Genomic DNA, 56,673 nt, shown 5'->3' on the forward strand with positions numbered 1-56,673 from the left:
GGTGTGTAGAGGACTTTCACCTCCAAGTCACCCACTCGGCCACCACAGCCAAGCGGGTTGCGCTGACGCGCAACGCGCCATGCCTGGCGCACAACAAAGCCCGCCACGAGGGCGGGCATAGGCATGCGGTCTAAACACGCATGCCTTGCAGTTGTTGCCTGATCTCCTAAAGGCCCAGGCTACCTTTGACCCTGGCGAACATCCTGTTCAGACATCTGCTTTCTAGGTCTTTCGTTCCCAGAAACTGGCTAACATCAACAACCCAACTAGGCTTCTTGCAATACTCTAAGTGCAGCCGAGGCTAAAAAACCAGACCGGCTTTTTTGCTCAGGATGATGTTTTACATACTCGTCGATGCGATTAAGCAAATGCCCAGGCAAGGTTATATTCAGCTTCTCAGCCTTGCCTAGATACTTCGTTATATCAATATCGACCACTGCCCAGGTGCAGCCTGCATATTCAGGATTAGCCGAATGGACGGTTAACTTATTTGCGGTAGGAATCACCGCTCCATCCTCGGCCAGTAATTCCAAGTGACCCTCGATCGCTTCTTTGGCCATCGCCAGAGCATCGTCGAGATCATCACCCGCTGAGAAACAGCCCGGAATATCTGGAACTTCGACACCCCAAGCGTGTTGCTCATCGCCAGGAAGAATCGCAATTGGATAAAGCACTGATTTGTCCTCCTCGGACGCTGTGATGTATCCCCTAGCTATCGACATCAGCTAGGTCAGATTCAACCGCTGGACTCAATGGAGATCAAGCGGTTGAAAGGCCCTCCTTCTCACAGTTGGGCTTGTTTCAAAATACTGTTGATCGTTTTCAGCAGCAGATCTTTCTTTGGATGTGGGATCGTCACCAACCCCGGTTTCGTTGGGTGTTTGAAGTGGTGATGACTCCCTTTCACCCGTACCTCGACCCAGCCATCCGCTTCGATCCTCGCTATCAGCTCGCGGCTATTCACATCACCTCCTTTCGCTGCGCCACTGGTGGTTACCATAACCACCGCCCTTGCGACTGTCAACACTATAACCACCGGTGGTTTAGCTGTTTGCCGCACCGTTCCAAGGCTGCCCGGCTGGGCGGCGGTTGGTCTGCATTTCATCCCCGCGGCCAGGGTCAGGCAGGCGATAAGTCCAGCGACAACATGGGCGAGCGTTTGCGCGAAGGCGTGATATATGTGCACAGCGTCTTGATAGGCCTGAACTGCGCTCGACCATTCGCATCAGTGCAGCGGGTGAGATCAGCGAAAGCGAGTTATAGGCGCGAATGTGGCTGATGGAGCGCGGCGAGAGCTTTGCACAGGAGACAGGGGAAGTGGCTGTAGCGAAAAGCGGCTCGGGAAGGAAGGAGAGCCTGCTCATGGGGCAGAATGCCGTGCATCTGTGCCGGCCTCATCGCCGGCAAGCCGGCTCCCACTTGGGTCTGGGAGGCCGGTTTGCCGGCGAATGGGCTGCAGGGCAGCCCTAAGCCAGGTCAGTATCAGAAGATGCTGATCGGATACTCGACGAAGACGCGGACTTCGTTGCCGTCGTCGAAGTAACCGTTCTGGCGAACGCTTTCCGACGTGCGCAGCCAGGAGCCGCGCAGCTTGACCGACAGGTCTTTGGCCGGGCCGTCTTGGACCACGTAGCGAAGCTGGTTGAAGATTTCACGCTCCTTGCCTTCGCCGTAGCCGTGGGTGTTGATGTTGTCACCACGCACGTAAGCGATCTTGTAGGTCAGCCCCGGAACGCCGTAGGCGCCAAAGTCCAGACCGTAGGCAACCTGCCAGGAACGCTCGTCTTCGGCGTTGAAGTCAGACCAGTAGGAGTTGGCCAGGTAGATGGTCGAACCACCGTCACCCACGCCACCGCGGTCCTGGTACCAGCCATAGTTGTAGCCAGTGCTGCCTGTGCTGCGCTGGTGCGCCAGGGTCACCGAGTGCGGGCCGAACGCGTAGGTGGCCGCCAGGCTCCAGATGGTGTTGTCGTCGCCAGTCAGGTCGGCTTTCTGCACGTACTTGCTGTTGATGTCCGACTTGTAGCCATTGAAGTCCAGGGTCAGGGACTGGTCTGCCGCGATCGGGAAGACGTAGTTCAGGCCCAGGTAGTGCTTCTTCATCACGTCTTCGATGTTGGACGTGTAGGCAGAGGCCGTGAAGTTGTCGGTGAACTTGTAGCTGCCACCGAACACATCAATCGACTTCAGGTGGCCGCTGTCACGACCCTCGGCACTCTTGCGCGCCTCTTGGGTGAAGTGGCCGGCATTCAGTTCCAGGCCTTCGATCTCCTTGGAGGTGATGAAGGTACCGGTGTAGCTCTCTGGCAGCAGACGGCTGTCGTCGTACTGCAGCACTGGCAGCGCAGGCATCATGTCACCGTACTTCAGTACAGTGTTGGACACGCGGAACTTGATCGCGGCACCGGCACGCGCCAGGTTGTGCGGCGAGTTTGCCGGCGCAGTGTCGCTGGCCTTGAAGAAGTCGACGCCGGCAGCGCCGTTACGGCCTTTGCCGCCGTCCAGGCGCACGGCATACAGGCCGAAGGCGTCAACGCCTACGCCCACGGTGCCCTGGGTGAAGCCGGAGGAGAAGTTGCCGATGAACGCCTGGCCCCACTCGCTCTGGTCCTTGGTGCCGTGTTTCTTGTCACGGTCCATGTAAGCGTTACGCAGAAGAATGTTTGCGTGGCTGTCTTCGATGAAGCCTTTGCTTTCGGCCTGCTCGTTGGCCTGGGCCTGGGTCGCGGCGATCATCGCCAACGCGACCAGGCTGATCCTGGTTTTCAACATCTTGTTTTCCTTGTTTCGTAATCAAAAACGCTCTGCAATATGACGCCAGGAACCAACGCCCCTTCGTAGGTTCGACGCTATGCGGATCCGAACTGATAAGGCCCGCCAGTGGTCGTGTGGCGGGCCTTGTGCAGCAGCATGGCCAGGTCATGGCCAGCAGGCGTTGGCCGAATCCTAGCCGCGTGCGATTACAAATGTCAAAAATTCGTGAAATGCAGAACGATATAACCAAAATAAGGCTTTCGAGCAGGGCAATTCCTTGCATGATCGCGCTATCGGCGGGCAATTTATCTCTGGTGGGATTGGTCGCTTTATTGCGTAGGGCAATTCTGAAATGAAGGCTCAGCACGGCGCCTTCAATGGCGCGCTCATGTGCAGCTTCTGGAGTGCAGGCAGGCCTTGGCCCGTCAGAAATGAAAACGCCACCGCGAGTGCGGTGGCGTTTCTAGAGGGTGGTTTGGGCTCCTGCCCTGTTCAGTGCCACACGCCCAGCAGCGCTTCCAGCTCCGCATCGCTGATCAGGCCCTGCGGATAGCGGCCAACCAGCAAACGTCGTGGGTCGGTCGTCCTGACCCGATTGCTTCCATGGTGTTTCAACCAATGTGCCAAGGTCTTCAGCGCTTGGTGGTTTACTGCCAATGGGCGCAAAGCCGTCTCACTTGCTGCGTTCATGTCTACACGTACTCCTTACCCCGTGAGCGGCTAATCTACGTCTTGATTGTTACAGAACGGAGTGACCGTACTGCGAGTTAACCCTCTGAAAACAATACAAAACATATGCCATACCGACATGCCGCACGTCGCGGCCGAAAAAAAACCCGTCAGGCGACGGGCTTTTTCGGAAGCGTTGCGTCAGCGCTTGACCGGCGCCGGTTGCTGCTGTGTCAGGCAGTGGATGTTGCCACCCCCCAGCAGCAGTTCACGCCCGGGGATCATCACCACCTCGTGGTCCGGGAAGACCTTGGCCAGAATGGCTCTGGCCTGGGCATCTGCCGGGTCATTGAAGCTTGGCGCGATGATGCCGCCGTTGACGATCAGGAAGTTCACGTAAGACCCGGCCAGGCGTACCGATGGGTCTCGCTCCTGGCTACCGGCCACGTGGTCGACACCGGCACACTCTTCCTCAGTAGCGAACAGCGGCCCGGGAATGGGCATCTTGTGCACCACAAACTCGCGGCCTTTGGCATCGCGGCTGTTTTTCAGCACCTCATAGGCGGCATGGCAGCGCGCGTAGTTGGGGTCGTTGGAATCATCGGTCCAGGCCAGTAACACTTCGCCTGGGCTGACGTAACAGCAGAAGTTGTCGACGTGGCCGTCGGTTTCGTCGTTGTACAGGCCATCGGGCAGCCAGACGATGGTCTCCACCGCCAGGTGCTCACGCAGGATCTCTTCGATCTGCTCACGGTTCAGGTGCGGGTTGCGATTGCGGTTGAGCAGGCACTCTTCGGTCGTGATCAGGGTGCCCTCGCCGTCCACATGGATCGAGCCGCCCTCCAGCACGAAGCCTTCGGTCTGGTAGCGCTGGCAACGCTCCATTTCCAGCACCTTGGCTGCCAGCTCCTCATCGCGGTTCCATGGCGCGTACAGGCCGCCGTCGAAGCCGCCCCAGGCGTTGAAGCCCCAATCCACACCGCGCACTTCGCCCGCATCGTTGATGACGAAGGTCGGGCCGGTATCACGCACCCAGGCGTCGTCATTGCTGATTTCCACCACACGGATGTTGGGCAGGTCGAGCTGGCGGCGGGCGTTTTCATACTGCCCGGCAGAAACGGCAACGGTCACTGGCTCGAAGCGGGCGATGGCCTTGGCCAGGGTGACGTGGGCAGCCTGGGCAGGCTTGCCGCCCAGGCGCCAGTTGTCCGAACGCTCGGGCCAGACCATCCATACCTGGCTTTGCGGCGCCCATTCGGCGGGCATGTGGAAACCGTCGGCGCGGGGGGTGGAGTTGAGGGTTTTCATGGGTAACCTCTGCAAAGGCCCTAGGCCGATGGTCAATGTGGATGGCGATTTTATAACCGATATATATCGGCATTAAAAGCCTGAAACAGCCGAACGGCTAATAAAAATGCCGCCCAAGCCGATAACAATCGACGTGAGCGGCATCGCTGATGCTTACAGCTCCTCGGACAGGATGCGGTCCACACTGTTCACAAAGTAGTCCACGCTGGCCCGCGTGGTGCACATCGGCGGTTTGATCTTGAGGATGTTCAGGTAATCGCCGGTCGGCTGCATGAAGATCCCAAGGTCACGCAGGCGGTCGCACAGCACCATGGTTTCCTCTGTGGCCGGCTCCAGGGTCTGGCGATCACGCACCAGCTCCAACCCCAGGTAGAAGCCCGAACCATGGACGGCACCAGCAAGCGGATGTTTATCGACCAACGTTTGCAGGCGCGCTTTGAAATAACGCCCGGTTTCGCGGGTGTTCTGCCACAAGCCCTCCTCGTCCATCACGTCCAGCACCGCCATGCCGATACGGCAACTCACCGGGCTGCCGCCCGCCGAGGAGAAGAAGTAGCCCTGCGCCTCCAGCGCCTCGGCAATCTCGCGCCGGGTGATCACCGCCCCCAGTGGCTGGCCGTTGCCCATACCCTTGGCCATGGTGATGATGTCGGGCACCACACCCTGCTCCTCGAAGCCCCAGAAGTACTCGCCCAGGCGGCCATAGCCCACCTGCACTTCATCGGCGATGCACACACCGCCGCGGGCACGGACCTTGGCATAGGCCTCTTTCAGGTAACCCGCCGGCAGCGAGATGCCACCGGCGTTGCCATAAACCGGTTCGCAGATCATGCCGGCCAGCTGACGGCCACGGGCATCGAGGTCGGCGAGCTTGGCATCGACGTCACGCAGGTAGTCACCGGCACTGTCTGCGCCGCGGTAGCGGCCACGGAAGGTATTCGGCGCCTCGACCGGGTGTACCCAGTCGGGACGGGTTTCCAGGGCTTGCGGGTTATCGGCGATGGAGGTGGAAATGGCATCGGTGGCTACCGACCAGCCATGGTAGGCCTCCAGCACGCTGAGCAGGTCGCGCCCGCCGCTGTAGGCCCAGGCCAGGCGGATGGCCAGGTCGTTGGCCTCGGTACCACTGTTGACCAGGAACACTCGGTCAAAGCCCGCCGGCGCCAGCTTGAGCAGGCGCTCGGAAAACTCGGCAATGGCCGCGTAATGGAAGCGTGAGTTGGTATTGAGCAACGACCATTGCCGCGCCGACTCGGCCACCATGCGAGGGTGGCCATGGCCCAGTACCGCGACGTTGTTGAGCATGTCGAGGTAGGAGCGGCCTTGCATGTCGATCAGGTAGTTGCGCCAGCCGCGCTCGATGTGGGGTGGCTGTGCATAGTAGTGCTTCTGCGAGCGGGCGAAGCTGGCGTCACGGCGGGCCAGCAAGGCCTGCGGGTCGGCCAGCGGCTCGGCATCGCAATCGAAGCCCAGCAACGCTGCAGGCGAGGGGCACAGCGCCAGCCAGGCGGCAGCCTGGGAAGGTGCAGCGAACAGTGGCGGCTGGATGCTGGCATCCAGGCACAGCTGCACACTGAGAAAACCACAGCTGGTGCCCAGCGCCTGCCCCTTGGCCACCGCCTGGCCGTCTGCGGGGGTATCTTCCAGGCCACTGAGCCACAAGGCCCACTGCGCCGTGCGCAAGCAGCCACGGCCATCGCCATGGCGCTGCCAGGTCCCGGCCTGCGGTGCCTGTACCTCGCTGCCGTTGGGCACATGCAGTTCGACGCCCAGGGCGCAGGTGGCCGGTTCATCGGGGCGGTCGATGTGGGTTTGCGACAGACGATACTGGCCATGCAGGCTGCAGGCAGGCGCGGGCTGCGCCGTCAGTTGACGCTGATCGAAGCCAGGCTGCTCCCAGTTACCCGCTTCGCAGAGGGGGCTGAGCACGCCCAGGTCGACGCGGGTTACTGCCTCGAGCGCTAGGTCCGGCAGCAACAGGGCGCAATCGGTCAGGTCCGGTCGGCTCGGCTCGATGCCGGCGGCCTGCAAAATGGCCGCTTCCATCAGGGCAAAAGGCACGGCGGTGGCAGTGTCGAAGATCTCCCACTCATGGGCGATGTTGTCACGGGTGTACTGGTTGCCGGGGTCCACGGCCAGTTGTTGCTCGCTGCTGAGTACCAACACGGCCGCGCGGTTGAGCACCAGCGGCCACAGGGCGCGCAACTCGGCTTCGCTCAGCGGGTTGAGGGCCTGGTAGGCGCTCACGGCCGGCAGGATGCGCAGCGGGTCGCCTTCGGCGTGGTGCAGCAGGGCCGCGCAGGTAACCGACAGGTCGGCGATGCGCCAGGTACGCACCAGGTCACCGAAATCGATGATGCCCTGCAGTTGCCACTGGCGCTGCTCATCGCGGGCCCAGACGGCATTGTCATCGGTGATGTCCAGGTGCACGGCCTGGCTCGGCAAGGCGTCCGCCAGCGGTGCCAGGTTTGCGGCGGCCAGGCGCGTGGCCTGTTCCACGCGGGCGCGCTGCCCGGCATCCTGCAGCACTGGCAACAAATGCTCGATCAGCGCCTGGGCGTGCTGCGGGTCCCATTGCAGGGTGCGCACCAGGCCGGGGTGGTCGAAATCGGCCAAGGCTTTGTCGACCCTGGCGCACAGCGCGCCCAGTTCGGCCATCAGCCGCGGCTGCATGTGCTTGAGGCGGGTCAGCGGGTGCCCCTCTATATAATCGAGCAGGCGGGCGCGCAGCGGTTGGCCATCGATGTCCAATGCCAACAACGACTGGCCGTCACGTGCCGGGCGTACGGCAGGTACCGGCAAGCCTTGCGCGCGCAGGTACGCCAGCGCTGCATGCTGCGCCTCCAGTTCCATCCGGGCATAATTGCCGTGGCAAACCTTGAGCACGAACCGCTCCTGGCCCGTATCCAGCCGCAAGTTCAGGTCTTGCTGGCTGCCCAGCCTGGACAGGCTGCCGGCCAGGTCGTAATGCGCCTGGAGCAAGGCATGCGCCTGGGCTTCGCTGAGCGAAGGGCTTGGCAAGCTGGAACGCTGGATAAGGGTGCTGAGGGGCATGAAGATGGAACCTCTTTTACGTTTCACTTATCTCGCCACTGCCGAAGCCGATACACAAGTGGCAGTGATGAAATGATGATCGTGCGTCCACGCTCGGTCATGATGGCAATCCGGGCTGCAAAGCACCAACGCGGCTACATTGAACGAGGCCGGTACGGTCCACCCCTGAGTACACTGGTCAGAAAATTGCCATGAACATAATCGCTACAGACATTCCCGACGTACTGATCATCGAGCCCAAGCTCTTCGGTGACAGCCGCGGCTTTTTCTTCGAAAGCTTCAATGCCCGCGAGTTTGCCAGGCTGACAGGCTTTGACGCCCATTTCGTCCAGGACAACCACTCCCGCTCACAGCGCGGCGTGCTCCGCGGGCTGCACTACCAGATCGACAACCCCCAGGGGAAACTGGTGCGGGTCGTTCAGGGCGAAGTGCTGGATGTGGCCGTGGATATCCGCCGCAGCTCACCGACATTCGGCCGCTGGGTGGCCACCCGCCTTTGTGCCGAAGACCACCGCCAATTCTGGATCCCACCAGGGTTCGCCCATGGTTTCCTGGTGTTGAGCGAGTCGGCTGACTTCCTGTACAAGACCACCGACTACTACAACCCCGCCGCCGAGCGCTGCATCCGCTGGGATGACCCACAGCTGGCCATCGACTGGGGCGTGGAAGCGCCGCTGCTGTCGGCCAAGGACCAGGCCGGCGCGCTGCTGGCAGACGCGGACCTGTTCCCATGAGGGTGCTCGTGTGTGGCCACAATGGCCAGGTCGCCCAGGCGCTTAAAACGCAGCTGGCCGGCCTGGGCGAGGTGCACCTGCTGGGCCGCGACCAGCTGGACCTGGCCCAGCCCGAAGCCTTGCGCGAACCGCTGCGCCAGCTTGCCCCCGCGCTGATCATCAATGCCGCCGCCTATACCGCCGTGGATCAGGCCGAAAGCGAGCCAGACACCGCCTTCGCGATCAATGGCCAAGCCCCAGGCGTGCTTGCCGAAGAAGCGCTGCGCCTTGGCGCACCACTGATTCACTATTCCACCGACTACGTGTTCGACGGGGAAAAGGCCACGCCCTACACCGAGCAGGACGTACCCAACCCGCTCGGCGTCTATGGGCGCAGCAAGCTTGCCGGTGAGCAGGCCATCGCTGCCGTGGGGGGCGAACACCTGATTCTGCGTACCAGCTGGGTGTACTCGCTGCATGGGCGCAACTTCCTGCTGACCATGCAACGCCTGCTGCAGGAAAAACCGCAACTGCGCGTGGTCGACGACCAGATCGGCGCGCCGACCTGGGCCACGACCATCGCCCACAGCACTCGCCTGCTGATCGAACGCTGGCAGGCCGGCGGGGCCGGAGCCTGGGGTACTTATCACCTGACCGCCCAGGGCCAGACGTCATGGTTCGGCTTTGCTCAGGCCATCGGCGAGCAGCTCAAGGCCCGTGGCCTGCCCTGCGCCGAGCTGCTGCCGATCCCCTCCAGCGACTACCCCACGCCCGCGCGCCGGCCGGCGAACTCGCGCCTGGACTGCTCGCGCCTGGCCCACGAATGGGGCGTGACGCTGCCGCACTGGCAGCAGGCGCTGATCGACTGCCTCAAGTAGCGCATAATTGCGCCAGACTCTTCTGGCGCATTTACGCGATGATTGCAAAACCCACGCACCCACGCCGTCCCCGCTGGCGCAGCCTGGCCCTGTTGGCCCTGTGCCTGGCCCCTTTGCTGTGGCCGCTGCATCACCTTGCCGAACGCTATTACCAGGACGAACTGGCGTCGCAGAATCGCCAGACCCTGGACCTGTACGTCGCCAACCTGCTCGGCACCCTGCACCGCTACGAAACCCTGCCGCAGATTCTTGGCGAACTGCCGGCGCTGCGTGGCGTGCTGGCCGACCCGTTCAAGCTCGAAGCGGTGACCAACGCCAACCGCCTGCTCAAAGACATCGCCCACCAGACTGGTGCCGAGGTGATGTACCTGATGGACGTCAGCGGCAATACCCTGGCCGCGTCCAACTGGGACAAGCGCGACAGCTTCGTGGGCCGTAATTTCGCCTTCCGCCCGTACTTCAACGAAGCCATGGCCGGGCAACTTGGGCGCTTTTTCGGGCAAGGCACCACGTCGGCCAAGCGCGGCTACTTTTTTGCCGCGGCAGTACATGACCGTGAACGCATCGTCGGGGTGTTGGTGGTCAAGGTCGACCTGGACCACACCGAGACCCTCTGGGGCAATACGCCTGAGCAATTGCTGCTGACCGACCACAACGGTGTGGTGATCCTCACCTCCCGGCCCGACTGGCGTTTTCGCGCCACCCGCGAGCTGACCGAGGCCGAGCGCCAGGCGATCATCGCCATCCAGCCCTACCCGACCCAGGCGCCACAGCCGCTGGACCTCAACCCGAACGCCTGGCTGGCGCAGACCCGTGACATCAAGGAGACCGGCTGGCAGGTCAGCATCCTCGCACCGCGCATGCTGGTCGACCGCTCGGTGCAAACCGTCATGGCCATCGGTGGCGGCGCGCTGCTGGTGCTGATGCTGCTGGCCGGGCTGGTGATGCAACGCCGCCGGCACTATATCGACCGCATCGACTTCGAAGCCCGGGGCCGTCAGGAGCTGGAAAATCGTGTGGCTCAGCGCACCGCCGACCTCGAAGGCCTCAACAACCGCCTGAAAAGCGCGGTACTGGAGCGCGAAAATGCCCAGCAGGAGCTGGTACGCGCCCAGGACGAGCTGGTGCAGGCGGGCAAGCTGTCGGTGCTCGGCACCATGTCGGCGAGCATCAGCCACGAACTCAACCAGCCCTTGGCAGCCATCCGCAGTTACGCGGAAAACGCCGAGATCCTGCTCGATCACCAGCGCACTGAAGATGCCCGTGGCAACCTCAAGCTGATCGGTGAACTGACCGGGCGCATGGCCTCGATCATCGCTCACCTGCGGGCCTTCGCCCGGCGTGATCGCCACGCGCCGGAAAGCGTGGCCCTGCAGCCGGCGCTGGACGACGCCCTGGCGCTTCTGGCCAAACGCCGCCGGGCGATGGCCGTGGAGCTGATCCGTGACCTGCCCGATGCCACCCTGTGGGTGCAGGCCGGGGAAACCCGCCTGCGCCAGGTGCTCGGCAACCTGCTGGCCAACGCCCTCGATGCCCTGACTGAAAAAGCCAACCCGCGCCGCCTGTGGCTCAGTGCCGAAAAGCGCGATGACTACGTCTACCTATTCATCCGCGACAATGGCCCGGGCTTCAGCCGGCAGGCCCTTGAGCACGCCAAGGAGCCGTTCTTCACCACCAAGACCCGCACCCAGGGCTTGGGCCTGGGCCTGGCCATCTGCGAAAGCCTGATGCGTGCCCTGGGCGGTGAACTGCTGCTGGCCAACCACCCGGAAGGCGGCGCCCTGCTCACCCTGCAAATGCGCGTGGCAGCCCCCGGCGCCAACCTGCAACCATCGGAGGACCCCTCGGCATGACCCCCGAGATACAGATCGACAGCCAGGCCCAGGTGCTGCTGGTCGACGACGACCCACACCTGCGCCAGGCCTTGAGCCAAACCCTCGACCTGGCGGGGCTGAAGGTGGTTGCCCTGGGCGACGCCCAAGGCCTGGCCGAGCGCCTGGAGCCCGACTGGCCTGGCGTGGTCGTCAGCGATATCCGCATGCCTGGCATTGATGGCCTGCAATTGCTCGAACAATTGCACGGGCGGGACAACGAGCTGCCAGTGTTGCTGATCACCGGCCACGGCGACGTGCCCCTGGCAGTGCAGGCCATGCGTGCCGGCGCCTACGACTTCCTTGAAAAACCGTTTGCCAGTGAAGCCCTGCTCGACAGCGTGCGCCGCGCCCTGGCCCTGCGCCGGCTGGTGCTCGACAACCGCAGCCTGCGCCTGGCCTTGAGCGACCGCCAGCAACTCTCTACCCGCCTGGTCGGCCAGTCGCCCGCCATGCAGCGCCTGCGCGAACAGATCGGTGCCCTGGCCGGCACCCGCGCCGATGTGCTGATCCTCGGTGAAACCGGCGCTGGCAAAGAGGTGGTCGCCCGCGCCCTGCACGATTTGTCCAGCCGCCGCGAGGGGCCATTCGTGGCCATCAATGCCGGCGCCCTGGCCGAGTCGGTGGTCGAAAGCGAGCTGTTCGGCCATGAGCCCGGTGCTTTCACCGGCGCGCAGAAGCGCCGCATCGGCAAATTCGAGTTCGCCAATGGCGGCACACTGTTCCTCGACGAAATCGAAAGCATGAGCCTGGACGTGCAGGTGAAGTTGCTGCGCCTGCTGCAGGAACGGGTGGTCGAGCGCCTGGGCGGCAACCAACTGATCCCGCTGGACATCCGCATCATTGCCGCAACCAAGGAAGACCTGCGCCAGTCTGCCGACCAGGGCCGTTTCCGTGCCGACCTTTATTACCGCCTGAACGTGGCGCCGCTGCGCATACCGCCGCTGCGCGAGCGTGGGGATGACATCCTGGTGCTGTTCCAGCACTTCGCCGATACCGCCAGCCAGCGTCACGGCCTGCCACCGCAAACCCTGCAGCCGGCGCACCGGGCCATGCTGCTGCGCCATGCCTGGCCAGGCAATGTGCGCGAACTGCAAAACGCCGCCGAGCGTTTCGCCCTTGGCCTGGAGCTGGCGCTCGATAACCAGGCTCCCGCTGCCGCAGCACCCACAACAGCGCATCAGCTGGGCAACCTCAGCGAACAGGTCGAGCAGTTCGAGCGTTCGTTGATTGCCGCCGAACTGGGCCAGCCGCACAGCTCCATGCGCAGCCTGGCCGAGGCCCTCGGTATCCCGCGTAAAACCTTGCATGACAAGCTGCGCAAGCACGGCCTCAGTTTTGACGGTGGCCACAGCGGGCCCGACGACCAAGAGGACAACCGCCCATGAACAGCGACAGCCAGTACCTGCAGGACGTACTGCACAGCGACATTCCCCTGACCCGTGAAATGGGCCTGCAGGTCATCGATTGGCAAGGCCAGAGCCTGCGCCTGCAACTGCCGCTGGCCGCCAACGTCAACCACAAGAGCACCATGTTCGGCGGCAGCCTGTACTGCGCCGCCGTTCTGGTGGGCTGGGGCTGGCTGCACCTGCGCCTGCGCGAACTGGGCATCGACGACGGGCATATCGTCATTCAGGAAGGGCAGATCAGCTACCCGCTGCCGGTCACCGGCACGGCCGTGGCACGCTGCGCCGCACCGGACGAAAAAACCTGGGAGCGCTTCGTGACGCTGTATCAGCGCCGCGGCCGTGCGCGCCTGACGCTGGGCACCACGGTGTGCAATGCTGGCAGCGACGAGCCCGCCGTGAGGTTCAGCGGGCAGTATGTGTTACATCGCTGAGGCGAGCTGGATCAGCGCCTGACGCCAGCTGGCAGCCGCGGGCAAAGCCAGGAAGGAGGGGTTGAGCAGGGATTCGCGCGGCGGGTAGCAGAACGGCTGGCCGTGCACGCCAATCACTTCGCCGCCTGCCCCTTCCAGCACACCTTGCGCCGCAGCGGTGTCCCACTGCGATGTCGGCGCCAGTCGCGGGTAGCAGTCGGCGCTGCCTTCGGCCAGCAGGCAGAACTTGAGCGAGCTGCCAATATTGGCCAGCTCCAGCTCGCCGACAGCAGCGCCCAGGCCGGCCAGCAGCGCCTCCTGCTGTGGGCTGGAGTGGCGTCGGCTGGCGACCACGGTGAAACGGCCATCGGCAGGCGGCGCGTTACGCACCTGGACCGGCTGGGGCTCGCCGCCGGCCTCTGCCCGCCAGGCGCCCAGGCCTTGGCCACCGAAGTAACAGCGGCCGCTGGTCGGCATCGAAACCACGCCAAACACCACTTCGCCGTTTTCGATCAGCGCGATATTGACGGTGAACTCTTCGCTGCCTGCGATGAACTCCTTGGTACCGTCCAAAGGGTCGACCAGCCACCAGCGCTGCCAGCCCTGGCGCTCGGCCAACGGGATATTGCAGTCTTCTTCGGACAGCACTGGGATCTGCGGCGCCAGGGCCTGCAGCCCGTCGGCGATCACCCGGTGTGCGGCCAGGTCGGCGGCGGTCACCGGCGAATCATCCGCCTTGTTGGTCACCGCGACGTCGGCGCGCCAGAACGGCAGGATCGCCTGCCCTGCCAGGCCGGCCAGTTGCACCACTGCATGCATCAGTTGCTGGTCGTTCATACCTCGAGCAGCCCCCGCTGGATCAGCAGGTCGCGCGCCAGGTACAACGCCGCCAGCGCCCGCCCCTCGCTGAACTGGGGGTGCATGGCCAGCGCTGAGAGTTCGCGAAGGTTGACCTTGTCGACCCGCATCGGCTCAGGCTCGTCGCCCTCCAGCCGCTCTTCGTAAAGGTCGGTGGCCAGCACCACCTGGATCTTCTGGCTCATGTAGCCGGGCGACAGCGACAGCTCGGTCAAATGTTCCAGCTGGCGCGCGCCAAAGCCGGCTTCTTCCTTGAGCTCCCGGTCAGCCGCGGCCAGCACATCCTCGCCCGGTTCGATCAGGCCTTTGGGCAGGGACACTTCGTATTCATCCGTGCCACCGCAATACTCCTCGACCAACACGGCGTGTTCGGCATCGAGCATGGCCACGATCATGACCGCGCCGTAGCCATTGCCGCGCCCGACCAGACGCTCGTAGGTACGCTCGGTGCCATTGCTGAAGCGTAACTGCACGGCCTCGACGCGGAACAAGCGGCTGCTGGCGACGATCTCGCGGCTGAGAACGGTGGGTTTCTGGCGCATGGGGCGGCTCCTTGGCGTGAACGGGTTACTATACCGTGGCTTGCCGACTGAACGAGAGTTTCCCATGCCTGTTCTTCCCTGGTCTGCCATCGATACTGTCCTGCTGGATATGGACGGCACGCTGCTCGATCTGCATTACGACAACCGCTTCTGGCTGGAGCACCTGCCCCAGCGCTACGCACAGGTGCACGGCGTAAGCCGGGCAATGGCTGAGATGGAGCTGCAGCCGCTGTTCGAGCGCAATGCCGGTACGCTCAACTGGTACTGCCTGGACTTCTGGAGCCGTGAGCTGAACTTGCCGATCCGCGAACTCAAGCGCGAGATCGCCGACCTGATAGCCCTACGCCCAGACGCCGATACCTTCCTGGCGGCGATCCGCCAGGCCGGCAAGCGCGTGGTGATGATCACCAATGCGCACCGTGATTCGCTGTCGTTGAAGCTGGAGCGGGTGGAACTGGCGCCGTATTTCGAGCGGCTGATCAGTTCGCATGATTATGGCTACCCGAAAGAGAGCCCGCAGTTCTGGGACGCGTTGCAGGCCGATATCGGGTTCGAGCCTGGGCGCAGCCTGTTCATCGACGACACCCTGGCCATCCTGCGCAGTGCCCGGCGGTTTGGCGTGGGGCATTTGCTGGCTGTGCGCCAGCCCGATAGCCAGGCTGCGCCGCGCGATACCCAGGAGTTTGCGGCAGTCGAGGATTACCGGGAGTTGCTGGTCGGTCTTTAGGGCCAATCGCCGGCAAGCCGGCTCCATCCAGTGGGAGCCGGCTTGCCGGCGATTGGCCGGGGCGATAGCGATCTGTCAGTCCGGAATACGCAGCACCTGGCCCGGGTAGATCCTGTCCGGATGCTTGAGCATTGGCTTGTTGGCTTCGAAGATCTTGTTGTACTGGCCAGCGTTGCCATAAACGACCACGGCAATGGCTGACAGCGTGTCACCCGTTTTAACGGTAATGAACCGCGCAGCCTTAACGACCGGCCCCGTTACAGTGATCTGATCGTCAACGCTGGCCACACCACTTATGTTACCGGCCGCAAGGATGATCTTCTCCTTCTCCTCCTGGCTGGCAACCTCGCCCTTGAGGGTGATCTTGTCACCGTCTACCGTAGCGGTGATGTTCGGGTTGCCCAGGCCGACGTTCTCCACATGTTTCTTCAACTGCTCCTCGGCATTGGCATTGCCTGGCGTCAGTAGGTCGATCAACTTCTCGCCGGCTTCTTTCACGAAACTGAAAAGGCTCATTGCGTTCTCCATGTTGACGTTAACCTCGGAATCACGAGTCTAGGCCAGGATTTCCTCCCCCGCCCCACTGCGACCAATCGACGCGGTCTATCAAGGCATAGACCCTAGCGATTAGACGTGACCGGCCCACAGGCCTAGGCTGGTGCTATCAAAAAGCCGCCGGTAGTCAGCGCCGATGAACAACCAGCCCCGATGAACAGCAAGCCACCGGTCTGCGCGGCCTCGACGCCCCTGGCCTTGCCTGCCGCCAGCAACACCTATGATTACGTCCAGCTCGACGACGCTGCGCGGGCCAGCACACCGCTGGCCGAAGAAGTCGCCCTGGCCATCGTCTACAACGGCCTCAATCAGGCCGTGATGCTCGTCAGCCCCACCGACCTTGAAGACTTTGCGGTCGGTTTCAGCGTTGGCAGCGGCATTGTCGAAGGCACCGCAGACATCTACGACCTGAAACTTTCCGGCAGTGGCTCGGCGTTGTACGCCGACCTGGAAATTTCCAGCCGCGCATTCTGGAACCTGAAAAACCAGCGTCGCCAACTGGCCGGCACCAGCGGTTGTGGCCTGTGTGGCGTCGAAGCCCTGGAGCAAGCGCTACCAGAGCTTGCTGAGCTGCCGGGCGCACCATTGCCCCCGGCGCAGTGGCTGGTGGGCCTGCGTGAGCGCATCGATGCCTTCCAGCCGCTGGGCCAGCACTGCGGCGCCGTGCATGCGGCATTGTTCATGAACGCCCAAGGCGAGTTGCTGCTCGGCCGTGAAGACATTGGCCGCCACAACGCGCTGGACAAGCTGATCGGCGCCCTGCTGCGCCAAGACATCGCCACCGCAGGTGGCTTGGCCATCGTCACCAGCCGCTGCAGCCTGGAGCTGATCCAGAAAGTCCTGCGTGCCGGCATCCAGACCCTGGTCAGCCTCTCGGCCCCTACCGGGCTTGCCCTGCAATGGGCGCGCAAGCACAACCTCAACCTCATTCACCTGCCCAAACACAGTGCACCGCGGGTCTACAGCCCAGCGGCGGAGTCGTAATAGCCGTGACCTCGTACCAACCTCTTCCAGACAACGCCCCAGCCTCCCCACCACGCTACAAGCCCTACCACGGCCCCGCCGGCGGCTGGGGCGCACTGCGCAGCGTGGCCAAGGCCTGGGTGGGCAGCGACAATGCGCTGAAGAACCTTCGCGCCCTGCTCAAGACCAACCAGAATGGCGGCTTCGACTGCCCCGGTTGCGCCTGGGGCGACTCGCCCGAGAGCGGTATGGTCAAGTTCTGCGAGAACGGCGCCAAGGCGGTCAACTGGGAAGCCACCAAGCGCCGCGTCGATGCGGCATTCTTCGCCCGGTACAGCGTCAGTGCACTGCTCGATCAGAGCGACTACTGGCTGGAATACCAAGGCCGCCTGACCGAACCGATGGTCTACGACCCGGCCAGCGACCGCTATCAGCCGATCGCCTGGGATGCAGCCTTTGCCTTGATCGCCCGTGAGCTGAACAACCTGGCAAGCCCCGATCAGGCCGAGTTCTATACCTCCGGGCGGGCCAGCAACGAAGCGGCGTTCCTGTACCAGTTGTTCGTGCGTGCATACGGCACCAACAACTTCCCCGACTGCTCCAACATGTGCCACGAGGCCAGCGGCGTAGCCTTGGGGCAAAGCATCGGTGTGGGCAAGGGGACGGTCACTTTCGATGACTTCGAGCACGCCGACGCAATCTTCGTCTGGGGCCAGAACCCCGGCACCAACCACCCGCGCATGCTCGACCCGCTGCGCGATGCCGTGAAGCGTGGCGCCCAGGTGGTATGCATCAACCCGCTCAAGGAGCGCGGCCTGGAGCGTTTCCAGCATCCCCAGAACCCGCTGGAGATGCTGACCAACAGCGACCGGCCGACCAACACTGCATTCTTCCGCCCGGCGCTGGGCGGCGACATGGCGCTGCTGCGCGGCATGGCCAAATTCCTGCTGCAGTGGGAGCGTGAGGCGCAGGCCAAAGGTGAGCCGGCGGTGTTCGATCACGTATTCATCGCCGAGCATGGTCACGGCGTCGATGAGTACCTGGCGGCGGTAGACGCCACCTCGTGGGCGCACATCCAAGAGCAGTCCGGCCTTGAGCTTGCGGACATCGAGCTGGCGGCACGCATGTACTGCCGCGGCAAGCGGGTGATCATGTGCTGGGCGATGGGCATCACGCAGCACCGCCACTCGGTGCCTACCATCCAGGAAATCGTCAACCTGCAGATGCTGCGCGGTAACATCGGTGTGCCTGGCGCAGGGCTGTGCCCGGTACGTGGCCACAGCAACGTGCAGGGCGACCGCACCATGGGTATCAATGAGCGCCCGCCGGTGGCGCTGCTCGATGCCATCGAAAAACGCTTCAATTTCCCGGTGCCGCGGCACAATGGCCACAATACCGTCGAAGCGATCCACGCCATGCTCGACGGCCGCGCCAAGGTGTTCATCGGGCTGGGTGGCAACTTCGCCCAGGCCACCCCGGATACCGAGCGTACCGCCCAGGCCCTGCGCAACTGCGCGCTGACCGTGCACATCAGCACCAAGCTCAACCGTAGCCACCTGATCCATGGCAAACAGGCGCTGATTCTGCCGTGCCTGGGCCGCACCGACATCGACCTACAGGCCGACGGGCCGCAGGCGGTCACCGTTGAAGACTCTTTCAGCATGGTCCATGCCTCCAACGGCCAGCTCAAGCCGCTGTCGACTCACATGCGCTCGGAGCCGGCAGTGGTTGCCGGCATCGCCGCCGCCACCCTGGGCAAAAACCCGGTCGACTGGCACTGGCTGGTGGCCGACTACAACCGTATCCGCGACTTGATCGGCGACACCATTGCAGGCTTTACCGACTTCAACCAGCGCCTGAGCCACCCAGGCGGTTTCTACCTGGGCAACAGTGCAGCCAGCCGCCAGTGGAAGACCACCAGCGGCCGCGCCAACTTCAAGGCCAACCTGCTGCCGGACACCCTGCTCGACGAGCGGGTACGCGCCAGCGGCCAGGTACCCGACCTGATCATGCAGTCCATGCGCTCGCACGATCAGTACAACACCACCATCTATGGCCTGGACGACCGCTACCGTGGCGTGCGTGGCCAGCGTGACGTGCTGTTCGTCAACGAGGCCGACATCATCCGCCTGGGCTTCCAGCCGGGGCAGAAGGTCGACATCGTCTCGTTGTGGGGTGATGCGCATGTGCGCCGTGTGCAGGGTTTCACCCTGCTGCCTTTCGACATCCCGGCTGGGCAAGCGGCGGCGTACTATCCGGAAGTGAATCCGCTGATTCCGTTGGAAAGCATTGGCCAGGGCAGCCATACACCAACCTCCAAGTTCGTCGCCATCAAGTTGGAGCGGGCGCGCGACGACGGGCGAATCGTGTAACCGAACGGCACGTTTAAAAACGAAAAAAGCCCTGTTCCACAGGGGTTCAGGGCTTTGTCACAATTACCTCTGACACATGAAAAACGATAAAGTTTCATCGGAAAATCAGTAACTTAGAAAATTGTGTACAACTCGTGCTACTCGTCGGTTTTCCGTTGCCAGCCGCCTCAAGGAACTGCAAATTCGCCCTCGTCATCCTTATGAGGCTCTCTTGATGAAGAAGTACTCCTCGATTTTGTTGTTGTCTTTCAGCTTGCTAAGCGGCGTTGCCATGGCCGGTGGCAATACCGAGGCCGGCATTGGCGGCGCATTGGGTGGGGTACTCGGCTCCGTAGTGGGCAACTCCATCGGTGGTAGCACCGGCGGCGCCATTGGTGCCGGCCTTGGCGGTGCGGCCGGCGGTGCCCTGGGTGCCGACAAGCGTCAGCGTGGTGAGGCCGCCATCGGTGGCGCGCTGGGCGCTGCGGGCGGTAACGTGGTCGGTCGTTCGGTGGGCGGTACCACCGGCAGCTACATTGGTGCAGCCGCAGGCGGCGGCGCCGGTGGCGCGCTCGGTAACTACCTGGGCAACAAGGCCGATGATGACGAGCGCCGCGACGATCGCCGCTACCGTCGCGGCTACGACGACCGCCGTCATTACGACCGTGGCCGCCACTACGGCCACCGTAAGCACAAGCGCCATTGGCGCCACTGATACCTGAGACCCTCCTCAGGCAGCAAAAGCCCCGCCCTCACCCGCGGGGCTTTTTCATGCCTGCGGCGCGAGCTGCAGGCCCGACAAAGTCACCTGCAGCGCCTGCGGCAACGGTACCGGCCGACCGCTGGCGCGCTCGATAAACACCTGTACCACGGTCCCTGCCGCGCAAGCATCGAGCTCGCCCGGGCGATACAACGCCAGCCGGAACTCCACCGTGCTACCTGCAAGGCGAGTTACGCCCAAACCCACCTCCAGCACATCCGGGAAGCCCGGCAGCGCGAAAAAGTCTGCCGCCGAACTGACCACGAACGCGGCCAGCTCGCCTTCACGCAAGTCGAATTCAGCCTGCTCGACCAGAAACGCCTGGATGGCGGTTTCGAAGAAGCCATGCACGGTGGCGCCAGCAATGTGGCCGTTATGGTCGTTGTCTTGGGGGCGGGTGAGGATGGGGTGGAAGTGGGAGAAAGCGCTGCGCTGAGGGCATTCGGTCATCTGTCTGTCTCGCAAGATCGCAGGGGATGCCATCAGTGAAACAGAAATTCGGGAAGCGGTGGATATTTCACCGCCCAGAGACCAGCGAGAAAAGCCATTGGGCCCCATCGCCGGCAAGCCGGCTCCCACAGGGATCGCGCCAGCTTTTAGAAGTTGAGCAAGGCAGTTGCTCCCATAGGTACAGCGCAGTGCTCGAAGCCTGTGCTGTACCTGTGGGAGCCGGCTTGCCGGCGATGGGCTGCGAAGCAGCCCTGCTAACGCTGACTCGACTGGCTCAGCTTACAGCTGTGGGCCAGCAGCCTTGATGGCGTCGGACACGTCGAACTTCTTGAAGTTTTCAGTGAACAGCTTGGCCAAGCCTTTTGCAGCTTCGTCGTAGGCAGCTTTGTCAGCCCAGGTGTTGCGCGGGTTGAGCAGCTCGGTCTCGACGCCCGGAACGGCCTTCGGCACGTCCAGGTTGATGATGTCCAGGTGCTCGGTCTCGGTACCGACCAGCGCGCCGCTCTGGATGGCAGCGATCACGCCACGGGTGGTCGGGATGCTGAAGCGCTTGCCGACACCATAGCCACCACCGGTCCAACCGGTGTTGACCAGGTACACCTTGGAGCCGAAGGCGTTGATACGCTTGATCAGCAGCTCGGCATATTCGCCTGCCGGGCGCGGGAAGAACGGTGCGCCGAAGCAGGTGGAGAAGGTCGACTTGATGCCGCCGCCCGAACCCATTTCGGTAGAACCGACCAGCGCGGTGTAGCCAGACAGGAAGTGGTAAGCCGCCTGCTCGTTGTTCAGGATCGAAACTGGCGGCAGAACACCGGTCAGGTCGCAGGTCAGGAAGATGACCGCGTTAGGCTCGCCACCCAGGTTGGCTTCGGCGCGCTTGGCGACGTGCTCCAATGGGTAGGCGGCGCGGCTGTTCTGGGTCAGGCTGACATCGGCGTAGTCGGCGTGCTTGTTGCCGTCGAGGACGACGTTTTCCAGCACCGCGCCATGCTTGATGGCTTTCCAGATGACCGGCTCGTTCTTCTCGGACAGGTCGATGCACTTGGCGTAGCAGCCGCCTTCCATATTGAAGACAACGCCTTCGCCCCAACCGTGCTCGTCATCACCGATCAGGTAACGGCTTTCGTCAGCCGACAGGGTGGTCTTGCCGGTGCCGGAAAGGCCGAAGAACAGGGTGACGTCGCCTTCTTCACCGATGTTGGCGGCACAGTGCATTGGCAGCACGTCGGCAGCCGGCAGCAGGAAGTTCTGCACCGAGAACATGGCTTTCTTCATTTCGCCGGCATAACGCATGCCAGCGATCAGCACCTTCTTGGCGGCGAAGTTGATGATGACGCAACCGTCGGAGTTGGTGCCGTCACGCTCAGGCACGCACTCGAAGTTGGCAACGTTGAGGACCTGCCACTGGTCGCGGCCAGCCGGGTTGAACTGCTCAGGGTTGATGAACAGGCAACGGCCGAACAGGTTCTGCCAGGCGGTCTGGGTGGTCATCTTCACCGGCAGGTAGTGCTCGGCGGCAGCCCCTACGTGAACGTAGGAAACGAAGTGATCCTGGGCGTTGTTGAACGCCTCGACGCGGTCCCACAGGGCATCGAACTTGTCGGCCGGGAACTTGCGGTTGATCGGGCCCCAGGCGATGGCGTCCTGGGTGGAAGGTTCTTCGACGATGAAACGGTCAGCCGGCGAACGGCCAGTACGGTGCCCGGTCTCGACGACCAGTGCGCCGGTATCGGCTAGCACGCCTTCACCGCGTTGCAGCGCTTCTTTTACCAGCTCATCGACGCTCAGGTCGGTGTACACGGTGTTGTTGGCTTGCGTCATGAGATACCCCATCCGGCCCGAGGCCGAGTGCTCCAAACGTTTTGTAGTTGTCTAAAAAAAACTACTACAGCGAAAAAAGTGGCCGGATTATGCCAGAAACGCCCAAAAAAAGTAGGCCCCTCCTGTCGTAACTGCCCTTTTGCGCAATTCGACAGGAGAATTCACTGAAATTAAACGTTTCAGTGGCGAGTTTCTGACGCCGTGTCAGTGCCACCACCGGCAAACAGTTGTGCCACATCGCTGGCATCGAAGAAATAACGCTCGTTGCAGAACTGGCAATCGATCTCGACCTTGCCACCGCACTCCTCGACCAGCTGCTTGGCATCCTGCTCGCCAAGACTGACCAGCGCATTGCCGGAACGTTCGCGCGAGCAGCTGCACTTGAAGCGCAGCGGCTGGATGTCGAACAGGCGTACGGCGTCTTCATGATAGAGGCGGTGCAGCAAGGTTTCGTTGGCCTCGGCCCACTCCTGCGGCTTGAGGGTGTTGGCCAGGGCAATCACATGCTGCCAACTGTCCTCGCGCTCTTCTTCGTCACGCTGGCGATCCACCGGCAACTGCTGCAGCAACAGGCCGCGGGCCTTGCCGCCTTCGGCGTTGAGCCAGAAGCGCGTGTTGAGCTGCTGCGACTGCACGAAGTAGTTGGTGAAGCACTCGGCCAGGTTTTTGCCGTCGAGCTCGACGGTACCCTGGTAGCGCTGGCCCTTGACCGGGTCGATGGTCAGGGTCAGATGGCCGTCCGGCATCAGCTGAGCCAACGTCGCGTCGGCGGGGATCTGGTCCGCTTCGTATCGCGCCATGCCCCGGATGTCGCGCTCGCCCGAGCACTCCACCATCAACAGTGGGATGGGGCCGGCGGAGCGGGCCTGCAGGATCAGCAGGCCGTCGAACTTCAAGGCGCCCACCAACAGCGAGGTAGCGGCCATCAGTTCGCCGAGCAATGTGGCAACGGGCTGTGGGTAGGCATGACGAGCCAACACTGCGGCGTAGCTGTCATCGAGTGCCACCCACTCGCCGCGAATATCGCGGTCGTCGAAGATGAAACGTTGGGTGAAATCGGTATCCGGCAAATCGCTCATAGGTTTTGGCTATCTAAAAATGATGACAAAATGGTTACACGGGATGTCTGACAGTTGCGAGACTCCGTGACAGAGCGCTCACAAGGCGCTCCGATTCCTGATTGCAATAGAGGTATTTTATGGACAATCGACCACTGTTAAAAGCAACGTGGTCCTGGGGCCCCTTGGCAGCCTGCACGTTGCTGCCCATCGCTCTACTGTGTTTCTGGTTATGGCCCGTTGGCCAGATCCTGTGCCTGACTTTCGACGAATGGCTGTTCCACAGCCTCAATGCACCGTTGGCCGACAACACCGCCTGGCGCTATGTCTGGACCATCGGCAGCCTGCGGCCCTTCGACATCGTCGTTGGCCTGGTCCTTCTGGCCGTGCTGATCCGCGGCGACTGGGTGTTCAAAGCCAGCCAGGTGCGTGAAGCCTTCTTCGGCTTTCTGGTTACGCTAATCCTCTTAGTGGTGATTCGCGCGCTGTTTTCCAAGTGGGTGGATGCAATGGGCTGGCAGCATGACAGCCCATCGATGGTATTCACCAACGCTGTGCACCTGAGCGACTACTACCCGAACCTAGAGAAGGCATGGGAGCTGAAGGACCGTTCCAGCAACAGCTTCCCGGGCGACCACGCCTCGGTGTTGCTGATCTGGGCCTTGTTCATGAGCCTGTTCAGCCGGCGCCTGGTCCAGCACCTGGTGATCTGGGGCCTGGCGTTGCTGTTCATGCTGCCACGGCTGGTCGCAGGCGCGCACTGGGGGCAGGATGACTACATCGGTGGCTTGCTGATGGCAGTGCTGGCCTTGGGCTGGAGCTGCCATACGCCGCTAGCGGCAAAGGGTAGCGCATTGCTGGTGCGGTGGACGGCGCCATTGTTTGCCATTGGGGCCAGGCTACCGTTGGTCGGGCGCCTGGCGGTGTTCCGCTAGAGGCCAGGGGCTGCTGCTCAGCCCCTTTCAGTCAAAATGGCCGTGCAGTTGGTGAATCTGCCGCCGCTGCTTCTTGTTCGGCCGGCCGTCGGTGGTCACGCCCATCGCCCCGGCCTTGCGCAGCTCGGCTGCCTGCTCACGGCGGCGCACACTCTCCTCGGTTTCTGCGTACAGGGCCTGCGCTTCAGGCGCGCCCCTGCGTACCGCCGACAGCGCCTTGACCACCACGGTACGCTCATCGAAACCGGTACGCAGCACGAACTCGTCACCCACCCTCGGCTCTTTGCCAGGTTTGCAGCGCTCGCCACGGCAATGCACCTTGCCACTTTCGATGGCGGCCTTGGCCAGCGCCCGGGTCTTGTAGAACCGCGCCGCCCATAACCATTTATCCAGGCGTACCTTGTCGTCCTCTTCCGCTTTGTGTGCCATCCCGTTACCTCGAATTCTGTCTTTAACCGAACTGTACTACCGTAACTGACGGATGCAAAAAGTCCCCGCCGTGCTTACAGTTCACCACCTCATTCGCAGGGTGTGCTTCGTGAAGACATTTGACCATCTGACTGTAATCGGCCTGCGTGAGTGGGTCGCTTTGCCCGACCTCGGTGTGGCGGGCCTGCGCGCCAAGATCGATACCGGTGCCAGCACCTCCAGCCTGCACGCTACCGAGGTGGAGCCTTTCGAGCGCGACGGCCAGCCGTGGGTGCGCTTTACGGCTCACCTGGGTTCGGTCGTGCAATTGCGCCACCGCCGCTGCGAAGCCCCACTGGTCACGATGAAGACCATCAAGAGCTCCAACGGCCACGCCCAGACCCGTTACGTGATCCGCACATCGTTGGCGTTGGGCGATGGCGTCTGGGAGGTAGAGTTCACCCTCGCCTGCCGCAAGAACATGCGCTACCGCCTGCTGCTTGGCTCCAAGGCGCTCATTCATGGCCAGCTGGTGGTCAACCCCGGGCTCAAGTACGTGCAAGACAAACCGGCCTACCCGGCCACCCTATCTCCTGTCACAGGTGCTGCATGAAGATCGCTGTGCTGTCGCGCAATCCGCGTCTGTATTCCACCCGCCGGCTGGTCGAAGCCGGCACTCAGCGTGGCCATGAAATGGTGGTGATCGATACCTTGCGCGCCTACATGAACATCGCCAGCCACAAGCCGCAGATCCATTACCGCGGCAAGCCGCTGGAGGGTTTCGATGCAGTGATCCCACGCATCGGCGCCTCAGTGACGTTCTACGGCTGCGCGGTGCTGCGCCAGTTCGAGATGATGGGCGTTTACCCGCTCAACGAGTCGGTGGCCATCGCCCGTTCGCGTGACAAGCTGCGTTCGTTGCAGTTGTTGTCCCGGCGCGGCATCGGCCTGCCCATTACCGGGTTCGCCCACTCGCCGGACGACATCCCCGATCTGATCCAGATGGTCAATGGCGCCCCACTGGTCATCAAGGTACTGGAAGGCACGCAAGGCATCGGCGTGGTGTTGTGCGAGACCACCCAAGCAGCCGAGTCAGTGATCGAGGCGTTCATGGGCCTGAAACAGAACATCATGGTTCAGGAATACATCAAGGAGGCCGGCGGTGCCGATATCCGCTGCTTCGTGGTAGGCGACAAGGTGATTGCTTCGATGAAGCGCCAGGCCAAACCAGGCGAGTTCCGCTCCAACCTGCATCGGGGCGGGGTGGCCAGCCTGATCAAAATCACCCCCGAAGAACGTATAACCGCCATTCGTGCGGCCAAGGTGATGGGACTGAGTGTGGCGGGGGTGGATATTCTGCGCTCCAACCACGGCCCGCTGGTGATGGAGGTGAATTCCTCACCGGGGCTGGAAGGTATCGAGGTGACAACCGGCAAGAACGTGGCCGGTATGATCATCGAGCATCTGGAGAAAAATGGCGGGCCGAATCAGACCCGGACCAAGGGCAAGGGCTGAGGTTTCGGGGCTGCCGTGCAGCCCCATCGTCGGCAGCGAAAGGTCACACCGCGTTACGCGGTAGCAAAAGCCCCAACGGTAACCTCACCCGCGCCTCGATCCCGCCCCCGGAGCGGTTGCGCAACTCGACATTACCGCCATGCTGGGCGGCGATCCGCTTGACGATCGCCAGCCCCAGCCCGGTGCCCTTGCCACCCCGCGCCCGGTCCCCACGAATGAACGGGTTGAAGATGGTCTCCAGCTCCGACTCATCGATCCCCGCGCCCCGGTCCAGCACGCTCAGCACCACATAAGGCGCGCTCTCATCGCCCGACACATAGGCGGCCACCTCGACCCCCTTGCCCGCATGATGCAGCGCATTACCGATCAGGTTGCCCAGCATGCGCTTGAGCGAAACCCTGCGCAGCGGGAATGGCGGAATAGGCTCGAGGCACAAGCGCACACGCTCTTGCGGCTGGTTGTAGGGCGCCACCACTTCGCGCACCAGGTCGGCCAGGTCGACCTCCTCCAGCGGCTCGTCGCGGCCATCGCGAATGAAAGCCAGGAACTGGTCAAGAATCGCATCCATGTCTTCGATGTCGCGGACCATGTCGTCGCTCAGGTCGTTGTCACTGTTGAGCAAGGACAGCGACAGACGCAGACGCGTCAGTGGCGTGCGCAAATCGTGGGACACCCCCGCCAGCATCAACTCGCGCTCACGCCCGGCCTGCTCGACATCCTCGGCCATCTGGTTGAACGCGCGATACACCTCGGTCATTTCGCTCGGCGTATCGCTGATCGGCAGACGCACACTGCGACCCTGGCCCAACTGGCGGGCAGCGAACACCAGGCGTTTGAGCGGCTGGTTGAGCTGGCGCACGAAGATCCATGCCGAAGCGGTGGACAACAGGCCGATGGCCAGGAACCAGCCAAGCACGTTCCAGATCTTCTGGCCCCGCAACGGGTGCGGATAAAGCGGCACTTTCAGCCAGCCTGGGCCGAGGCTTGGCGCGTTGACCCACAACGCAGGCGGTGCGTGGATGCGCAAGCGCACTTCGGTGTCCTCGCCCAGCTCGGCCTGCATCTGGCGTTGATAGATTTCGCTGTAGGGCCAGTGCTGCTCGCCCTCTGGCACGCCAGAGCCGGTCACCCGGATCAGGCCTGCGGCTTCGGCAATCTTGTCGCGGTTTTCTTCATCGGCCGCCCAATAGGCGCGCAGCGTCAGCGCCACACCATGGCTGTATTGCCGATCGACCAGCACGTCCTCGTTCATCAGCAGGTAGACCAGGGTCAACGCCTTGGAGAACAGGACGACGATCAGCACCAGCCACAGGGTACGGGCGAAGAAGCTCTGCGGGAACCAGACCGGAGTTTTCATCGAAGGCCAGCGTTCATTTGCTGGCGTTTCCGTCCGGTACGAAGACGTAACCTACGCCCCACACAGTCTGGATATACCGCGGTTTGGACGGGTCCGGTTCGATCATGCGGCGCAGGCGCGAGATCTGTACGTCGATCGAGCGCTCCAGGGCATCCCACTCTCGGCCACGGGCCAGGTTCATCAGCTTGTCGCGGGTCAACGGCTCGCGGGCGTGCATGACCAGCGCCTTGAGCACGGCGAACTCACCGGTGGTGAGCATGTGCACTTCTTCACCACGCTTGAGTTCACGGGTGGCCAGCGACAGCTCGTAATCGCCGAAGGTGACCAACTCGTCCTCGCTGCCCGGGGCGCCCGGCACCGTCGGTGCCTGACGGCGCAACACGGCCTTGACCCGCGCCATCAGCTCGTCCGGGTTGAACGGCTTGCCCAGGTAATCGTCAGCGCCCAGCTCAAGCCCCTTGATGCGGCTGAGCTCGTCACCCTTGGCGGTGAGCATGATGATCGGGATCTGGTTGTTCGACTGGCGCAGGCGCTTGCACGCTGACAAGCCATCCTCGCCGGGCAGCATCAAGTCGAGCACCACCAGGTTGAACACCTCGCGCTGCAGCAGGCGGTCCATCTGTTCGGTGTTGGGCACCGCGCGGGCACGGTAGCCCTTGCTGGTGAAGAAACGTTCCAGCAGGCTGCTGAGCCCCGGATCGTCGTCGACGATGAGAATCTTGTCACCTTCAGCGGTATTTGCGGTGCCGGTCATGAATAACTCCTCTGAGATCGCCGCGCATTATGGCGTAGCCATTGCCACGCGTGCCGTGAGCATTGTTAGCAGATTTTTCCCCCGGCGCCAGTTCCCGGCCTCGGCGACTGGCCTGGCGCCATCACCGCAAGCCTTCTCCGATGGGTATAATGCGCGGCTTTCATCCAGCGCCGCCGGGCGGAACAAGCGCCTCGCAGCCCCCGTATTCACAATTGTCAGGTGGTTTACATGGACAGCATCAACAGCCGTATCGCCGAGGAACTGGGCGTACGCCCTCAGCAGGTCGAGGCGGCCGTGGGCCTGTTGGACGAAGGCTCGACCGTGCCCTTCATCGCCCGTTACCGCAAGGAAGTGACCGGTAGCCTGGACGACACCCAGTTGCGGCACCTGGAAGAGCGCCTGCGCTACCTGCGCGAGCTGGACGAGCGCCGTGCGAGCATCCTGTCCAGCATCGAGGAACAGGGCAAGCTGACCCCTGAACTGGCCCGCGAGATCAAGCTGGCCGACACCAAGACCCGCCTCGAAGACCTTTACCTGCCCTACAAGCAAAAGCGCCGCACCAAGGGCCAGATCGCCCTGGAAGCGGGCCTGGGCGAGTTGGCCGACGGCCTGTTCAACGACCCGCAACTGGCGCCGGAAAGCGAAGCAGCGCGCTTCGTCGATGCCGAAAAGGGTGTCGCCGACGTCAAGGCCGCCCTCGAGGGCGCCAAGTACATCCTCATGGAGCGCTTCGCCGAGGACGCTGCCCTGCTCGACAAGCTGCGCAACTTCCTCAAGCAGGAAGCGGTGCTCAGTGCCCGCGTGGTGGCTGGCAAGGAAGAGGAAGGCGCCAAGTTCCGCGACTATTTCGCCCATGACGAACTGCTGCGCAATTGCCCGTCGCACCGCGCACTGGCTATTTTCCGCGGTCGTAACGAAGGCGTGCTGAGCGCATCGCTGAAAGTCGGCGACGAGCTGCCGGGCACCCTGCACCCCTGCGAAATGATGATTGGCGGGCACTTCGGCGTGGAAAACCGCAACCGCCCGGCTGACAAGTGGCTGGGCGAGGTGGTGCGCTGGACCTGGAAGGTCAAGCTGTACACCCACTTGGAAACCGACCTGTTCGGTGAGTTGCGCGACAACGCCGAAAGCGAGGCGATCAATGTCTTCGCCCACAACCTGCATGACTTGCTGCTGGCCGCCCCGGCCGGCCCGCGTGCCACCCTGGGCTTCGACCCGGGCCTGCGTACCGGCTGCAAGGTCGCAGTGGTCGATGCCACCGGCAAGCTGCTGGACACCGCGACGGTCTATCCGCACGCGCCACGCAACGACTGGGACCGCACGATTTCGGTACTGGCTGCGCTGTGCGCCAAGCACTCGGTGGAGCTGATCGCCATTGGCAACGGCACCGCCAGCCGCGAAAGCGACAAGCTGATCGCTGAGCTGGTAAAAAAATACCCGGCGCTGAAGATCACCAAGATCATGGTGTCCGAAGCCGGAGCGTCGGTGTACTCGGCATCGGAGCTGGCTGCCCGTGAATTCCCTGACCTGGACGTCTCGATCCGTGGCGCCGTATCGATTGCCCGCCGCCTGCAGGACCCGCTGGCCGAACTGGTGAAGATCGACCCCAAATCCATCGGTGTCGGCCAGTATCAGCACGATGTATCCCAGGTGAAGCTGGCGCGCGGGCTGGACGCTGTGGTCGAAGACTGTGTGAACGCCGTGGGTGTGGACGTCAACACCGCTTCGGTCGCGCTGCTGACCCGTATCTCTGGCCTCAACGCCACCCTGGCGCAGAACATCGTCGCGCACCGCGATGCCAATGGCCCGTTCGCCACCCGTGCCGCACTCAAGAAGGTCAGCCGGCTGGGCGAGAAAACCTTCGAGCAGGCCGCCGGCTTCCTGCGCGTCATGAACGGCGACAACCCGCTGGATGCCTCCGCCGTGCACCCGGAGGCCTACCCGCTGGTGAAACGCATCGCCGCCGACACCGGCCGTGACATCCGCTCGCTCATCGGCGACAGCGGCTTCCTCAAGCGCCTTGACCCCAAGCAGTTCACCGACGAAACCTTCGGCCTGCCCACCGTCACCGACATCCTCCAGGAACTGGACAAGCCCGGGCGTGACCCGCGCCCCGAGTTCAAGACCGCCACCTTCCAGGACGGCGTCGAAGACCTCAAGGACCTGGAGCCTGGCATGATTCTCGAAGGCGTGGTCACCAACGTCACCAACTTCGGTGCGTTCGTCGACATCGGCGTGCACCAGGACGGCCTGGTGCACATCTCGGCGCTGTCCGAGAAGTTCGTCAAGGACCCGCGCGAGGCGGTCAAGGCCGGCGACGTGGTCAAGGTCAAGGTCATGGAAGTGGACATCCCGCGCAAGCGTGTCGGCCTGTCCATGCGCATGAGCGATACCCCGGGCGAAAAAGTCGAAGGCAACCGCGGTGGCAACCGTGGCAATGGCGGCAACCGCCAGCAGCAGGCACCCCGCCAGCGCGAAACCGCTAGCGCCGCCCCGGCGAACAACGCCATGGCTGCGCTCTTTGCCAACGCCAAGCAGTTGAAGAAGAAGTGATGGAGATCCCCAAGGCGCTGGTTGAAAGTGCCTACAGCCAGCTGCTGGGCTGCCGCCTGCAACGCCTGGACACCGGCGTGGCAGAGGTGGCTCTGGCGCTTGAGCCGCACCTGCGCAACCGCGGCCAGAAGCTGCACGGCGGGGCGATCTTCAGCCTGGTGGACATCGCCATGGGCCTGGCCTGCTCGGCCAGCCATGGTTTTGACCAGCAGAGCGTGACCATCGAATGCAAGATCAACTACATGCGCGCGGTCGGTGACGGCGAGGTACTGTGCACGGCGCGGGTGCTGCACGCCGGGCGGCGTACCTTGGTGGTCGACGCCGACGTAGTCCAAGGCGACAAACTGGTCGCCAAAGCGCAGGGAACCTTCGCAGTTCTCTAGCTCACCAAACGGTATCTGCGGTATTTTGCGGCAGTGCGCTGGCACTGCCGTAACCGCGTAAACCAGGCGACAACGCCAGTTCCTTTCCTCCTACCCTTGTAGACCGTCAACTCTACCCCCATATTGGGGCGACTGATGCGTGAAGGAAACCATCTTGAGCGACCTCCTCAACCGCCGCCTGAGCCTGCTCGGCGCCAATCTTCCCCTGCTCAAGCAGTGCCTGCACGGTATTGAGCGCGAATGCCTGCGCGTCACCGACGAAGGTCGCCTGGCTCAGACCCCACACCCGGAAAGCCTGGGTTCGGCGCTGACCAACGAGCAGATAACCACCGATTATTCCGAGTCGCTGCTGGAGTTCATCACCCCGGCCCTGGCTGACCCGGCCCAGGTGCTGGAAAGCCTCGAGCAAACCCACCGTTTCGTCTACAGCAAGCTTGGCGACGAACTGCTGTGGAGCCCGTCGATGCCGTGCACGCTGCCGGCCGAGGAGGACATCCCGATCGCCGAGTACGGGACCTCGAACATCGGCAAGCTGAAGCACGTCTACCGCAAGGGCCTGGCCCTGCGCTACGGCCGCACCATGCAGTGCATCGCCGGCATCCACTACAACTTCTCGTTGCCTGAAGCGCTGTGGCCCCTGCTGCGCGCCGCCGAAGGCAACGATCAGAGCGACCGCGACTATCAATCGGCGGCGTACATTGCGCTGATCCGCAACTTCCGCCGTTACAGCTGGCTGCTGATGTACCTGTTCGGTGCTTCGCCAGCCCTGGACAAAGGCTTCCTGCGCGGCCGCCCGCACCAGCTCGAAGAGCTGGAAGCCGAAACCCTGTACCTGCCCTACGCCACCAGCCTGCGCATGAGCGACCTGGGTTACCAGAGCAATGCTCAGGCGGGCCTGACGCCCTGCTACAACAACCTGGCCAGTTATACCGACAGCCTGCGCAAGGCAGTGGGCACGCCCTACCCGCCCTACGTCGAGATCGGCACGCATGTCGACGGCGAATGGGTGCAGTTGAACACCAACATCCTGCAGATCGAGAACGAGTACTACTCGAACATTCGCCCCAAACGTGTCACCTACTCCGGCGAACGGCCGATCCAGGCCCTGACCTCCCGCGGCGTGCAGTATGTCGAGGTGCGTTGCCTGGACATCAACCCGTTCCTGCCGGTAGGCATCGACCTCACCGAGGCGCGCTTCATCGATGCGTTCCTGCTGTTCTGTGCGCTGGAAGACAGCCCGCAGCTGGACAACGGCGAATGCGGCCAGTGCACCGACAACTTCCTGACCGTGGTCAAGGAGGGCCGTCGCCCAGGCCTTGAGCTGCGCCGCAATGGCCTGCCGATCGGCCTGAAAGACTGGGCCAGTGAACTGATCGAGCGTATCCGGCTATTGGCCAACCTGCTCGACCAGGCGCAAGGCTCTGATGAGCACGCCAAGGCCCTGGATGCCCAGCAGGCCAAGGTCGACGACGCCTCGCTGACCCCCTCTGCCCAGGTGTTGGCACGCATGGCCGAGCATGACGAAAGCTTCGTCCAGTTCTCGCTTCGCCAAAGCCGGCTCCACGCCGAGGCTTTCCGCGAGCAGCCACTGAGCAACGACAAGCAGCAGGCATTCGAAACGCTGGCACGCGAATCGCTCGCCAAGCAGTCCGAGCTGGAGCAAGACGAAGTCGGTGACTTCGACCTGTTCGTCGGCGCCTACCAGGCCAGTATCCTGGCAATCAGCAACTGATGAACCGCTCGACCACCCCGCGCAAGCCGCGCGCCAGCAGCCAGGCCAGGATCGAAGCCATCCTGGCGGCGGCGCGCGAACTGCTGGCTGAACAAGGGGTGGCGGCACTTTCCATCTACAGCGTGGCCGAGCGGGCGCAGATTCCACCCTCGTCGGTGTATCACTTCTTCGCCAGCGTGCCGGCCTTGCTGGAAGCCCTGACAGCCGATGTGCACCGGGCGTTTCGCGAAGCCCTGAGCGCACCGATCGACAGCAGCGCATTGAGCACCTGGCAGCAACTGTCACGGCTGATCGAAGAGCGCATGCTTGCCATCTACAACGAGGATGCGGCGGCGCGGCAGCTGATTCTGGCGCAGCATGGCCTGAGCGAAGTGGTGCAGGCCGACCGGCAGCACGACATGGAACTGGGCGACTTGATGCACAAGCTGTTCGACCAGCATTTCCACCTGCCGGCGATGCCGCTGGATGTGGATGTGTTTGCCTTGGCCATGGAGCTCAGTGACCGGGTCTATGCCCGCTCGATGCAGCTGCATGAACAGATCACGCCGCGCATGGCAGAGGAAGGGATGCGGGTATGCGAGGCGTATCTGGGGCTCTACCTGCCACCGTTTCTGGGTAAACGCCACACAGCGCCCTGAGCCAGGCCCTCAGTTGTAGCTGCAAGAGCGAGGCGCGGTGCGGATCGATTGGTCACGCGGGCTGGGACTCGCCTGACGCCATATGGCGGCCCATTCGCGGTCCAAGCCGCGACTGGGTCGCACAGCGCCGCCACGGCCATTACAGCTTGGCGATGGACACCTCGGTAGACTTCACGAACGCAATCACTTCACTGCCCACCTGCAGCTCCAGCTCTTTTACCGAGCGGGTGGTGATCACGGATGTGACGATACCGGAGGCCGTCTGCACGTCGATTTCCGACAGTACCGGGCCTTCGAGGATTTCTTTCACGGTGCCTTTGAACTGGTTACGGACGTTGATGGCTTTGATGGTCATGATGTCATTCCTTCTCTATGGCTTCAGTCTGGTGAGTGAGTCGTTCAATGCGCCCAACGCAATTGCGTGGGCAGAGGCGCTACAGGATCCGGCTCGGGCGCAGTGCCCGGTGCCGACAGAACACGGTTGAGCACTTCGCTTTCCAGCGCGGCCAGGCGGTGTGTACCGCGCGCGCGGGGCCGTGCCAGGTCGACGGTGAGGTCGAGCCCGACTTCGCCGGCTTCGATCAGGATCACCCGGTCAGCCACGGCAACCGCTTCGCTGACATCGTGAGTGACCAGCAGCACGGTGAAGCCGTGCTGGTGCCACAAGCGCTCGATCAGGTGCTGCATCTCGATACGGGTCAATGCATCCAGCGCACCCAGCGGCTCGTCCAGCAGCAGCAGGCGTGGCTGGTGGATCAGCGCACGCGCCAAGGCCACGCGCTGTTTCTGGCCACCCGACAGGGCTGCCGGCCATTCATTGGCGCGGTCAGCCAGGCCAACCGCCTCCAGCGCTTGCAGCGCACGGGGGCGCCAGTCACCCGACAGGCCCAGGCCAACGTTGTCGATCACCTTCTTCCACGGCAGCAAGCGAGCGTCCTGGAACATCAGGCGGGTGTCTTCACGGGCCTCTTCCAGCGGCGCAGCGCCGGCCAGCAACTGCCCGCCCGTAGGCTGGTCGAGCCCGGCCAGCAGCCGCAACAGGGTGCTTTTGCCGCAGCCGCTGCGGCCAACGATGGCCACGAACTGCCCCGCCGGAATGTGCAGGTCGATGCCCTTCAAGACTTCGCGCTGGCCAAAGGTCTTGCGCAGGCCGTTGCAGGCCAGCGGGATGCCACGCAACAGGCGTGGCGGCTGTTCCTTGAGCACGGTCATGCGCCCTCCTTCCTGGCCACTTGATAGGCCGGGTGCCAGCGCAGCCACACACGCTCCAGGCCACGAGCGGCGAGGTCGGCAAGTTTGCCGAGCACGGCATACAGAACGATGGCCAGTACCACCACGTCGGTCTGCAGGAACTCACGGGCGTTCATCGCCAGGTAACCGATGCCGGCGTTCGCTGAAATGGTCTCGGCCACGATCAGGGTCAGCCACATGAAACCCAGTGCGAAGCGCACGCCCACCAGGATCGATGGCAGTGCACCCGGCAGGATCACCTGACGGAACAGGCTGAAGCCGGACAAGCCGTAGCTGCGCGCCATTTCCACCAGCGCCGGGTCGACATTGCGGATGCCGTGGTAGGTGTTCAGGTAGATCGGGAACAGCGTGCCCAGCGCGACCAGGAAGATCTTTGCCGACTCGTCGATACCGAACCACAGGATCACCAGCGGGATCAGCGCCAGATGCGGCACGTTGCGGATCATCTGCACCGAGCTGTCGAGCAGGCGCTCGCCCCAGTTCGACAGGCCGGTGATGAAGCCCAGCACCAGCCCAATGCTGCCACCGATCAGAAAGCCCAGGCCGGCACGCCAGCCGCTGATGGCCAGGTGGGTCCAGATATCGCCGCTACGCACCAGCTCGACACCTGCGCTGACCACTGCGCTAGGTGCTGGCAAGATGCGCGTCGACAGCCAGCCAGCGCTGACCGCCAGTTGCCAGACTGCCAACAGCAGCACCGGCAGTGCCCACGGCGCCAGGCGCTGGGTCAGGGTGGAGGATGTTGCACGACTCATGGCCCGGCCCTCAGCTCTGCGACACAGACTTGGGCAGGATGTCGTTGGCGACCATCTCGCCGAACGGGCTTACGTAGCCTCCGGTTTTCGGTTGCTCCGGGCGCTGTACATCGAGGTGCGGGAACAGCAGTTCGGCAACCCGATACGCTTCTTCCAGGTGTGGATAACCCGAGAAGATGAAGGTATCGATCCCCAGGTCGGCATATTCCTTCACCCGCGCCGCGACAGTCGGGCCATCGCCCACCAGGGCGGTGCCGGCACCGCCACGTACCAGGCCAACGCCTGCCCACAAGTTGGGGCTGACTTCCAGGTTGTCACGGTTGCCGCCGTGCAGCGCAGCCATGCGCTGCTGGCCCACCGAGTCGAAGCGCGCCAGCGAGGCCTGGGCACGGGCGATGGTGTCATCGTCCAGGTGCGAGATCAGGCGGTCAGCCGCAGCCCATGCGTGTTCGTTGGTTTCGCGCACGATCACGTGCAGGCGAATGCCGAAGCGTACTTCGCGGCCTTGGGCAGCGGCTTTTTCGCGCACCTGGGCGATCTTCTCGGCCACGGCTGCCGGCGGCTCGCCCCAGGTCAGGTACAACTCGACCTGTTCGGCGGCCAGGTCCTGAGCGGCCTGCGACGAACCGCCGAAATACAGCGGCGGGCGTGGTTGCTGGATCGGCGGGTAAAGCAGCTTGGCGCCCTTCACCTGGATGTGCTTGCCGTCGTAATCGACGTTTTCGCCTTCCAGCACCTTGCGCCAGATACGGGTGAACTCGACCGAGGCTTCGTAGCGCTCCTGGTGGTTCAGGTGCAGCCCATCACCCGCCAGTTCATCGGGGTCGCCACCGGTCACCAGGTTGAACAGCGCACGGCCATTGGACAGGCGGTCCAACGTTGCAGCCTGACGTGCTGCCACGGTCGGCGAAATGATGCCTGGGCGCAGGGCAACGAGGAGTTTCAGATGCTGGGTCACGGGAATCAGCGACGCTGCCACCAGCCACGAGTCCTCGCAGGAACGCCCGGTAGGGATCAGCACCCCAGCAAAACCAAGGCGGTCGGCGGCCTGCGCGATCTGCTGCAGGTAACCGTGGTCGACCGCGCGGGCGCCCTCGGATGTGCCCAGGTACTTGCCGTCACCATGGGTCGGGAGGAACCAGAAAATGTTAAGGCTCATTGGCGTTGTCTCGTCAAAGGTGGCGAGGGCCACAGCGGCGCCCCGGCACAGGCGAATCGATCAAGGCGCGCTGGCGACCTTGGCCGGGGGTGTCCAGATCACGTCCTTGATGCTCAGCGGCTTGGGAATCAGCTTCAGCGCGTGGAAGGTGTCGGCGATTTTCTGTTGTGCGGCCACCACCTCGGGTGTCAGCGGCGCGGCACCGTAGCCTTGGCGTTTGACTGAGGTCAGGGTGATGTCGGCGGGCAGCCCGAGCAGCGGAGCGACCTGGTCGGCCACTTCCTGAGGGTTGGCCTGCGACCATCTGCCCACGGCGCGTACTTCTTCGATGAGGGCGTTGATCACAGCCGGATGCTGGGTCGCGTAGTTGCGGGTGGCCAGGTAGAACTGGTGGTTGTCGACCAGCGCTTTGCCGTCACGCAGGGTGCGTGCCTGCAGCTGCTGTTCGGCGGCGGCCTGGTACGGGTCCCAGATCACCCAGGCATCGACGCTGCCACGCTCGAACGCGGCGCGGGCATCGGCCGGCGGCAGGTAGACGGGCTGTATGTCGCTGTACTGGAGGCCCGCTTCTTCCAGGGCGCGGACCAGCAGGTAATGAACGTTCGAGCCTTTGTTGAGGGCAACCTTCTTGCCCTTGAGCTCCTTCACCGACTGGATCGGCGAACCCTTTGGCACAAGGATCGCTTCACTGCGCGGCGCAGGCGGTTCGTAGGCGACATAGAGCAGATCGGCCCCAGCAGCCTGAGCGAATACCGGGGGCGTTTCACCGGTTACGCCAAAGTCGATGGAGCCGACATTCAAGCCTTCGAGCAGCTGCGGGCCACCGGGGAATTCGGTCCATTGCACCTGGACGCCCTGATCGGCCAGGCGCTTTTCCAGCGTGCCCTTGGCTTTGAGCAGCACCAGGGTGCCGTATTTCTGATAGCCGATGCGCAGGCTTTCAGCCTGGGCTTGGATAATGGCGCCGAAGGACACAGCCGCCGCAAACAGGGCGACCAGACCACGACGCAAGAAGACTGTGCGCATGGCGCTCTCCTGTGCGAGTAGGTTCGGGTTGCACCTGCTTGCCTCGTTGACGGGCGAGTAAGGTGGCAAGCTGCAAGCCGCAAGCTGCAAGCTGCAAGCTGTAAGCTGTAAGCCGCAAACTTCAAGAAAAAACTGGCCCCGCTTGTAGCTTGTAGCTTGCCGCTTGCCGCTTGCCTCAGCGATTAGGTTGGGGGGTGAGTCGCAGGTAGGGTTTTACGGCGCGGTAGCCTTTCGGGAAGCGCTGCTTGATCTCTTCCTCATCCTTCAGCGATGGCACGATCACCACTTCGTCGCCGTCCTGCCAGTTACCCGGCGTGGCGACCTTGTGGTTGTCGGTGAGCTGCAGCGAGTCGATTACCCGCAGTATTTCGTTGAAGTTGCGCCCGGTACTGGCCGGATAGGTGATGGTCAGGCGCACCTTCTTGTTCGGGTCGATGACGAACAGCGAGCGCACGGTCAAGGTGTCGCTGGCGTTCGGATGTATCAGGTCGTACAGGTCGGAAACCTTGCGGTCGGCGTCGGCGATGATCGGGAAGTTGACCACGGTGTTCTGGGTCTCGTTGATGTCCTCGATCCATTTGTGGTGCGAGTCGACCGGGTCCACGGACAGGGCGATGGCCTTGACCCCACGTTTGGCGAAGTCGTCCTTGAGCTTGGCGGTCAGGCCCAGCTCGGTGGTGCACACCGGGGTGAAGTCGGCCGGGTGAGAGAACAGCACGCCCCAGCTGCTACCAAGCCACTCGTGGAAGCGGATCTTGCCTTCGCTGGAATCCTGTTCGAAATCGGGGGCGATGTCGCCGAGTCTGAGGCTCATGGGGTGCGGCTCCTGTGCTGTGGACTGGCCTTGTGGGGTTCAATGTGCCTTCATTCAGATAAAAACAAAAAGAATAAATAACTCTTTATTTATAACCAAAAAATAAAGAAATCGATGGGCAAAAAAAAGCCTCGCAGTAGGCGAGGCTCTTTTGCGCAACTACGTCTTACATGAAGTTGTAAGTGTAGTTCACGATGAAGCGGGTCTGGTCTTGATCGTTAGCAGAGCCAGAACCGGTGCCGCGATAGACGCCTTGGCGCAGGCTGAAGCCCAGACCTTTAAGGGTGCCTTCCTGCAGGACGTAATCAACGCGAGCATCACGCTCCCACTCGCTGAAGGTACCGTTACCATTGGTGCTGCGACCGTCTTCACCACGCAGGTAGGAAACGGACGCTTTCAGGCCAGGCACGCCCAGGCGAGCAAAGTCATACGAGTACTGACCGAAGGTGGTGTTCTCACCGGCCTTGGCGAACTGGTTGATCATGCTGTCGGTGAACAGGTAGAAGCTGGAACCGCCAGCGCCTTCATCGACCAGGCTGCCTTGGTTCAGCCAGACGAAGCCACCGTCATCGCTGACCTGCTGATGACCCAACATCAGAGCGTGGCCGCCCAGCGTGTAGGTGAACATGGCGGACCAAGTCTTGTTGTCCACTTCACCTGGGTTCTTGGCATAGCCGTTGTTGTTTTTGAACTCGTAGCCAGCCTCACCATTGCGACCGTCTTTGCTGCTATCGAAGTAGCGCAGGTCGGTTTTGAACGACTGATCGTCAGCAATCTTGAAGACGTGAGTGGCACCCAGGAAGTGCTGCTTGTAGAAGTCTTCCAGATTCGAGTAGTAGTACTGCAAGGTCAGGTCGGGAGTGAGCTTGTAATCCAGACCGGCATAGCGGAACTTGTTGCTCTCCTCGGTAGCACCCTGTACCGAAAGACCGGTACGGTTGCTCGATGCACGCCCCATGGCGTGAGTCAACTGACCGGCGTTGATGGTCAGGTTGTCGATTTCCTTCGACTGGATGGTGCCACCCTCGAAGGTCTGGGGCAGCAGACGGCCATCGTTGGAAACGAGGATTGGCAGGTTTGGCGCCAGAGCGCTGCCGTAGTGGACTTCAGTCTTGGAGAAGCGCGCTTTGGCGTTAGCACCGAGACGTGCCCACTGGCTCTCAGCGGACCCGTCGGAGTCGCTTGGGAAGAAACTGCTGGTGTCTGGATGCTTGCCACGGCCGCCGTCCAGATGAATGCCCCACAGAGCTTGGACATCAACACCAAACCCAACGGTACCTTCAGTGAAACCGGACAGATAGTCGAGCTTGAAGCCCTGACCCGATTCACGGTTGTCAGCACCACCGTCACGGTTATCGCCATTGAAATACATGGTGCGCGAGCTAAGCGACAGTTTGCTGTCTTCAACGAAACCGGCAGCGCCTGCTTGCTGGGCGAGAACCCCCAGTGCCACGGCCAGAGCCAGGCTGGACTTGTACATGTTTTGCTCCTCTACGTTCTAATTTTTGTGTATCGCTGGCGGCAGGATCTGATGCCCCGCTCACCGTGGATTGGCGATTTAGTCACAAAGAATGACCAACAAGTCAATCGTTACTGAACATTTCACGACTTTGGTCTAAGACGCCACCTGTGCTACAGGATAATGACAATCCTATAAATCCAAAATGACCGTTTTATGAATTTCTAAGATTTTTAAGGCATATGGTCGAAACCTTTACTGCCAAAAATTGTATCGGCACGGGCCTGTAATAGCTTTAGGTTATTTGCAAACGTTTGCTCATAGCTTTATTCCCAATTGATCTGTGCAGCCGATAAAAACCTAGCATCGCACTCGGTCTTCGCCCCAAAGCCCCGCCACGCCCTAGGTCTTAAAGCGAATGGCTCCTATGCTAATTCCAAAAAGTTATTTATTTTATATTTCTTAGATCATCTAGCCTTCTTGCCATTCATCACTTCGATTGTCTGACAAGAGGTCCGACCATGATCCCGCACGCTCCACTGCGCCTGTTCGCTGCCCTGGCCCTCGCCGGCACCAGCTGGTTCGCCCAAGCCGCCGACCTCACAGTCGCCTACCAGACCACCGTCGACCCGGCCAAGGTGGCACAGGTCGATGGCGACTACGAAAAAGCCAGCAAGGCCAGCATCGACTGGCGCAAGTTCGATAACGGCGCCGATGTGATCACTGCGGTGGCCAGCGGCGACGTGCAGATCGGCTACCTGGGCTCCAGCCCGCTGGCCGCTGCTGCCAGCCGCAAGCTGCCGGTGGAAACCTTCCTGATCGCCACCCAGATCGGCGCCGGCGAGGCGCTGGTGGCCCGCGACAGCATCAAGACCCCACAAGACCTGATCGGCAAGAAGGTCGCAGTGCCTTTCGTTTCGACCGGCCACTACAGCCTCTTGGCCGCGCTCAAAAGCTGGAACATCGACCCGTCCAAGGTGCAGATCCTCAACCTCGCCCCACCGGCGATCATCGCGGCCTGGAAGCGCGGTGACATCGATGCCACGTACGTTTGGGACCCGGCACTGGGCGTGGCCAAGGAAAACGGCAAGGTACTGATCACCTCCGGGGAACTGGCAGAAAAAGGCGCACCCACCTTCGATGCCTGGATCGTGCGCAAGGACTTCGCCGACAAGCACCCCGAGGTGGTCAAAGCCTTTGCCAAGGTCACCCTCGACGCCTACGCCGACTACCGCAAAGACCCGGCGGCCTGGCTGGCCAACAAGGACAACGTGGCCAAGCTGGTGAAGCTGTCCGGCGCCAAGGCCAGCGATATCCCGGTGCTGTTGGAGGGTAACGTCTACCCGCTGGCCGCCGACCAGGCCAACGCCCTGGGCGCACCGACCACTCAAGCACTGACCGACACCGCCACCTTCCTCAAGCAGCAAGGCAAGGTCGACGCCGTGTTGCCGGACTACTCGGCCTACGTCAGCGCCAAGTTCCTGCCCAATTGATCCGGAGCCCGTCATGGCCTTGCTAGAACTGGAGCGCATCAGCGCACAGTACCCCGGCGCCAGCACCCCTGTGCTGGCCGACATCAACCTCAGCCTGGGCCCAGGCCAGTTGCTGGTCGCGCTGGGGCCCTCCGGCAGCGGCAAGACGTCGCTGCTCAACCTTATCGCGGGCTTCGTCACCCCCAGCGGCGGGCGTATCACCCTTGACGGCGTTGCGGTGCAAGGCCCCGGCGCCGAACGCGGCGTGGTGTTTCAGGACGATGCCCTGCTGCCGTGGCAGAACGTGCTGGGCAATGTCGCTTTCGGTTTGGAGCTGGCCGGTGTGGCCCGCGCAGAGCGGGAGGCCAAGGCACGGCAACTGCTGGCCCTGGTCGATCTGGATGGCTTTGGCGAGCGGCGCATCTGGCAACTGTCCGGCGGCCAGAAGCAGCGCGTGGGCCTGGCCCGCGCGCTGGCGGCCGACCCAAGGGTACTGCTGATGGACGAGCCGTTCGGCGCCCTTGACGCGTTCACCCGCGAGCAGATGCAAGAACTGCTGCTGCAAGTCTGGCAGCGCACTGCCAAACCGGTGTTCCTTATTACTCACGACATTGAGGAAGCGGTATTCCTTGCAACCGAGCTGGTGCTGCTGGCCCCAGACCCGGGCCGTGTGGTCGAGCGCCTGCAGCTGGGCTTCGGCCAACGCTATGCCGCTGGCGAGTCCGCTCGGGCCATCAAGTCTGACCCCCGCTTCATTGAAACCCGCGAGCACGTGCTGGCGCGGGTTTTCTCCCAACGCCAAAGCCTGCAGGAGCACGCATGAGCAGCCTTGATCTGCCGGTCGCCAGCAAGCGCGACAGCCACGCGCGGCCCGTCGAAAAAGCGCGCCGCCAGCTTTCCACCCGCTGGATCAGCACGCTAACCCTGGCCAGCCTGCTGCTGGTCTGGTGGCTGGTGACCGCCGCCGGCTGGATCGAGCCCCTGTTCCTGCCTACGCCCGGCGACATCCTGGCCAAAGCCTGGAGCTTGCTCACCCAAGGCTACATGGACGCCAGCCTGTGGCAACACTTGGGCGCGAGCCTGGGGCGCATCGGCCTGGCGCTGGTTGCTGCGACCTTGACCGCCATCCCGGTTGGTATCGCCATCGGCTACAACCGTGTAGCCCGCGGCATTCTCGACCCACTGATCGAGTTCTACCGCCCCATACCGCCCCTGGCCTACCTGCCGCTGATCGTCATCTGGTGCGGTATCGGCGAGCTGTCCAAGGTGCTACTCATCTACCTGGCAATCTTCGCCCCGATCGCGATCGCCACGGCTACCGGCGTGCGCACCGTCGACCCGGCCAGGTCGCGCGCTGCGCAATCGCTGGGGGCGACCAAGGTGCAACTGATCCGCCACGTGATCCTGCCCAGTGCCCTGCCCGATATCCTCACCGGCATCCGTATCGGCCTGGGTGTGGGCTGGTCGACCCTGGTAGCCGCCGAACTGATCGCTGCCACCAGCGGCCTGGGCTTCATGGTGCAGTCGGCGGCGCAGTTCCTGGTGACTGACGTGGTAGTGCTGGGCATCCTGCTGATCGCCCTGATCGCCTTCGCCCTGGAGATGGGCCTGCGCGCCCTGCAGCGCAAGCTGGTGCCCTGGCATGGGCAAAGCCACTGACGGGTTGCTGACCGACCACGCCGGCTACCCGGCGCCTGGAGTGAAAAAGACATGACGCTTACCGTTACCCCCCTCAGCCCGGCCCTTGGTGCCCAGATCAGCGGCGTGGACATCAGCCGCGAGATGACTGCCGAGCACCGCGATGCCATCGAGCAGGCACTGCTGCAGCACCAGGTGCTGTTCTTCCGGGACCAGCCGATCACGCCTGAGCAGCAAGCGCGCTTCGCCGCGCGCTTCGGCGACCTGCACATCCATCCGATCTATCCCAACGTCCCGCAAACCCCGCAGGTGCTGATCCTCGACACCGCGGTCACCGACGTACGCGATAATGCCGTGTGGCACACCGACGTGACCTTCCTGCCGACCCCGGCGCTGGGTGCGGTGCTCAGTGCCAAGCAGTTGCCGGCCTATGGCGGCGATACCCTGTGGGCCAGCGGCATTGCCGCGTACCAAGCCCTGTCGGCGCCGCTGCGCGAGATGCTCGATGGCCTGACTGCAACGCACGATTTCACCCAGTCGTTCCCACTCGAGCGCTTCGGCACTACGCCTGAAGACCTGGCACGCTGGGAAGCCACCCGGCGTAACAACCCGCCGCTGTCGCACCCGGTAGTGCGCACCCACCCGGTGAGCGGCCGCAAGGCGTTGTTCGTCAATGAAGGGTTCACCACACGCATCAATGAGCTGAGCGAACTGGAGAGTGAGGCATTGCTCAAGCTGCTGTTCACCCATGCGACGCGGCCGGAGTTCAGCATCCGCTGGCGTTGGCAGGAGAACGACGTGGCGTTCTGGGACAACCGCGTCACCCAGCATTTTGCGGTGGATGATTACCGACCCAACCGGCGGGTGATGCATCGGGCGACCATCTTGGGGGATGCGCCGTTCTGAGGGTGGCGGACGAGGCCGTTGGCCTCGAATCGCCGGCTTGCCGGCGAAAGGGCCGCGCAGCGGCCCCGGCGCTCTAGCGGACCAAGTGCAAGAACTGCATATGCCGTTCGTACTGGTCGAGGATGTCGTTGATGATCTGCTCCTTGCTGTAGCCCACCAGGTCGTAGTTCTGGCTACCCTCGCTAAGATGCACCTCCGCGCGGTAATAACGGCGGTTCTTCAAGTCCTGAGAGCCCAACCCACCCAGCGCGAACGACGGTGTGAAATACCCCCGCATCTGCACCTGATAGATGAACGGCTGCTCCTCACCGTGGCCGACTTTCAGGCTGACATTGTCGTGGCTGGGATCATCCTGGGTCACCAACACCAGACCTTTCTGCTCGAACACCTCGCGCACTTCGGCAATCGCCGGGCGCACCACATCGTCCATGAAGCGGTACACCTCATCGCGTGACGGGAAATGCACCGCCTGGCTCAGGCGCTGGCGCCAGCCACCACGGCCACGGCGGGACTGGGCGAACGGGGCCAGCGAATGCAACTGGGCGATCTGGCGCTGCGACTCCAGGTAGAACGCCTTATGCAGCCCCCACATCATGCATAGCAGGATCAACGAGAACGGCAACGAGGTCAGCACCACCGCCGATTTGAGCGAATCGATGCTGCCGGCGAACAGCAGGCTGCTGGTGATCAGCGCAGTCATCGCGCCCCAGAAGATCCGCAACCAGTTCGGGCCGTCTTCATCAGCACCGCCGTCCTTGGCGGACAAGGTCGACAGCACCACCGTGCCCGAGTCTGCCGAGGTGACGAAGAACACGAAGCTGATGAATACCGTCACCGCGATGACGACCTTGCTCCACGGGTAGGTCTCCAGCAGCAGATACAGGCTCATCGACGGGTTATCGATGGCCGACTGCCCAAGCGCCGTCATGCCATGGTTCAGTACCTGGTCCAGCGCGCTGTTGCCGAAAATCGACATCCACGCCAGGGTGAAGCCCAGCGGGATCAGCAGCACTCCGAAGACGAATTCACGAATGGTGCGGCCACGCGAGATGCGGGCGATGAACAGCCCTACGAACGGCGCCCAGGCAATCCACCAGGCCCAGTAGAACACCGTCCAGCCACCCAGCCAGTCACGGTTTTCGCCGTAGGCATACACGTCGAAGCTCTTGCGGGGTAGCGCGCCGAGGTAATCACCCAGGTTCTGGATCAGGGTGTTGAACAGGTGCTGGGTTGGGCCGGCGAACAACACGAACAGCAACAGCGCACAGGCCAGGAACAGGTTGATGTCGCTCATCACCCGCACGCCCTTCTCCACCCCAGCGACTGCCACCGCCACGGCCGCGCCCATCATCAGGGTGATGAGGATCACTTGCACCCACTGGCTATGGCTGATGCCGAACAAGTAGTCCAGGCCGGCATTGAGGTGCAGCACGCCGAAGCCCATGTCGGCCCCCAGGCCGAACACCGTAGCGATAATGCCGAAGCCGTCCACCGCATAGCCGATCGGCCCGTTGATACGTTTGCCAATCAGCGGGTACAGCGCCGAACGCAACGCCAGCGGCAGGTTGTGGCGGTAGGCGAAATAGGCCAGCGCCATGCCGACGAAGGCGAACACGCCCCAGCCATGCAGGCCCCAGTGCAGGAACAGTATCTGCATCGCCTGGCGCCCTGCCTCCGCCGTGCCCGCCTCACCCTGGGGGGGCTGGAGCATGTGGGTCAGGGGTTCAGAAACGCAGAAGAAGAACAGGGTGATGCTGATACCGGCGGCGAACAACATGCCGGCCCACGACAGGTAGCTGAACTCGGGTTCGTCGTGGTCGGCACCGAGCTTGATCTTGCCGTAGCCGGACAAGGCGGTGACCACCACGAAGACCAGGTACAGGGTCATGGCCAGCATGTAGTACCAGCCGACCGTATTGGCCGCCCAGTTCTGCGCCGCCAAGAGCCAGTCGCCCGCTGCTTGAGGTTGGGCGATGACCACCAGGCCGAAGATGAGGATGAAACTTGCCGCAAAATAGAACACCGGAGGGTTCATGCGGATCTGGCTGTTGGAAGGGGTCGGTGCACTCATGGGGCATGCACCTCGTCGATTGACGTGAGGTTCGGAATGAACGGGTTCAGCAAAGGAATCCTCCTGTTGAACACCGGCAACGGACCAGCGTTTTTTCGTTGAACAAGCGTTCAAGTTAAACATGGATCGGGATTCGATGCGACCCGAGGCGCCGATCGGCGCGCTCGTACCGGCCCTATTGCGGGTAAGCCCTACACAGCCAAGCCACTGTACTCAGGTGGGCCGGTGAACCCGTGAGAGCCGGCTTGTCGGCGATGGGGCCGGTACGAACACGGCTGAATTCAGGTCAGTTCTTGTCCTGGCAATCGAGCTGTAGATTGGCCTGGGTAATGTTGCTCTGCGCCGGCACGCTGCGGGTCAGCCACACGTTGCCGCCAATGGTCGAACCCTTGCCGATGGTGATGCGCCCCAAAATGGTCGCGCCTGCGTAGATCACCACATCGTCTTCGACGATCGGGTGCCGCGCCAGGCCTTTGTGCAGCGAGCCCGACTCGTCGCTCGGGAAGCGCTTGGCCCCCAAGGTCACGGCCTGATAGATACGCACCCGCTCGCCGATGATCGCAGTCTCACCGATCACTACACCGGTGCCGTGGTCGATGAAGAAGCTCTGCCCAATCTGCGCCCCTGGATGGATGTCGATGCCGGTGGCCGAGTGCGCCAGTTCCGAGCTGATGCGTGCCAGCAGCGGCAAGCCAGCCTTGTACAGGTGGTGGGCCAGGCGGTGGTGGATGATTGCCAGGATACCCGGGTAGCACAGCAAGACTTCGTCGACACTACGCGCTGCTGGGTCACCGTGGTACGCCGCCAGCACATCGGTATCGAGCAGCACACGCAAGGCCGGCAACGCCGCGGCAAAATCCTGTATCAAGCGCAGCGCCTGGGCATCGACGGCCGTCAGGTCAGCCTTGCTCTGGCGTGCGGCATAACGCAGCTCCAGGCGTGCCTGGGCCAGCAACGCTGTCAGCGCCGCATCCAGGGTGTGGCCAACGTAAAAGTCCTCACTCTCCTCGCGCAGGTCTACCGGCCCCAGGCGCATCGGGAACAGTGCGCCGCACAGTTGCTCAAGGATGTGCCGCATCGCCTCGCGCGACGGCAATTCGCGCCCGCCCTGCTCGCCAATACTGCGGCCATTGCGGCTGCGCCACTGCTCACGGGCGCTGCGCAAGCCACTGACGATACTGTGCAACTGCCAATGCGCGGATGAAGGGTGTTCGCTCACGGTGATCTCCTGGCAGGGCCAAGCTGATAGTTTGCAATCCACTTTACGGCAAATCAGCCCCTTGGAAAAAACAACGCTTTATTCCATCCTGCACTAAGTCGGGCATAAGCTGCGACGACGTACCCGGCATCGTCGCCTACCCTCAAAGCAGCCGAACCCTGGCAGAGATAAAAAAGGAAATAACAAAATAAGTTTTTATTATTTCCTGGCCTATGAAGCCAACCCTATAGTCGCCACCCACCACTTCCACAACAAGCGCGGGGCCTGACATGTCGAAATTCGCCAAACCGCTTCTCAATGCCAGCCTGGCCATCCTGCTGGGCACCGGTCTGTTCAGCCAGGCATTCGCCGGCGAGCAACTGAAAACCATCCAGGAAAAAGGCGTGATCAACGTCGGCCTCGAAGGCACCTACCCGCCATTCAGTTTCCAGGATGAAAACGGCAAGCTTGCCGGCTTCGAGGTCGAGCTTTCGGAACTGCTGGCCAAGGAACTGGGCGTCAAGGCCAAGATCCAGCCGACCAAATGGGATGGCATCCTTGCAGCGCTGGAATCCAAACGCCTGGACGTGGTGGTCAACCAAGTGACCATCTCCGAGGAGCGCAAGAAGAAGTACGACTTCTCCGAGCCTTACACCGTCTCCGGCATCCAGGCGCTGATCCTGAAGAAAAAAGCCGAGCAGTTGAACATCAAGACCGCGCAGGATCTGGCTGGCAAGAAGGTCGGCGTGGGCCTGGGCACCAATTACGAACAGTGGGTGAAGCAGGACGTTCCGAACGCTGAAGTGCGCACCTACGAAGATGACCCGAGCAAGTTCGCCGACCTGCGCAACGGCCGTATCGACGCCATCCTGATCGACCGCCTGGCCGCCCTGGAATACGCGCAAAAAGCCAAGGATACCCAGCTTGCCGGCGACGCCTTCTCGCGCCTGGAAAGCGGCGTGGCCCTGCGCAAGGGTGAGCCTGAGCTGCTGGCAGCCATCAACAAGGCCATCGACAAGCTCAAGGCCGACGGCACCCTGGCCAAGCTGTCCGAGAAATACTTCGGTGCCGATGTCACCCAATGATCGCTGAAAGCCTGCAACTCGTTGTCGACTCCGCGCCCTTCCTGCTCAAGGGCGCGGGTTACACAGTGCTGCTGAGTGTCGGCGGCATGTTCTTCGGCCTGGTGTTGGGTTTTGCCCTGGCACTGATGCGCCTGTCGAAGATCCTGCCGCTGGACTGGCTGGCACGCATTTATGTGTCGTTCTTCCGGGGCACGCCGCTGCTGGTGCAGCTGTTCGTGATCTATTTCGGCATGCCGCAGATCGGCATCGAACTCGACCCCATCCCGGCCTCGCTGATTGGCCTGTCGCTGAACATGGCCGCGTACATCTGCGAAATCCTGCGTGCGGCGATCTCCTCGATCGACCGTGGCCAGTGGGAAGCAGCCGCCAGCATTGGCATGACCCGCACCCAGGCCATGCGCCGGGCGATCCTGCCGCAAGCCCTGCGCACGGCATTGCCGCCGCTGGGTAACAGCTTCATCTCCCTGGTCAAGGACACCGCCCTGGCGGCGACCATCCAGGTGCCCGAACTGTTCCGCCAGGCGCAGCTGATTACTGCGCGGACCTTCGAAGTTTTCACCATGTACCTGGCCGTTGCGGTGGTGTACTGGATCCTCTGCAGCATCCTCGCGCACTTCCAGAACCGCATGGAAGCGCGGGTCAACCAGCACGATCAGGAGCACTGAAGATGATCGTAGTAGAAGGCCTGACCAAGCAGTTCAAAGGCCAGACCGTGCTCAACGGCATCGATCTGACCGTGCAACCGGGCGAAGTGGTGGCCATCATCGGCCCCAGCGGCTCGGGCAAGACTACCTTCCTGCGTTGCCTGAACCTGCTGGAAACGCCTGACGCCGGGCGCATCCAGATCGGTGCCATCAGCATCGATGCCAACCGTCCGCTTGGCAACCAGCAAAGTGCCATTCGCCGCTTGCGCCAGCAGGCCGGCTTCGTGTTCCAGAGCTTCAACCTGTTCCCTCATCGCACCGCGCTGGAGAACGTGATGGAAGGCCCGGTGATCGTCAAGAAGACACCCCGCGCGCAAGCCATGGAGCTGGGCCGCAAGCTGCTGGCCAAGGTCGGGCTGGCGGGCAAGGAAGACGCCTACCCCAAACGCCTTTCCGGCGGGCAGCAACAGCGCGTTGCAATCGCCCGGGCGCTGGCCATGGAACCTGAGGTGATCCTGTTCGATGAACCCACCTCGGCGCTGGACCCTGAGCTGGTCGGCGAAGTGCTGGCGACCATCCGCGGCCTGGCCGAAGAAAAGCGCACCATGATCATCGTCACCCACGAGATGAGCTTTGCGCGTGATGTGGCTAACCGGGTGATCTTCTTCGACAAGGGGGTGATCGTCGAGCAGGGCGAGGCCAAGGCCCTGTTTGCCGACCCCAAGCAAGAGCGGACTCGACAGTTCTTGCGCAAGTTTCTCGGGACTGCGGCTTCCGAGTGATCTGCATTCGGTTCACTGGCCCCATCGCCGGCAAGCCGGCCCCCACATGGATTGCGCCGGCTTTTTAGAAGTTGAGCAAGACCGTTGCCTCCACAGGTAAAGCGCAGGCCTGAAGAACTGCGCGGTCGCGGTGGGAGCCGGCTTGCCGGCGATGGCTGCGCAGCAGCCCTGGGGGCGTCACCGTGCCGGCCCGGCTCAGTGCCAACGCAAACCCTCAGCCGGCACGGGCCGCCCGAACCAGTAGCCCTGCCCCAGCTGGCACTGCTGCTCGAGCAGGAACCTGGCTTGCTCCGCCTGCTCGATGCCTTCAGCGTGCACCTGCATGCCCATGCTCCGCGCCAGGGCGATGATCACCCGCACGATGGCGACGTCATCGTCATCCATCGGCAAGCCGGCGACGAAGCCCTGGTCGATCTTCAGCTTCTGCACCGGCAGGCGCTTGAGCCGCAGCAACGACGAATAGCCGGTGCCAAAGTCGTCGATTGCCAGGTTCAAGCCCAGCTCACGCAACCGGTGCAGCTGCTCCAGCGCGACTTCAGGGTCTTCCATGACTGCACTCTCGGTCACCTCGACCTCCAGCAGCGACGGATCCAGGCCGGTCTCGTGCAACACACCGGCCACTTGCCGGTAAAGCTCACGCTGGCCGAACAGCCGGCTGGAAATGTTGACTGCAACGAACTCGAGCAGGCGCCCGTCAGCCTGCCAACTGACCATCTGCCGGCACGCCTCGCGCATCACCCAGGCGTCGATGTCGGCAATCAGCCCAGTACGCTCGGCGATAGGAATGAATTCGCTTGGCGGCACCAAGCCACGTTGCGGGTGCTGCCAACGCACCAGCGCCTCCACCCCCACCATCTTCGACGTGAACAGGTCGAACACCGGCTGGTAGAACACCCGCAGCTCGTCTTGGGCCAGCGCGCGGCGCAGTTCGCCTGCCGTTTCCACACGGTGCTGGGCGTGCGCCGTCAGCTCTTCGGTGTACAGCGCGTAACAAGCGCGGCCATTGTGCTTGGCCTTGTACAGCGCCGAGTCGGCGTTGCGCAGCAGCTGTTCGGCGCTCAACGCATCGCTGGGGAACAGGCTGATGCCGACGCTGACGCTGATGAACAGCCGATGCCCATCGAACTCGAACGGTTCACGCATGCGTTCGATGAGGGCCTGTGCCAGTTTGCCGGCCTGGCCGACCTGCTGGCAGTTCTCCGCCAGCACACCGAATTCGTCACCGCCCAGGCGCGCCAAGGTCACACCATTGCCAACCACCTCGGCCAGACGCTCGCCTACCAGCTTGAGCAGCTGATCACCGATGGTGTGGCCTAGCCCATCGTTGATGCTCTGGAAGTGGTCCAGATCGAGCAGCAACAACGCACATCCACGCTTGTTGGCCTGTGCCGAAGCCAGTGCCTGCTCGGCCCGGTCGTTGAACAGCAAACGGTTGGGCAAGCCGGTAAGGGGGTCGTGGTGGGCCAGGTAGGCCAATTCCTGCTCGGTATGCTTGATTGCGCTGATGTCGCTGAATACCGCGACATAATGGGTCAGCTCGCCGCCATCGTCGTGAATGGCACGGATCGTCTGCCATTGCGGGTAGATTTCACCACTCTTGCGCCGGTTCCATATCTCCCCGCTCCACTCGCCCTTCTCTGCCAGGGTGGCATAAATCTGCTGATAGAACGGCACGCCGTGCCGGCCGGACTTGAACTTGCTCGGGCGCTGGCCGAGCACTTCATCCTGCTGGTAGCCGGTGATCCGCATGAACGCGCGGTTGACGTGCACGATCAGCCCTTGGCGGTCGGTGACCAGCACGCCCTCCAGGGTACAGTCGAACACGGCTGCGGCCATGCGCAGACGGGCGCGGTCCTCGCTGCGAAGACGGGCGCCGACGCCGATGAAATTGAGCAGACGGGCCCGGGTGAAGAAAATCAGCGCCGCGCTGGCCAGCACCCAAAGGACAACATTGATCTGCCGCCCTACGGCCAAGGCCAGGGGATCTTCAGACATACTGCGCAAAACCACCTCTGACAGCACCAGCCAGAGGATCGAGAGCACCAGATACAGCGCGGCCATGCGCAAGGCGTCGCGAACGGAAACAGACATGTCGGCAACAAAAGTCCATGAAAAATGATGGGGCATTATAGAGCCAGAAACATGCAGTGACGTCCTATCTGAAAGGGTGACTGGTTTTATTTCCCTACCAAGGGATAATCAGGCCTTTCCCTGTTTCTTCGAGGGCTTTCACACCTATGTGGTATTACGGTCTGCTCGACTTGTCGGCCTGGCAACTGGTTGGCGTTACCCTGCTGATGACTCACGTGACCATCATCAGTGTCACCATCTACCTGCACCGCTACTCGGCCCACCGCGCCCTGGAGCTCAATGGCGCGCTCAAGCACTTCTTCCGCTTCTGGCTGTGGCTGACCACGGCGCAGAACACCCGCGAGTGGACAGCCGTTCACCGCAAGCACCACGCCAAGTGCGAAACCCCGGACGACCCGCACAGCCCGGTACACAAAGGCCTGGGCACAGTGCTGCGCAAGGGCGCCGAACTCTACCGGGAAGAAGCGCTCAACCCCGAAACCCTGCGTATCTATGGCAAAAATTGCCCGGATGACTGGATCGAGCGCAACCTCTACTCACGCTACAAACATGGCGGTATCGCCCTGCTGGCAGTGCTCGACCTGCTGCTGTTCGGCACCATCGGCATCACCATCTGGGCGGTGCAGATGATGTGGATTCCGTTCTGGGCAGCGGGTGTGGTCAACGGCTTGGGCCATGCGGTGGGCTACCGCAACTTCGAGTGCCGTGACGCGGCGACCAACCTGGTGCCATGGGGCATCGTCATCGGTGGCGAAGAACTGCACAACAATCACCACACCTACCCCAACTCGGCCAAGCTGTCGGTCAAGCGCTGGGAGTTCGACATGGGCTGGGCCTGGATACGCCTGTTGTGCCTGCTGCGCCTGGCCAAAGTACAACGAGTGGCCCCCATCGCCCACCGCGTCGAGGGCAAGGCCAACCTGGACATGGATACCACCATGGCCATCCTCAACAACCGCTTCCAGATCATGGCCCAATACCGCAAGCTGGTGATCGGTCCGCTGGTCAAGCAGGAACTGGCCAAGGTCGACGCCTCGGTACGCCATCGCTTCCGCCGGGCCAAACGCCTGCTGTCGCGGGAACCCAGCCTGCTCGAAGAGCGTCACCATGTGCGCATCGAGTCCCTGCTGGCGCAGAGCCAGGCACTCAAGACCATCTATGAAAAGCGTTTGGCCTTGCAGCAGATCTGGGCCCGTACCAGCGCCAACGGCCACGACATGCTCGCCGCCATGAAAGACTGGGTACACGAGGCGGAGGCCAGTGGCATTCATGCACTGCACGACTTTGCAGCGCAATTGAAAACCTACTCCCTGCGCCCGCACGGCGTCTGACCACCGTTGATCGGCACGCCCTGCAACGGGGCGTGCTTGCTGGAACTTCCCCTCTGAAAAACCACTCAAACCCGGCACATCGCCCGCGTGGCGGGCCGGTCTGTGGCCGCACGCTTACCCGTCGAGAGCCACTCCGTGCACATGGCCAAGAACATCTATCCAACGCTGCCCGGCAATTCAGCTCCCGAGGCAGCCCAAACACTGCTGGCCTTGCTGCATGCCCAAGGCGAAGTGGCTCGCCTGAGCGAACGTGAACAGCTCTACAGTTCGTTGCTCGACAGCGTCAATGCGGTGCTCTGGGCGTTCGACTGGGAAACACGCCAGGTGCTCTACGTCAGCCCCGCTTATGAACGCATTTTCGGCCGGCCTACCAGCCTGGTGTTGGCCGACTTCAACGAGTGGCGCGATAGCATCTACCCCGATGACCTGGAGTACGCCGAGCGCAGCCTGGCCCAGGTGCTGATCAAAGGCGCGGTTGAAGACCGCGAATACCGCATCCTCAACGCAAACGGCCAAGTGCGCTGGCTGAGTGACAAGTGCTACATCAACCAGCAGCATGAAGGCGAGCGGGTGATCATCGTCGGCATTGCCGAGGACATCACCGAAAAGAAGCAGCTTGAAGGCGAACTGCATCGCCTGGCCACCACCGACGTACTGACCCAAAGCAGCAACCGCCGGCACTTTTTCGAATGTGCAGGCCAAGCCTTCGACAACGCACGCGAAGACGGCACGCCACTGGCATTCCTGCTGCTGGATATCGACGATTTCAAGCAGATCAACGACAGCTATGGCCATCAGGAAGGCGATCAGGTGCTGCAACGCATCGCCGACAGCGGCAAGGCGGTGCTGCGCCGCGGCGACCTGTTCGGGCGCATTGGTGGCGAGGAGTTTGCTGCGGTGTTCCCCGGCTGCAATGCGCAGGTCGCCGAGCAGATCGCCGAGCGCCTGCAGCGCGAGATTCAGCGGCTGAGCTTCAGCCATGGCGAGCAGGTGTATGGCGTGACGGTAAGCCAGGGGCTGACCGGGCTCACGGATGAGGATGACTCACTGGACAGCCTCTTCGCCCGGGCTGATGCGGCGATGTACCGGGCCAAGCGGCAGGGCAAGAACCAGATCGTGCGGGGCTGAACCATTGGGTGCGCACAGCGGCCCCAACAATTCAGTTACGTACCCCCCTCCTCAGCCACAGGCGGCTCTTGCTCCTGCGGTTTTACCTCTGGATTCTCCACCTTGCGCAACCGGCTCAACTGCGCCAGCCCAACCTTGAGCAAGCGCGCGGTCTTGCTCTCGGCAACCCTCTCCAACCCTTGGCTCGCCGGCAGTCGCGCCAGTTGCCCGGCCAGGTTCATGGCCAGGATCTCCCGGGAATAAACCCCACCACCCAACTGATAGATTGCCGCGATCAGCTCGCGCAGGCCCAGCGGCAAGCGCCAGCGGGTTCGCAGTGCCGAGCCGAACGCTGCACCGAAGTCGCTCAGTGACGCCTGCACCAGGCCATCGTGCAGTTCACCACCGGCCAGCCGCCATTCCTGCAGGCAGCGCAGCACCGCAAGGTCACCCAGGCAGTGCAACAGCCCGGCGCAGTAACACAGCTCTTCGTCGAGTTCGAGCATGCGCGCCAGGGAACGCGCGTATTCGGCGGTATGCAGCGACAAGTTCCAGAAATGCGCCGCCTGCTGCGCCAGCAGCGGATCGGTCAGGCGGGCGCTGCGCTTGAGGGCCAGGCCCAGGATCAGGTTCATGCTCTGCGTGCTGCCAAGCTTGTTCAGGGCTTGTAGCAAGGTCTGCACCGGTGCGTCGCGGTGCAGGGCAGCACTGTTGGCGGCAGCGATCAGTACGGCTGTAACCTGCGGGTCGTTGCGCACCTCCTCTTCGAGCACCTTGAGGTCCAGCCCCTGAGGGTTCAGCGCGCGCTTGATCGCCACCTGCACATCCGCGAACAGCGGCCCGCCATCGGCGGTGGCGCGGCGCTGCTCAAGGAAGGCCGGCAGGCTTGCCCCAGGCTGCAACGGTGGCACCGGGCAGGCGATCTGCTCACCCACTTCAAGCAGCAGCTCTTCCAGACGCTTGCGCAGGTTGTCCATGTTCAGTGGCTTGCTCAGGTAAGCCGTGGGGTGCAGCGGCAGCGCCTCACGCACGCTGGCACTGTCACTGCGGTTGCTCATGAGAATGAACGGCAACCCCGGCCCCTTGGCGCGCACCTTGCGCAACAGGTCCAGGCCATCGACACCTGCAAGCTCACGGGCGGCGATGATCAGGTCAGGCTTGCTGGCCAATGCCGTGAGCGCCTGGGAGCCATCGGCGCATACCTGCAGCCGGGCATCACAGCGCACGCTGAGCAACATCTCACGCAGCATGTCGCGCACCCAAGGGTCGCCTTCGGCAATCAGTACGCTAGGTGGGGTGGGGTCTGCAGCGCTCATGGCCAACTCCTGAATATCCCTGACACGCAATCCGTTGCAGCTTCCAAGGCAAGTCCTGTGACAACCATAGCGCCACAGCCCTTTGTTAGGCACAAAAAAAACCCGCCTAGGCGGGTTTTTTTATGAAGCCTGTCACATCAGGCCAGTTCAGCGAAGCACTCTTCGATGATGGCCAGGCCCTTGTCGAGCAGCTCATCTTCGGCGGTCAGCGGAACCAGGATACGCAGGACGTTGCCGTAGGTGCCGCAGGACAGCAGGATCAGGCCCTTGTCGCGCGCTTTGGCAACCACTTGAGCAACGGCGGCGGCATTCGGGGTGTGGGTGCCTTTTTCGAAGACTTCCACAGCGATCATCGAACCCAGACCACGGACATCGCCAATGATCGGGTGCTTTTCCTGGATCTTGCGCAGGCCCGTGGTCAGGTGCTCACCTACTGCCTTGCTGCGGTCCAGCAGCTTCTCTTCCTCGAACACCTGGATCACGGCCAGAGCCGCGGCGCAGGCGATCGGCGAACCGGCGTAAGTGCCGCCCAGGCCGCCCGGAGCGATGGCGTCCATGATCTCGGCCTTGCCGCAAACACCGGCCAGCGGGAAGCCGCCAGCGATGGATTTGGCGAAGGTGGTCAGGTCCGGCGCTACACCCATCTGTTCCATGGCGAAGAAGGTGCCGGTACGGCCAGCGCCAGTCTGTACTTCGTCGGCGATCAGCAGAATACCGTGCTGGTCGCACAGGGCACGCAGGCGCTTCATCAGCTCTTTAGGCGCTGGCAGGAAGCCGCCTTCGCCCTGTACCGGCTCGAGGATGATCGCGGCGATGTCGCGCGGCTCGGCGTCGTTCTTGAAGATGCGCTCGACCGAAGCGATGGCGTCGTCAACGCTGACCCCGTGCAGTTCGCTCGGGAACAGGGCGCGGAAGATGCCGCCAGGCATCAGGCCCATGCCAGCGGAGTACGGTACAACCTTGCCGGTCAGGCCCAAGGTCATCATGGTGCGGCCGTGGTAGCCGCCGGTGAAGGCGATCACGCCAGCACGGCCAGTGGCGGCACGGGCGATTTTCACGGCGTTCTCAACGGCTTCGGAGCCGGTGGAAACCAGCAGGGTCTTCTTGTCGAAGTCACCTGGGACCAGCTTGTTGATCTTCTC

At 62.7% G+C, this 56,673-nt stretch carries 52 protein-coding genes (1 of these 52 only partly in view); 25 read left to right on the plus strand and 27 right to left on the minus strand.

Annotated features, from left to right (window positions below; translation table 11 throughout):
- Nucleotides 1–266: 266 nt before the first annotated feature.
- The 6 genes from ACIPZC_RS21655 to ACIPZC_RS21680 form a co-directional block, all read right to left on the minus strand.
- Nucleotides 267–674: a type II toxin-antitoxin system HicB family antitoxin gene (locus ACIPZC_RS21655; protein ID WP_349975976.1), complete on the minus strand. Its 408-nt coding sequence runs from the start codon at nt 672–674 to the stop codon at nt 267–269.
- A gap of 110 nt (nt 675–784) precedes the next feature.
- On the minus strand, nt 785–964 hold the full coding sequence (locus ACIPZC_RS21660; RefSeq protein ID WP_267819423.1) for a type II toxin-antitoxin system HicA family toxin: 180 nt from the start codon (nt 962–964) through the stop codon (nt 785–787).
- A gap of 518 nt (nt 965–1,482) precedes the next feature.
- Nucleotides 1,483–2,772, minus strand: coding sequence for an OprD family porin (locus tag ACIPZC_RS21665; protein WP_267819426.1), 1,290 nt, complete (start codon nt 2,770–2,772; stop codon nt 1,483–1,485).
- A 474-nt stretch (nt 2,773–3,246) separates the two neighbouring features.
- Nucleotides 3,247–3,444: a hypothetical protein gene (locus ACIPZC_RS21670; protein WP_241805553.1), complete on the minus strand. Its 198-nt coding sequence runs from the start codon at nt 3,442–3,444 to the stop codon at nt 3,247–3,249.
- Between the two features lie 180 nt (nt 3,445–3,624).
- Nucleotides 3,625–4,731, minus strand: coding sequence for an agmatine deiminase (gene aguA / locus ACIPZC_RS21675; RefSeq protein WP_400629459.1), 1,107 nt, complete (start codon nt 4,729–4,731; stop codon nt 3,625–3,627).
- A 153-nt stretch (nt 4,732–4,884) separates the two neighbouring features.
- A complete protein-coding gene (locus tag ACIPZC_RS21680; protein WP_400629461.1) occupies nt 4,885–7,785 on the minus strand; it encodes an aminotransferase in 2,901 nt (966 codons plus the stop codon).
- 191 nt (nt 7,786–7,976) lie between these two features.
- Between ACIPZC_RS21680 and rfbC the strand changes: the two genes are divergently transcribed.
- From rfbC to ACIPZC_RS21705, 5 genes are read left to right on the plus strand one after another with little or no spacing between them, the layout of a single operon-like run.
- Nucleotides 7,977–8,519, plus strand: coding sequence for a dTDP-4-dehydrorhamnose 3,5-epimerase (rfbC, locus tag ACIPZC_RS21685; RefSeq protein ID WP_012316701.1), 543 nt, complete (start codon nt 7,977–7,979; stop codon nt 8,517–8,519).
- A complete protein-coding gene (gene rfbD / locus ACIPZC_RS21690) occupies nt 8,516–9,376 on the plus strand; it encodes a dTDP-4-dehydrorhamnose reductase (protein ID WP_400629463.1) in 861 nt (286 codons plus the stop codon). The genes rfbC and rfbD overlap by 4 nt, the downstream gene beginning before the upstream one ends.
- Before the next feature lie 38 nt (nt 9,377–9,414).
- Nucleotides 9,415–11,229, plus strand: a complete 1,815-nt coding sequence (locus ACIPZC_RS21695) for an ATP-binding protein (RefSeq protein ID WP_267819435.1) — start codon at nt 9,415–9,417, stop codon at nt 11,227–11,229.
- Entirely contained in the window at nt 11,226–12,635 is a 1,410-nt protein-coding gene (locus ACIPZC_RS21700) for a sigma-54-dependent transcriptional regulator (protein ID WP_400629466.1), read from the plus strand. The genes ACIPZC_RS21695 and ACIPZC_RS21700 overlap by 4 nt, the downstream gene beginning before the upstream one ends.
- Nucleotides 12,632–13,087: a YiiD C-terminal domain-containing protein gene (locus ACIPZC_RS21705; RefSeq protein WP_400629468.1), complete on the plus strand. Its 456-nt coding sequence runs from the start codon at nt 12,632–12,634 to the stop codon at nt 13,085–13,087. Before ACIPZC_RS21700 ends, ACIPZC_RS21705 begins: the two co-directional genes overlap by 4 nt.
- Here the strand turns inward: ACIPZC_RS21705 and cysQ are convergent.
- Nucleotides 13,076–13,903, minus strand: a complete 828-nt coding sequence (gene cysQ / locus ACIPZC_RS21710) for a 3'(2'),5'-bisphosphate nucleotidase CysQ (protein WP_400629470.1) — start codon at nt 13,901–13,903, stop codon at nt 13,076–13,078. The genes ACIPZC_RS21705 and cysQ overlap by 12 nt on opposite strands.
- Entirely contained in the window at nt 13,900–14,466 is a 567-nt protein-coding gene (gene nudE, locus ACIPZC_RS21715; protein ID WP_241805538.1) for an ADP compounds hydrolase NudE, read from the minus strand. The genes cysQ and nudE overlap by 4 nt, the downstream gene beginning before the upstream one ends.
- A gap of 64 nt (nt 14,467–14,530) precedes the next feature.
- On the opposite strand from nudE, the gene yrfG reads away from it, so the two are divergent.
- Entirely contained in the window at nt 14,531–15,193 is a 663-nt protein-coding gene (gene yrfG, locus ACIPZC_RS21720) for a GMP/IMP nucleotidase (protein ID WP_012316708.1), read from the plus strand.
- Between the two features lie 75 nt (nt 15,194–15,268).
- On the opposite strand, the gene lysM is transcribed toward yrfG, so the two are convergent.
- Entirely contained in the window at nt 15,269–15,709 is a 441-nt protein-coding gene (lysM, locus tag ACIPZC_RS21725) for a peptidoglycan-binding protein LysM (RefSeq protein WP_400629472.1), read from the minus strand.
- 192 nt (nt 15,710–15,901) lie between these two features.
- Between lysM and fdhD the strand changes: the two genes are divergently transcribed.
- From fdhD to ACIPZC_RS21740, 3 genes are all read left to right on the plus strand, one after another.
- Complete coding sequence (gene fdhD, locus ACIPZC_RS21730) at nt 15,902–16,732, plus strand: formate dehydrogenase accessory sulfurtransferase FdhD (RefSeq protein WP_241805536.1); 831 nt, start codon at nt 15,902–15,904, stop codon at nt 16,730–16,732.
- Between the two features lie 5 nt (nt 16,733–16,737).
- Nucleotides 16,738–19,083 (plus strand): FdhF/YdeP family oxidoreductase, encoded by a 2,346-nt coding sequence (locus ACIPZC_RS21735; protein ID WP_400629474.1) that lies wholly within the window; start codon nt 16,738–16,740, stop codon nt 19,081–19,083.
- Between the two features lie 214 nt (nt 19,084–19,297).
- Nucleotides 19,298–19,777, plus strand: a complete 480-nt coding sequence (locus ACIPZC_RS21740; protein WP_400629476.1) for a glycine zipper domain-containing protein — start codon at nt 19,298–19,300, stop codon at nt 19,775–19,777.
- Between the two features lie 54 nt (nt 19,778–19,831).
- On the opposite strand, the gene ACIPZC_RS21745 is transcribed toward ACIPZC_RS21740, so the two are convergent.
- The 3 genes from ACIPZC_RS21745 to hslO all read right to left on the minus strand — a co-directional run bounded on the left by ACIPZC_RS21745 (nt 19,832) and on the right by hslO (nt 23,172).
- Complete coding sequence (locus ACIPZC_RS21745; RefSeq protein WP_400629478.1) at nt 19,832–20,272, minus strand: acyl-CoA thioesterase; 441 nt, start codon at nt 20,270–20,272, stop codon at nt 19,832–19,834.
- Nucleotides 20,273–20,551: 279 nt separating this feature from the next.
- Nucleotides 20,552–22,093 carry a phosphoenolpyruvate carboxykinase gene (locus tag ACIPZC_RS21750; RefSeq protein ID WP_241805526.1) on the minus strand — a complete coding sequence of 514 codons (1,542 nt, stop codon included), beginning with the start codon at nt 22,091–22,093 and terminating at the stop codon, nt 20,552–20,554.
- 179 nt (nt 22,094–22,272) lie between these two features.
- Nucleotides 22,273–23,172, minus strand: coding sequence for an Hsp33 family molecular chaperone HslO (hslO, locus tag ACIPZC_RS21755; protein ID WP_241805520.1), 900 nt, complete (start codon nt 23,170–23,172; stop codon nt 22,273–22,275).
- Between the two features lie 119 nt (nt 23,173–23,291).
- Between hslO and ACIPZC_RS21760 the strand changes: the two genes are divergently transcribed.
- The gene (locus ACIPZC_RS21760) at nt 23,292–24,086 is read left to right on the plus strand and encodes a phosphatase PAP2 family protein (RefSeq protein ID WP_400629481.1); all 795 of its coding nucleotides are present in this window, start codon (nt 23,292–23,294) and stop codon (nt 24,084–24,086) included.
- A gap of 27 nt (nt 24,087–24,113) precedes the next feature.
- Here the strand turns inward: ACIPZC_RS21760 and ACIPZC_RS21765 are convergent, their stop codons facing one another.
- The gene (locus ACIPZC_RS21765) at nt 24,114–24,515 is read right to left on the minus strand and encodes an RNA-binding S4 domain-containing protein (protein WP_241805517.1); all 402 of its coding nucleotides are present in this window, start codon (nt 24,513–24,515) and stop codon (nt 24,114–24,116) included.
- 109 nt (nt 24,516–24,624) lie between these two features.
- Between ACIPZC_RS21765 and ACIPZC_RS21770 the strand changes: the two genes are divergently transcribed.
- Together ACIPZC_RS21770 and rimK are read left to right on the plus strand one after the other, a co-directional pair.
- On the plus strand, nt 24,625–25,107 hold the full coding sequence (locus ACIPZC_RS21770; protein WP_267819457.1) for an ATP-dependent zinc protease: 483 nt from the start codon (nt 24,625–24,627) through the stop codon (nt 25,105–25,107).
- On the plus strand, nt 25,104–26,009 hold the full coding sequence (rimK, locus tag ACIPZC_RS21775) for a 30S ribosomal protein S6--L-glutamate ligase (RefSeq protein ID WP_012316721.1): 906 nt from the start codon (nt 25,104–25,106) through the stop codon (nt 26,007–26,009). The genes ACIPZC_RS21770 and rimK overlap by 4 nt, the downstream gene beginning before the upstream one ends.
- 43 nt (nt 26,010–26,052) lie before the next feature.
- Here the strand turns inward: rimK and ACIPZC_RS21780 are convergent, their stop codons facing one another.
- Both ACIPZC_RS21780 and ompR read right to left on the minus strand, forming a co-directional pair.
- Nucleotides 26,053–27,366, minus strand: a complete 1,314-nt coding sequence (locus tag ACIPZC_RS21780) for an ATP-binding protein (protein ID WP_012316722.1) — start codon at nt 27,364–27,366, stop codon at nt 26,053–26,055.
- A gap of 13 nt (nt 27,367–27,379) precedes the next feature.
- Complete coding sequence (ompR, locus tag ACIPZC_RS21785) at nt 27,380–28,120, minus strand: two-component system response regulator OmpR (protein ID WP_241805515.1); 741 nt, start codon at nt 28,118–28,120, stop codon at nt 27,380–27,382.
- 228 nt (nt 28,121–28,348) lie between these two features.
- Between ompR and ACIPZC_RS21790 the strand changes: the two genes are divergently transcribed.
- The 4 genes from ACIPZC_RS21790 (at nt 28,349) to ACIPZC_RS21805 (ending at nt 33,426) form a co-directional block, all read left to right on the plus strand.
- Nucleotides 28,349–30,673 (plus strand): Tex family protein, encoded by a 2,325-nt coding sequence (locus ACIPZC_RS21790; protein WP_400629484.1) that lies wholly within the window; start codon nt 28,349–28,351, stop codon nt 30,671–30,673.
- Complete coding sequence (locus ACIPZC_RS21795) at nt 30,673–31,056, plus strand: PaaI family thioesterase (protein WP_267819463.1); 384 nt, start codon at nt 30,673–30,675, stop codon at nt 31,054–31,056. The genes ACIPZC_RS21790 and ACIPZC_RS21795 overlap by 1 nt, the downstream gene beginning before the upstream one ends.
- A gap of 154 nt (nt 31,057–31,210) precedes the next feature.
- A complete protein-coding gene (gene gshA, locus ACIPZC_RS21800; RefSeq protein WP_400629487.1) occupies nt 31,211–32,788 on the plus strand; it encodes a glutamate--cysteine ligase in 1,578 nt (525 codons plus the stop codon).
- Nucleotides 32,788–33,426, plus strand: a complete 639-nt coding sequence (locus ACIPZC_RS21805; protein ID WP_267819467.1) for a TetR/AcrR family transcriptional regulator — start codon at nt 32,788–32,790, stop codon at nt 33,424–33,426. Before gshA ends, ACIPZC_RS21805 begins: the two co-directional genes overlap by 1 nt.
- A gap of 139 nt (nt 33,427–33,565) precedes the next feature.
- On the opposite strand, the gene ACIPZC_RS21810 is transcribed toward ACIPZC_RS21805, so the two are convergent.
- From ACIPZC_RS21810 to ACIPZC_RS21840, 7 genes are all read right to left on the minus strand, one after another.
- Nucleotides 33,566–33,781 (minus strand): molybdopterin-binding protein, encoded by a 216-nt coding sequence (locus tag ACIPZC_RS21810; RefSeq protein ID WP_008095172.1) that lies wholly within the window; start codon nt 33,779–33,781, stop codon nt 33,566–33,568.
- A 44-nt stretch (nt 33,782–33,825) separates the two neighbouring features.
- Complete coding sequence (gene ssuB / locus ACIPZC_RS21815; RefSeq protein WP_400629490.1) at nt 33,826–34,638, minus strand: aliphatic sulfonates ABC transporter ATP-binding protein; 813 nt, start codon at nt 34,636–34,638, stop codon at nt 33,826–33,828.
- Nucleotides 34,635–35,432: an aliphatic sulfonate ABC transporter permease SsuC gene (gene ssuC / locus ACIPZC_RS21820; RefSeq protein WP_241805509.1), complete on the minus strand. Its 798-nt coding sequence runs from the start codon at nt 35,430–35,432 to the stop codon at nt 34,635–34,637. Before ssuC ends, ssuB begins: the two co-directional genes overlap by 4 nt.
- 10 nt (nt 35,433–35,442) lie before the next feature.
- Nucleotides 35,443–36,591, minus strand: a complete 1,149-nt coding sequence (gene ssuD, locus ACIPZC_RS21825; protein WP_400629492.1) for an FMNH2-dependent alkanesulfonate monooxygenase — start codon at nt 36,589–36,591, stop codon at nt 35,443–35,445.
- 60 nt (nt 36,592–36,651) lie between these two features.
- On the minus strand, nt 36,652–37,617 hold the full coding sequence (locus ACIPZC_RS21830) for a sulfonate ABC transporter substrate-binding protein (RefSeq protein ID WP_400629494.1): 966 nt from the start codon (nt 37,615–37,617) through the stop codon (nt 36,652–36,654).
- 175 nt (nt 37,618–37,792) lie between these two features.
- Nucleotides 37,793–38,431, minus strand: coding sequence for a peroxiredoxin (locus ACIPZC_RS21835; protein WP_400629496.1), 639 nt, complete (start codon nt 38,429–38,431; stop codon nt 37,793–37,795).
- Nucleotides 38,432–38,597: 166 nt separating this feature from the next.
- Complete coding sequence (locus tag ACIPZC_RS21840; RefSeq protein WP_241805506.1) at nt 38,598–39,911, minus strand: OprD family porin; 1,314 nt, start codon at nt 39,909–39,911, stop codon at nt 38,598–38,600.
- A 500-nt stretch (nt 39,912–40,411) separates the two neighbouring features.
- Between ACIPZC_RS21840 and tauA the strand changes: the two genes are divergently transcribed.
- Genes tauA through tauD form a run of 4 tightly spaced genes read left to right on the plus strand, consistent with a single transcriptional unit; the run spans nt 40,412 to nt 43,906 of the window.
- Nucleotides 40,412–41,383, plus strand: coding sequence for a taurine ABC transporter substrate-binding protein (tauA, locus tag ACIPZC_RS21845; RefSeq protein WP_241805505.1), 972 nt, complete (start codon nt 40,412–40,414; stop codon nt 41,381–41,383).
- Between the two features lie 13 nt (nt 41,384–41,396).
- Entirely contained in the window at nt 41,397–42,185 is a 789-nt protein-coding gene (gene tauB / locus ACIPZC_RS21850) for a taurine ABC transporter ATP-binding subunit (RefSeq protein WP_400629499.1), read from the plus strand.
- The gene (tauC, locus tag ACIPZC_RS21855) at nt 42,182–43,021 is read left to right on the plus strand and encodes a taurine ABC transporter permease TauC (protein ID WP_400629500.1); all 840 of its coding nucleotides are present in this window, start codon (nt 42,182–42,184) and stop codon (nt 43,019–43,021) included. The genes tauB and tauC overlap by 4 nt, the downstream gene beginning before the upstream one ends.
- Before the next feature lie 51 nt (nt 43,022–43,072).
- Complete coding sequence (gene tauD, locus ACIPZC_RS21860) at nt 43,073–43,906, plus strand: taurine dioxygenase (protein ID WP_400629502.1); 834 nt, start codon at nt 43,073–43,075, stop codon at nt 43,904–43,906.
- A 73-nt stretch (nt 43,907–43,979) separates the two neighbouring features.
- Here tauD and betT read toward each other — a convergent pair whose 3' ends face one another.
- Both betT and epsC read right to left on the minus strand, forming a co-directional pair.
- Nucleotides 43,980–45,941, minus strand: coding sequence for a choline transporter BetT (gene betT, locus ACIPZC_RS21865; RefSeq protein WP_241805702.1), 1,962 nt, complete (start codon nt 45,939–45,941; stop codon nt 43,980–43,982).
- 322 nt (nt 45,942–46,263) lie between these two features.
- Nucleotides 46,264–47,196 (minus strand): serine O-acetyltransferase EpsC, encoded by a 933-nt coding sequence (epsC, locus tag ACIPZC_RS21870; protein WP_241805501.1) that lies wholly within the window; start codon nt 47,194–47,196, stop codon nt 46,264–46,266.
- A gap of 269 nt (nt 47,197–47,465) precedes the next feature.
- On the opposite strand from epsC, the gene tcyJ reads away from it, so the two are divergent.
- The 3 genes from tcyJ to tcyN are packed head-to-tail and all read left to right on the plus strand — an operon-like array spanning nt 47,466 to nt 49,686.
- Nucleotides 47,466–48,260 (plus strand): cystine ABC transporter substrate-binding protein, encoded by a 795-nt coding sequence (gene tcyJ, locus ACIPZC_RS21875; RefSeq protein ID WP_267819493.1) that lies wholly within the window; start codon nt 47,466–47,468, stop codon nt 48,258–48,260.
- The gene (gene tcyL, locus ACIPZC_RS21880; protein WP_012316742.1) at nt 48,257–48,925 is read left to right on the plus strand and encodes a cystine ABC transporter permease; all 669 of its coding nucleotides are present in this window, start codon (nt 48,257–48,259) and stop codon (nt 48,923–48,925) included. Before tcyJ ends, tcyL begins: the two co-directional genes overlap by 4 nt.
- 2 nt (nt 48,926–48,927) lie before the next feature.
- Nucleotides 48,928–49,686: an L-cystine ABC transporter ATP-binding protein TcyN gene (tcyN, locus tag ACIPZC_RS21885; RefSeq protein ID WP_400629505.1), complete on the plus strand. Its 759-nt coding sequence runs from the start codon at nt 48,928–48,930 to the stop codon at nt 49,684–49,686.
- Between the two features lie 195 nt (nt 49,687–49,881).
- Here tcyN and dibA read toward each other — a convergent pair whose 3' ends face one another.
- Nucleotides 49,882–51,777: a phosphodiesterase DibA gene (dibA, locus tag ACIPZC_RS21890; RefSeq protein WP_400629507.1), complete on the minus strand. Its 1,896-nt coding sequence runs from the start codon at nt 51,775–51,777 to the stop codon at nt 49,882–49,884.
- A gap of 146 nt (nt 51,778–51,923) precedes the next feature.
- Between dibA and desA the strand changes: the two genes are divergently transcribed.
- Nucleotides 51,924–53,108, plus strand: a complete 1,185-nt coding sequence (desA, locus tag ACIPZC_RS21895) for a delta-9 fatty acid desaturase DesA (RefSeq protein ID WP_400629509.1) — start codon at nt 51,924–51,926, stop codon at nt 53,106–53,108.
- A 141-nt stretch (nt 53,109–53,249) separates the two neighbouring features.
- The gene (locus tag ACIPZC_RS21900) at nt 53,250–54,236 is read left to right on the plus strand and encodes a sensor domain-containing diguanylate cyclase (RefSeq protein ID WP_241805701.1); all 987 of its coding nucleotides are present in this window, start codon (nt 53,250–53,252) and stop codon (nt 54,234–54,236) included.
- Between the two features lie 35 nt (nt 54,237–54,271).
- Here ACIPZC_RS21900 and ACIPZC_RS21905 read toward each other — a convergent pair whose 3' ends face one another.
- Both ACIPZC_RS21905 and gabT read right to left on the minus strand, forming a co-directional pair.
- A complete protein-coding gene (locus ACIPZC_RS21905; protein ID WP_400629511.1) occupies nt 54,272–55,531 on the minus strand; it encodes an HDOD domain-containing protein in 1,260 nt (419 codons plus the stop codon).
- A gap of 137 nt (nt 55,532–55,668) precedes the next feature.
- On the minus strand, nt 55,669–56,673 hold the 3' portion of the coding sequence (gene gabT, locus ACIPZC_RS21910) for a 4-aminobutyrate--2-oxoglutarate transaminase (RefSeq protein ID WP_039601890.1). The gene runs 273 nt beyond the window's last position; only the last 1,005 of its 1,278 coding nucleotides appear in the window; the start codon falls outside the window, past its right edge; it ends in the stop codon at nt 55,669–55,671.

Origin of the sequence: Pseudomonas sp. NPDC089743, assembly GCF_044748785.1 — a bacterium.
In the GTDB taxonomy this organism is placed as follows: domain Bacteria; phylum Pseudomonadota; class Gammaproteobacteria; order Pseudomonadales; family Pseudomonadaceae; genus Aquipseudomonas; species Aquipseudomonas putida_X.

Bases quoted from the DNA above. Each gene is read 5' to 3' on its own strand.
- ACIPZC_RS21740 (WP_400629476.1), top strand. From the start codon at position 19,298: ATGAAGAAGTACTCCTCGATTTTGTTGTTGTCTTTCAGCTTGCTAAGC.
- ACIPZC_RS21900 (WP_241805701.1), top strand. From the start codon at position 53,250: ATGGCCAAGAACATCTATCCAACGCTGCCCGGCAATTCAGCTCCCGAG.
- cysQ (WP_400629470.1), bottom strand. From the start codon at position 13,903: ATGAACGACCAGCAACTGATGCATGCAGTGGTGCAACTGGCCGGCCTG.
- ssuB (WP_400629490.1), bottom strand. From the start codon at position 34,638: ATGACCGTGCTCAAGGAACAGCCGCCACGCCTGTTGCGTGGCATCCCG.
- fdhD (WP_241805536.1), top strand. From the start codon at position 15,902: ATGAACAGCAAGCCACCGGTCTGCGCGGCCTCGACGCCCCTGGCCTTG.
- ACIPZC_RS21835 (WP_400629496.1), bottom strand. From the start codon at position 38,431: ATGAGCCTCAGACTCGGCGACATCGCCCCCGATTTCGAACAGGATTCC.
- tauD (WP_400629502.1), top strand. From the start codon at position 43,073: ATGACGCTTACCGTTACCCCCCTCAGCCCGGCCCTTGGTGCCCAGATC.
- betT (WP_241805702.1), bottom strand. From the start codon at position 45,941: ATGAACCCTCCGGTGTTCTATTTTGCGGCAAGTTTCATCCTCATCTTC.
- tcyL (WP_012316742.1), top strand. From the start codon at position 48,257: ATGATCGCTGAAAGCCTGCAACTCGTTGTCGACTCCGCGCCCTTCCTG.
- ACIPZC_RS21705 (WP_400629468.1), top strand. From the start codon at position 12,632: ATGAACAGCGACAGCCAGTACCTGCAGGACGTACTGCACAGCGACATT.
- ACIPZC_RS21670 (WP_241805553.1), bottom strand. From the start codon at position 3,444: ATGAACGCAGCAAGTGAGACGGCTTTGCGCCCATTGGCAGTAAACCAC.
- ACIPZC_RS21745 (WP_400629478.1), bottom strand. From the start codon at position 20,272: ATGACCGAATGCCCTCAGCGCAGCGCTTTCTCCCACTTCCACCCCATC.
- ssuC (WP_241805509.1), bottom strand. From the start codon at position 35,432: ATGAGTCGTGCAACATCCTCCACCCTGACCCAGCGCCTGGCGCCGTGG.
- rfbC (WP_012316701.1), top strand. From the start codon at position 7,977: ATGAACATAATCGCTACAGACATTCCCGACGTACTGATCATCGAGCCC.
- tauC (WP_400629500.1), top strand. From the start codon at position 42,182: ATGAGCAGCCTTGATCTGCCGGTCGCCAGCAAGCGCGACAGCCACGCG.
- tcyJ (WP_267819493.1), top strand. From the start codon at position 47,466: ATGTCGAAATTCGCCAAACCGCTTCTCAATGCCAGCCTGGCCATCCTG.
- tcyN (WP_400629505.1), top strand. From the start codon at position 48,928: ATGATCGTAGTAGAAGGCCTGACCAAGCAGTTCAAAGGCCAGACCGTG.
- hslO (WP_241805520.1), bottom strand. From the start codon at position 23,172: ATGAGCGATTTGCCGGATACCGATTTCACCCAACGTTTCATCTTCGAC.
- ACIPZC_RS21750 (WP_241805526.1), bottom strand. From the start codon at position 22,093: ATGACGCAAGCCAACAACACCGTGTACACCGACCTGAGCGTCGATGAG.
- ACIPZC_RS21810 (WP_008095172.1), bottom strand. From the start codon at position 33,781: ATGACCATCAAAGCCATCAACGTCCGTAACCAGTTCAAAGGCACCGTG.
- ACIPZC_RS21665 (WP_267819426.1), bottom strand. From the start codon at position 2,772: ATGTTGAAAACCAGGATCAGCCTGGTCGCGTTGGCGATGATCGCCGCG.
- rfbD (WP_400629463.1), top strand. From the start codon at position 8,516: ATGAGGGTGCTCGTGTGTGGCCACAATGGCCAGGTCGCCCAGGCGCTT.
- ACIPZC_RS21840 (WP_241805506.1), bottom strand. From the start codon at position 39,911: ATGTACAAGTCCAGCCTGGCTCTGGCCGTGGCACTGGGGGTTCTCGCC.
- ACIPZC_RS21780 (WP_012316722.1), bottom strand. From the start codon at position 27,366: ATGAAAACTCCGGTCTGGTTCCCGCAGAGCTTCTTCGCCCGTACCCTG.
- ACIPZC_RS21700 (WP_400629466.1), top strand. From the start codon at position 11,226: ATGACCCCCGAGATACAGATCGACAGCCAGGCCCAGGTGCTGCTGGTC.
- ompR (WP_241805515.1), bottom strand. From the start codon at position 28,120: ATGACCGGCACCGCAAATACCGCTGAAGGTGACAAGATTCTCATCGTC.
- aguA (WP_400629459.1), bottom strand. From the start codon at position 4,731: ATGAAAACCCTCAACTCCACCCCCCGCGCCGACGGTTTCCACATGCCC.
- desA (WP_400629509.1), top strand. From the start codon at position 51,924: ATGTGGTATTACGGTCTGCTCGACTTGTCGGCCTGGCAACTGGTTGGC.
- ACIPZC_RS21795 (WP_267819463.1), top strand. From the start codon at position 30,673: ATGGAGATCCCCAAGGCGCTGGTTGAAAGTGCCTACAGCCAGCTGCTG.
- ACIPZC_RS21695 (WP_267819435.1), top strand. From the start codon at position 9,415: ATGATTGCAAAACCCACGCACCCACGCCGTCCCCGCTGGCGCAGCCTG.
- ssuD (WP_400629492.1), bottom strand. From the start codon at position 36,591: ATGAGCCTTAACATTTTCTGGTTCCTCCCGACCCATGGTGACGGCAAG.
- ACIPZC_RS21830 (WP_400629494.1), bottom strand. From the start codon at position 37,617: ATGCGCACAGTCTTCTTGCGTCGTGGTCTGGTCGCCCTGTTTGCGGCG.
- dibA (WP_400629507.1), bottom strand. From the start codon at position 51,777: ATGTCTGTTTCCGTTCGCGACGCCTTGCGCATGGCCGCGCTGTATCTG.
- ACIPZC_RS21905 (WP_400629511.1), bottom strand. From the start codon at position 55,531: ATGAGCGCTGCAGACCCCACCCCACCTAGCGTACTGATTGCCGAAGGC.
- tauA (WP_241805505.1), top strand. From the start codon at position 40,412: ATGATCCCGCACGCTCCACTGCGCCTGTTCGCTGCCCTGGCCCTCGCC.
- yrfG (WP_012316708.1), top strand. From the start codon at position 14,531: ATGCCTGTTCTTCCCTGGTCTGCCATCGATACTGTCCTGCTGGATATG.
- tauB (WP_400629499.1), top strand. From the start codon at position 41,397: ATGGCCTTGCTAGAACTGGAGCGCATCAGCGCACAGTACCCCGGCGCC.
- nudE (WP_241805538.1), bottom strand. From the start codon at position 14,466: ATGCGCCAGAAACCCACCGTTCTCAGCCGCGAGATCGTCGCCAGCAGC.
- ACIPZC_RS21765 (WP_241805517.1), bottom strand. From the start codon at position 24,515: ATGGCACACAAAGCGGAAGAGGACGACAAGGTACGCCTGGATAAATGG.
- lysM (WP_400629472.1), bottom strand. From the start codon at position 15,709: ATGAGCCTTTTCAGTTTCGTGAAAGAAGCCGGCGAGAAGTTGATCGAC.
- ACIPZC_RS21790 (WP_400629484.1), top strand. From the start codon at position 28,349: ATGGACAGCATCAACAGCCGTATCGCCGAGGAACTGGGCGTACGCCCT.
- ACIPZC_RS21760 (WP_400629481.1), top strand. From the start codon at position 23,292: ATGGACAATCGACCACTGTTAAAAGCAACGTGGTCCTGGGGCCCCTTG.
- ACIPZC_RS21805 (WP_267819467.1), top strand. From the start codon at position 32,788: ATGAACCGCTCGACCACCCCGCGCAAGCCGCGCGCCAGCAGCCAGGCC.
- rimK (WP_012316721.1), top strand. From the start codon at position 25,104: ATGAAGATCGCTGTGCTGTCGCGCAATCCGCGTCTGTATTCCACCCGC.
- ACIPZC_RS21680 (WP_400629461.1), bottom strand. From the start codon at position 7,785: ATGCCCCTCAGCACCCTTATCCAGCGTTCCAGCTTGCCAAGCCCTTCG.